Source organism: Stenotrophomonas sp. CASM110 (assembly GCF_049384345.1).
Classification (GTDB): Bacteria; Pseudomonadota; Gammaproteobacteria; order Xanthomonadales; family Xanthomonadaceae; genus Stenotrophomonas; species Stenotrophomonas muris.
This window is the reverse complement of the sequence record NZ_JBMRGI010000004.1, coordinates 1-57,029: the sequence shown is the minus strand read 5'-3', so window position 1 is coordinate 57,029 and position 57,029 is coordinate 1. Positions and strand designations below refer to the sequence as shown.

Below are 57,029 nucleotides of genomic sequence, written 5' to 3'. Positions count from 1 at the left end.
TCGCCCGCGCGACGCTGGCCGGCGTGTTCCTGGCTGCCATCGCCTACATCGCCAGTTCATCGGTGATCATGGGCATGGTGCCGAACGCGGAACTGCAGGTGTCCGACGCACCGTTCGCGCTGGCGGCGGCCAAGGCGGTCGGTGGCTGGGGCGGCGCGCTGGTCAGCCTGTGCGCCTTCATCGGTGCCGCCGGCTCGCTGGGTGGCTGGATCCTGCTGACCGCGCAGAGTGCCAAGGCAGCGTCGGATGACGGCCTGTTCCCGAGCATCTTCAGCAAGACCAACAAGGACGACGTGCCGGTCAAGGGCGTGTTGATCGTGGCGGTGCTGATGACCCTGGCGGTGCTGGTGACCTCCACCTCGGAAACCGCGTCGGCCCAGTTCGACGTGATCACGTCGGCGGCCGTGGTGCTGACCCTGCTGCCCTACATCTACTCGTGCGTGGCGTGCTACTTCGTGGTCGAGCGTTCGCACACCCTGGTCCACACCGGTGCGTTCTGGACGCTGACCAGCCTGACCGTCGTGTACTGCCTGTGGGCGATCTACGGCTCGTCGGGGACCATCGTGCAGTACGCCTTCCTGTTCGTGCTGTTCATCACCGTGTTCTATCCCTTCTTCAGCGAGGAGCGCCGCCAGCAGCGGCAGCGCGCCCGCGAGGCCTCGGCGATCAGCGCCGGCGCCCGGCATTCCTGAGTTCGACAAGGAGAATCAACGTGTACTTCAAGTCCCTGGACTACCCGGTCATTGTCATCGACAACGACTACGAGTCGCCGCGCATCGGTGGCATCCTGATCCGTGCGCTGGTGGAAGAGCTGCGCAGCAACGACCAGCGCGTGCTGTGCGGGCTGAACCTGGATGACGCCCGGGCCGGTGCCCGCACCTACGTGGCGGCCTCGGCGGTGCTGATCTCGATCGATGGCAGCGAAGAGGTGGATGGCGAGTTCCAGCGCCTGACCGCCTTCCTGCGCGAGCAGAGCGCACGCCGTGCCAATCTGCCGGTGTTCCTGTACGGCGAGCGCCGCACCATCGAGAAGGTGCCGAGCAAGCTGCTCAAGTACATCCACGGTTTCATCTTCCTGTTCGAAGACACCAAGAGCTTCATCTCGCGGCAGGTGATGCGCGCGGCCGAAGACTACATGAAGAACCTGCTGCCGCCGTTCTTCAAGGCGCTGATCCATCATGCGGCCGAGTCGAACTATTCCTGGCATACGCCGGGCCATGCCGGCGGCGTGGCATTCACCAAGTCGCCGGTCGGCCGCGCATTCCATCAGTTCTATGGCGAGAACACCCTGCGCAGCGATCTGTCGATCTCGGTGCCGGAGCTGGGCTCGCTGCTCGATCACACCGGCCCGATCAAGGATGCCGAGAACGAGGCGGCACGCAACTTCGGTGCCGACCACACCTTCTTCGTCACCAACGGCACCTCCACCGCCAACAAGATCGTCTGGCATGGCACGGTGGCCCGCGGCGACGTGGTGTTCGTTGACCGCAACTGCCACAAGTCGCTGCTGCACGCGCTGATCATGACGGGTGCGGTGCCGGTGTACTTCACGCCCAGCCGCAACGCGCACGGGATCATCGGCCCGATCAGCCTGGACCAGTTCACGCCGGAGTCGCTGCAGCAGCGCATCGCCGCCAATCCGCTGGCCAGCCAGGCCTACAAGGCCGGCTCCAAGCCGCGCATCGCGGTGGTCACCAATTCGACCTACGACGGCCTGTGCTACAACGCCGAGAAGATCGCCGACGAGATCGGCAGCGCAGTCGATTTCCTGCATTTCGACGAAGCCTGGTACGCCTACGCCGCGTTCCACCCGTTCTACGAGAACCACTACGGCATGGCCAAGGGCAAGCCGCGTGAGCAGGATGCGATCATTTTCACCACGCATTCCACCCACAAGCTGCTGGCGGCGTTTTCGCAGGCCTCGATGATCCACGTGCGCAACTCGGCGCAACGCAACCTCGATGCCGAGCGCTTCAACGAATCGTTCATGATGCACACCTCGACCAGCCCGCACTACGGGGTGATCGCGGCCTGCGATGTGGCGTCGAAGATGATGGAAGGCGACGCCGGCCGTTCGCTGGTGCAGGAAATGCACGACGAGGCGATCGCCTTCCGCCGCGCGATGCTGCACGTCCGCGATGATCTCGGTCGCGACGACTGGTGGTTCAGCGTGTGGCAGCCAACCCAGGTCGAGCGCAGCCTGGACAAGGGCGATACGCCGGCACCGCTGGTGGCCAAGCGCGAGGAGTGGTACCTGCGGCCGGACGCGCACTGGCACGGCTTCGAGAACCTGGTTGACGACTATGTGTTGATCGATCCGATCAAGGTGACCCTGCTGACCCCTGGCCTGGCAATGGACGGCAGCATGGGCAGGCTGGGCATCCCGGCGGCGGTGCTGAGCAAGTTCCTGTGGGGCCGCGGCATCACCGTGGAAAAGACCAACCTGTACTCGGTGCTGTTCCTGTTCTCGATGGGCATCACCAAGGGCAAGTGGAGCACCCTGGTCACCGAGCTGATGGCGTTCAAGGAACTGTACGACCGCAATGCGCCGCTGAGCCAGGCACTGCCGACGCTGGCCGCCGATTATCCGAATGCCTACGCCGGCTGGGGCCTGCGTGACCTGTGCGACGCGCTGCATGCGTTCAACCAGGAATTTGCCGTGGCCAAGGTGATGCGCGAGATGTACGTGGACCTGCCGACGCCGGTGATGACCCCGGCCGATGCCTACAACCACCTGGTCAAGGGCGAGATCGAGCGGGTCGACATCGAGCAGATCAGTGGCCGCATCGCGGCGACCATGCTGGTGCCGTACCCGCCGGGCATCCCGACCATCATGCCGGGCGAGCGCTTCGGCGACAGCGACGAGCCGATCATCCAGTCGCTGCGCATCGCCCGCGAGCAGAACGCCCGTTTCCCGGGCTTCGAATCGGACGTGCACGGGCTCATCATCGAGCAGGAGGGTGATGCGGTCTCGTACAAGGTGGAGGTGCTGAAGGCCTGACCCGTAACGGTCGGCTCATCGGCGAACGATGGATACCGCGCGCGAGCAACGCATCCTGACGTTCTCGATCGGGGTCACCCTTGCGGTGAGCGCGGTCGGCTTCGGCGGTGGCCTGCTGGTGGGATCGCAGGCCATCCTGTTCGACGGCGTGTACAGCCTGGTCGACGTCGCCCTGACCCTGGTGTCGTTGTCGGTGCTGCGGCTGGTGGCGCGGGAACAAAGCCCGCGCTTTCAGTACGGCTACTGGCACCTGGAGCCGATGGTCGAAGCGCTGGGTGGTGTGATCCTGTCGCTGGCCTGCGTGTATGCGCTGGCCAACGCGGTGATCGGCCTGACCACGGGCGGGCACGAAGTGAAATTCGGGCCCGCGCTGTGGTGGGCGGCGCTGCTGAGTGCCAGCAACCTGGCGATGGCGGCGTTCGTTGCGCAGCGGGCGCGGCATCTGCGCTCGGCGCTGTTATGGCTGGATGTGCGTGGCTGGCTGCTGGGCGGGTTGATGAGCCTGGCAGTGGTGCTGGCCTTCGTGTTGGCGCTGGTCCTGCACGGTGGTGAGTGGCACCATTGGGTGCCGTACCTGGATTCGATCGTGCTGGCATTGATCAGCCTGGCGATGCTGCCGGTGCCGGCGCGCAGCGCGTGGAAGGCCATGCGCGAAGTGCTGCAGGTGGCGCCGGATGATCTGGACCGGCGCGTGCAGCAGGTGATGCAGGCGTTCGTGGCCGAGCGTGGCTATGCCGGTTTCACCAGCCATGTGGCGAAGATGGGGCGGATGCGCTTCATCGAGATCCACGTACTGGCCGATCCGGCGACGCCCTTGGGCTCGGTGGGTGAGGTCGATGCGATGCGTGACGAGATCGCGGTGCGGCTGGATGCGCGGGGCAGCACGTTCTGGCTGACCATTGATTTCACGGCAGACCCGGCGTGGACGTGAGCCGTGAACGGTAGAGCCGAGCCCCATGCTCGGCTGCCATTCGCGCTGAGCAGCCGAGCGTGCGCTCGGCTCTACACGTGGGCACGATCGTTGCGCATGGCGGACCGGACTGTTGCAGCGGCTCGGTTTGACCTCAACTCTGGTTGAGGTCGCAGACTGCCTCGCATCCCCCACGAGGCATGCGGCATGAACCTGTTGACCACCCCGGACCTCAGTCACGGCCTGCTGGAGCTGTTCAATCCTCCCGGCCTCTACGACCCTGCCGCCAATGGGTACTCACACGTGGCCGTGGTGCGGTTGCCGGCGCGGGTGATCCATATCGCCGGGCAGGGCGGTGAGGATGCCGATGGTCATCTCTCCCCCGGCTTCGGGGAACAGGTCGAGCAGGCACTGGACAACCTGCAGATCGCATTGCGTTCGGCGCAGGCCAGCCTGGCCGATGTCGCGCGGTTGCGCATCCTGGTGGTCGACCACGACGAGGACCGGCTGGGCATCATCGCCCGGCAGGTACGGCGGCGTTGGCCGAACGGCGCAGCGCCGACCTGCACCCTGATTCCTGTGCCACGGCTGGCGCTGGACGGCATGCTGTTCGAGATCGAGGCGGAGGCCTACGCCGCCTAGCGCAGGTAGTACTCCACCGGCACCACCAGTTCCTGCGGTGCCTTCATTTCAATGGGAATGGGCGGCAGCGGCTGCGCGCGGCGGAACGTCTGCAGTGCGGCGTCGTCGAGCATCGGTTGGCCGCTGGACTGCTCCAGCCGCAGGGCCTGCAGGCGTCCCTCGCGATCGATGCTGGCCCTGACCCAGGCCGTCCCCTGCTGACGGCGCGAGCGCGCGGCGGCGGGGTAGTAGCGATAACGCTCCAGCCGCGCCATCAGGCGGGCTTCCCACTGGTCGCTGGCGGCGCCGGCCTGGAAGTCCGCCGGTGGTGCGTCGGGAGCGGGCGGCGCGGCCGTGATCGATGCCGGTGCGGGACTTGCATCGGTCACGGCCGCAGGCGGGGCGACCGGCAGGGCTTGCCGGCCAGGGCCACCGAGCTCGCTGGCGGCCACCTCGCCCTCGCGCGCGGCGGTGGGCTTTGGCGGAGGGGGCGACTTCGCCGGTTGCGACGCGCGCGCCTGCTGCGCCTGGCTGGGGGTGTCGGCCTGGCGCTCTTCGACCGGCTGGGGAGGCGTAGCCGGTGCCAGCAGGCGCAGGCTGATGCGCACATCCTGCTCAGGCGGCGGCAGCAACGGTGGCGCGGCCATCCAGTGCACCAACAGCAGCATGGGCAACAGGTGCAGGCCGATGCTGATGGCAATCGCCTGCCAGTGTTGGCCGCGTTCACTCATCGCCCGGCACCCACAGCAGATCGGCATCGGCCGCATCGACGCCTTCGTCGGGTGACGCAAGCGCGATCACCAGTGCCGGTACCTCCGGTGGCAGGTAGCCCGGCACGCCGGTGCCGCGCAGTACATGCCAGCGGCCGGCCACCAGCAGCGCGGGTGCAGGGGCTGCGGTCAGTGCCTGTGCCATGCGGGTGTCGCGGGCCTGTTGCACGGCCAGCATCCCTTCCAGCATCGGTGCGGCGTCTGCGTGCTGGGCCAGCACCACGGCCGACAGGCGTTGCCGGGCGGTGGGCATCGGAAACCGCACCGACGTGTTGGAGGCAAGCAACGCATTGACCTCGGCACGCGACAGGTTGCCGCCGAACAGCGGGATGCCGGCGGCGGTGGCGTCCTGTACCAGCCCGCCATAGGTGGCCCACGGCCAGCGTGTATCCCAGCCCAGCAGCGCCTGCAGGCGCGTACCATCGGCATGGTTGCCCTTGGCCAGCCAGCGCTGCACCCGCTGCAGGCGCGGTTGGCGTTCACTGGCGATCATCTCCATCACCAGCGCGCCCTGTGGACGCTGCCGTTGCAGCGCGTGCAGCAGCCAGCGCTGGGCGGCGTGGTCACCGGCCAGGTCGTGGCGTTCGCCCAGCAGCAGCCGCGGGGCGTTCGCTGCACGCTTCACGAACGCGGCTTCGTCGAGGCACTGCCCGCTGGCCAGGTCGATCACCGTGCCGGGCATAGGCTGCGCGCTGGCGATTGCGGCCAGTGCGAGCAGGCACAGCGGCAGCCAGCGACGGCTAGAACGCCACATTGACGCCCATCGAGACGGTGCGGCCACGGCCGTTGCCGCGGTCCAGGATCGGGCTGAAGATGCTGTCGATCGAGGCATTGTTGTCATAGGCCTTGTTCTGCAGGTTTTCGATGTTCAGCCACAGCGTGGTGTTGGGCTGGGGCTTGAAGCTGGCGTAGAAGTCGAGCAGTACACCGGTACCGCCGGTCCTGCGGGTCTGGAAGAAGTCGTAGCCTTCTTCCGTGGGCCCGGAGTATTCGGCGCGCAGGCCGGCCTGCACGCGCTGCTGCCACCAGCGGCCGCCGACATCCAACGTCCAGAAGCGGTCGGGCAGGGCGGTGATGTCTTCCAGGTTGACGAATTCGATGGCAGGCGCACTGGTGCGCGAGCGGGTCCAGCTCAGCGTGGCGTGGTAGTGCGCGCTGGCGTAGTGCGCTTCCAGCTCGATACCGCGCATGCGCACCACGCCGGGGTGGTGCGCATGCGCGTGGTGGTGCTGAAGTCGTCCACGTCCAGGGCATCGGTCCAGGCAGTGAGCTGCTGATCGCTGTCGATCGGTACCACGAAAGGCCCCACCTCCGGCGGGTGCACGATCAGCAGGTACTGCGGCTTGATGTAGTCGCGGATGCGGTTGTCGAAGCGGGTGACGCGCAGCTGCGCCAGGTCACCGTCGGTCAGCAGCGAGGAGGCGCTGAGGTTGGCGCCGAACTGCAGGTTGCGCGAGCGCTCACGGCGCAGGAACGGGTTGGCACCCACGCCGTCGGCATCGCTCATGCCTTCCAGCGGGATCTTCTCGAAGAACATCTCCTGCACGCGCGGCGGGCGGGAAGTGCGCGAGGCTTCGGCGAACAGTTGCAGCCAGTCGGTGGCCTGCCACGATACCGCCAGGCTGGGGCTGAGTGCGCGCTGGGTACGGCGCACGTCGATGCCGCCGCCGTTGATCTCGGCGCACTGGCCAGGCACATCCGAGCACACCGGGACGTGGCCGCGGATGCCATAGCGATCCTGGCGCAGGCCTGCAGTCAGCGCGTAGATGTCGTACTGCAGTTCCAGCGTGCTGAACATGCTGTCCAGCTGGCTGCGGCCCTGGGGGTTGGCGCCGCGCAGGATGGGAGTGTCGGCCACGTAGACGTCCGACTGGTGCTTGATGCCGGTGTTCCAGCGTGCCTGCAGTGCACCGATGTCGAAGCGGCTGGTGTTGTCGAGCGTCCAGCTGCTCAGGCTGCTGTGGGTGCGGCGGCCGATGTAGCTGGAATCCTCCACGGGTGGATAGAACAGCCGGGTCTTGTTGCCGGCGAAGGTCGCGCGCAGGTCGATCCACGGCGTGTAGGGCGTGTAGTGGTAGCTGGCGCGCTGGTTGCGTGCGGAAATCTGCCACGGGTAGTTGTGGTAGAAGTCGTTTTCGTAGCGCATGTGGCTCAGGTCCAGCCGATGCTGGTCACTGGGCTGCAGGCGTGCTTTCAACAGCCAGCTGCTGGGCTGCTGGCTGCCGGGGTCGGCATTGTTCTTCTGCCCGCGTGCCGTGGCGTACTCGCCGCTGCGACTGCTGCTGGCAGCGGCCAGCAGGCCGAACTGGCGGTCACCGCCGTCCTCGCTGTGGCGCCATGCGCCGGCGAAGGTGCGGCCGCTGCCATAGCCGTTGTTGCCATGGCGATAGCCCGCACGCAGGCCCCAGTCACGGCCTTCGCCGAGCAGGTCGTCGATGTCCAGCGTGCGGAAATTGGCACTGCCGGCCAGCGTGCCGGCACCGTCACCACCGGCGACCGCACCGCGTTGCACGTCCACACCGGCCAGCAGGAATGGGTCGACGTAGGCGAACGGACCACCGGAGCCATGGCCCGCGTTGTTGCGGAAGGTCTGGGTGACACCATCGATCATGGTGTTGACCCGCCCGGCGCCGGTCATGCCGCGGATGTTGACCTGCAGGCCGGGCTGGCTGCGCGAGTGGAAACTGTGGGTGCCGGGCATCGAACGCAGCAGGCTGTTGCCGTCCTGGCGTTCGGCCATCGCCACGCGCTCGCTGCCGACGGCGGGCGCAAAGCCATCGCGGGCCGCCGGGACATACTGGCTGGCGCCTGCACCGGGGGAATGGCCGTGTGCGATATCGCCCTGTACGCGCAGCGGGCCGGTTCGACGGCTGCCATCTGAGGGGGCGGCCGGCGCCGGTTCCAGGGTGGCGCGGCGCGCGTCGATGAAACGGGGGCGCAGGCCGCTACCGGCCAGCAGGCGCGACAGGGCCTGCGCGTCGTCGAACCGTCCGCGTAGTGCCGGCGCCGTCTGGCCGCCTGGCAATGCCGCGCCGATCACCAGATCGACACCGGTCAGCCGGCTGTAGGCATCCAGCGCGCTGGCCAGCGGTTGCGCAGGAAGATCGAAGTGACGGGAGGCGGCCTGCGCGTGTGCGCTGGCAGGTAACAACGGAAGCGGACCGGCGCAGGCCAGTGACAGGGCGAGGACAAGGGGACGGTGAAACAGCATCGGGAGCTCCAGGGGCTGACGCAGCGCGTCGTCATCCTGGGTAGACGCAGTGGCAGGGCCGATGTCAGGGTGCATCGCGATGTTCCCTGCGTGGCGGCAGCCACACCTGCACGCCCGCGCCCAGGCGCAGCACGCGTACATGCAGCTGCGTGGCCAGCTGGTCGCGGCTGCGCGCCGCACCGTCTGCACTGCCGAGCAGGGTGACCGGCTGCTGGCGCAGGTGTGCGCCGATGATCCAGGTGTGGCCGCCATGCCAGCGATCCAGGCCCTGGGTGACCTCGGCCAAGGGCGTGGAGACCCAATGCAGGCGACGCTCGCGCCAGGCCAGGGCACTGTGGCTGGCGGCCAGGCCGATGATCGGTGCCTGTCCATCGAAGCGCAGCTGCTGCCCTTCGATGGCCTGCTCACTGCGGGTGCCGCTGTCCACACGGACGCGATGCTCGGTGACGGTGACCACGCTGTCGTTGTCCTGCACGGCAAGGTCGAAGGCCGTGCCGAGCGCGGTGACCATGCCGTGCGTCGTATGCACCTGGAACGGATGCTGCGCATCGGCGGCTACCTTGAACCAGGCTTGGCCGTGCTGCAGCTGCAGCTGGCGGCGCTGTGCATCGATGCGGACATGGACTTCGCTTCCGGGTGACAGCAGCACGTGCGAGCCATCCGGCAGTACTTCTTCACGGATCTCGCCTGTCGCCGTGCGCATCACCTGCGCGGCCGGTGGTGCGGCCTGGCGGGTATACAGGCCCAAGGCGCAAAGCAGCAGCACGGCAGTGCCGGCGTCGCGCAGGTGCCGGCGCTGCCGCTTGCGCTGATGCCGCTGCAGGCTGGGCGTGGCATCACCGGCCTGCCAGAGCGCCTGCAGGTGCTGGTACTGCGCGGCGTGGCGGCAATCGGCGTAGTACCACTGGTTGAAGGCACGCTCGTCGCGGCCGCCGTCGTGGCCGTCCAGCCACCAGCGCGCGGCCTCGCGCGCGATCGCCTCCGGGCTCATGCGCCGGGTACCTGCTGCAGCGCCACCAGCGCACGCAACAGATGGCCGTGCGCGGTCTGCCGGCTGATGCCGAGCCGGCGGCCGATCTCGGCCAGTGCCATCTGCTCCACCCGGGCCAGCAGGAATACCTGGCGCGAGCGCGGTGGCAGCGCGGCGATGATCGCGTCGAGATGGCGCAGCTGTTCGGCGTCCAGCAGGTGCTGCTCCGGCAGCGGCGCAGGATCGGCGAGGGCGTGCAGTTGGGCATCATCCAGCGCTTCCTCACGACGGCGCTGGCGTTGCCGGTAGTGATCGGCGATCAGATTGTGGGCGACGCGGTACAGGTAGGCGCGGCCGTTGCTCAGCAGGCCGCTGGCGGCGACCTTGAGGACACGCAGCCAGGTTTCCTGGACGACGTCATCGGCGTCGCTGCGTTGCGGGAGTTTACGGCGGACATGGGCGTGCAGCGGCCGGTAATGGGCCGCGCACAGCTGCGCGACATCCGTCGGTTCGACAGGCGTGGACACGGGGCGGGCGACAACTGGGAAAGGGAACAGCCCGCGGCGGCAAGGGCAGCGGCTGCACCTTACAGCAAAAGAGAATCATTTGCATCTATCGATGGGCGTGACACGCCTGCCCGGGACGGGAGATCAGCGCGGGCGATAATCGCAGTGGATCTGCAGGGCTTCGGTGGGGTTGTGATGCAGCTTGAAGCCGCAGCGCTGCAGGCTGCGCTTCACCCGCGCGACCGCTTCGGCATGGCGGGCGACGCGACGATCCTGCCAGCGTGGCGGGGTGAATACGCCCACGGGCAGCAGCCGTAGCCGCTTGCCGTGCAGTACCAGCGAGACATCGATATGACGGCCATCGATGTCGTGGCCGTTGGCGCCGAAGATGGCATCGACCTCATCATGGCGTTGCGGATAGCAGGCCCGGAACAACGCGATACCGAGCCAACGCACGCCACGACGGAAGCTGCCGAGCCGGCTGTGGCTGGGTTCGAAGCCGCGCGTGAGCAGCAGTCGCAGCCCGGCAGGCAGCATTGCCTGCGCATCGAGCAGGCGTTGCAGTACCTCTTCTTCCAGTTGGATACGGGTGGAGGGCCAGCGCGGGGCGACCAGCAGCCCGTGGTGGCTGCCGCGTTGCAGGGTCAGCATGCGTGAAGCTTCGCACGCGGGCGAACAGCCGTGGTAGTGCCGGCCGCTGGCCGGCCAGATTCGGGTGCCGGGCCCCGGCCGGCACTGCCGTGACGATCGTCAGATGTCGCGGTACTGGATCTGCGAAGCCAGTACGCGCAGGCCGTCGGCATTGCTGGACAGGATGCGCTCTTCGCCGACACCTTTCTGCCGTTTCAGCTGGAAGCCCTGTTCGGCAGGCAGCTGCGCGGCGATGGTGTCCATGCGTTGCATGGCATCGGGGCCGCTGCAGTCGAAGTGGCCCCAGTGGGCGCCATCGCGGTGGATCTGCAATCGGTAGTTCATTGCGGTGTCTCCGGCAGCTCCTGCAGCCAATGGTCGAACATCGCGGTGGCCGCCGCAGCCAGCGGTGCACCGTAACGGCGTGCCTGGGCGCGAAGATCGTTCGGATCGATGCCGGCCTGCGCCAGCTCCAGGGTGTGGCCGATCAGCCAGCGTTCGAACTGGCGGGCATCCAGTTCCGGGTGGCATTGCAGGGCCAGCGCATGGCTGCCCATGGCGAAGGCCTGGTGGCGGCAGGCCGGCGTGCTGGCCAGGCGACGTACACCGGCCGGGAGTTCGAACGCCTCGCCATGCCAATGCAGTACCGGAATGCCCTGCAGGGCCTGCAGTGGCGAGCGTTGGCCGTCATCGGTGAGCAGCAGCGGCGCAAAGCCGATCTCCTTGCCGCCACTGGCGGCGACGTCGGCACCGAGTGCGCGCGCCATCAGCTGCGCGCCGAGGCAGATGCCCAGCGTGGGCCGTTGCTGCTGCAGCCGACGTTGCAACAACGCGATGCTGTCGTTGAGGAAGGGATAGCGATCAACATCGTTGACGCTGACCGGGCCGCCCAGCACGACCAGCAGGTCGGCGGTTTCGGCGGAGTCGAGCGCGTCGATACCGGCCTGCAGCACCTGCAGCTGCCAGCCCTGTGCCGACAGCAGTGGCTGCAGGGTGCCGAGGTCTTCAAAGGCGACGTGTTGCAGGACGACCGCGTGCTTCATGCGGAGGCTCCATTGCTGGGCCAGTAGAAACTGTCCGGGGTGGCGCGTGCGCCGAAGATGGCCTGCCCGACGCGGACCACGGTGGCACCTTCCTCGATCGCCACTTCGAAGTCTCCGGACATGCCCATGGACAACTGCGAAAGGTCGATGACGGGAGGTGCAGTGCGCTGCAGCTGGTCGCGCAGTTCGCGCAGGCGCACGAAGCAGGCACGCACGCGTTCGACCTCCGGGGTGAAGATGGCCAGCGTCATCAGGCCGCGTACGCGCAGGCGATCGAACGCTGGAAGCTGCTGCACAAAGGCCTCGACGGCAGCGGGTTCCAGGCCATACTTGCTGGGTTCGGCAGAGGTGTTGACCTGCACGAACACATCCAGCGTGCGGTCTTCCAGCTGCAGGCGCTGCTGCAGTGCTTCGGCCACGCGCAGGCTGTCCAGCGCCTGGAACTCGCTGGCGAAGCGCGCCACGTAGCGCGCCTTGTTGGTCTGCAGATGCCCGATCACCGACCAGTGCACGCCAAGATCGGCCATCGTCTCGGCCTTGCGTTGCGCCTCCTGCACCTTGTTCTCGCCCAGCTCGCGGCAACCGGCGGCCACCGCCATGCGGATGCGGGCGTCATCGACGGTCTTGCTGACCGGCAGCAGGCGCACGCTGGCCGGGTCACGGCCGACGCGGGCGCAGGCATCGGCGATGCGTTGGCGTACCGTGACCAGGTTGGCGGCGATCTGTTCAACGGACTGGGCGACGGGCCAGTCGGCAGCGGCAAGGGGCATGCGGGCACCTCCAATGCAGGGTGGCCAGGGTGGGATACACTGGCACAGGACAAGAGATATTTTGGCATAGGACAAAATGAAAATCACCGGGCACAGCGCCGAGTCGATCTTCGACAGCATCCGCGACGGCATCGGCAAGGGTCGCCTGCCGGCCGGTAGCGTGCTGCCGCCGGTGCGTGAACTGGCCGAGCAGCTGGGCGTGAACCGCAACACCGTGGCTGCTGCCTACAAGCGCCTGGATGCGGCGGGACTGGCCAGCACGGCGGGCCGCCGCGGCACGGTGGTGCGTGGCCTGCCGCCGCCGCTGGCGCGCGAGGGCAGCACCCCGGGGCTGGCGCTGCAGGACCTGGCCGGTGGCAACCCGGATCCGCGCCTGCTGCCGAACCTGCGCCTGACCCCGGCGGCGCCGCGGCTGTATGGCGTGGGTACGGTCGACACGAGGTTGCAGGCGCTGGCACGCGCCTCGCTGGATGCGGATTGCCCCGAGGGATATGCGCTGGAGCTGACCCATGGCGCCGTCGATGGCATCGAGCGCCTGCTGGCGGCGTGGCTGCTGCCGGGTGATCGCATCGCGGTGGAGGATCCATGCTTCCTCGGCAGCCTCAATGTGCTCAATGCGTCGGGTCATGCGCCGTTGCCGGTGGCGGTGGATGCCCAGGGCATGCAGGTCGAATCGCTGCGGCAGGCGCTGGAGGCTGGTGCACGTGCGGTGCTGCTCACCCCCCGGGCGCACAATCCGACCGGGGCCAGCCTGGATGCGAAGCGGGCGCGGGCGTTGCGGCAGTTGCTGGCGGCGTACCCGCAGGTAGCAGTGCTGATCGACGATCACTATGCGCTGCTCTCGCAGCAGGCCTATCACTCGGTACTGCCGCTGGATGGGCGGCGCTGGGCGCTGCTGCGTTCGTTGTCCAAACCGCTCGGCCCGGACCTGCGGCTGGCCTGGCTGGCCTGCGATGAAGAAACCGCGATGCGGTTGCGGCTGCGATTGGCATCCGGTATCGGCTGGGTCAGTCACCTGCTGCAGGACGCGGCAACCTCGGTGCTGGCGTCGTCAACGCAGCGGGCGAAGATCGCCTCGGCAGGCGAGCGTTACCAGCAGCGCCTGCAGTCGCTGCAGGAACTGCTGCGCGCGCGTGGCGTGCCGACGCCGCTGCCGATGGAGGGATTGAACCTGTGGCTGCCGTTGCCGGGCGACAGCCATCCGCAGGTGCTGGCGCTGGCCGCGCGCGGATGGCATGTGCGCGCTGGCGAGGTGTTCGCGGTGGCGGCGCCGGCACATGGCCTGCGCATCACCTGCGCGGCGCTGGGCGCGGCGCAACTGCGGCCGCTGGCTGACGACCTGGCGGCGGTGTGCGGTCTGTAGCGTCGAGCGATGCTCGACGTTGCTTCGCCTTTGTAGAGCCGAGCCATGCTCGGCTGCTGTTGGTAGAAGCAGTCGAGCATGGCTCGACGCTACAGAAGCAGATCAGGGCGCGGCGTTGGCGCCCGGGCGCACGTAGTAGGACTGGCCGCTGTCATCGACGAACATCAGTTCCGGCTTGCCCTGCCATGAGGTGAGCATGGCGCCGGTGTTGTTCTGGTGCTTGACCATCAGGCTGGCACCACGGTCCGGGTTGGCCACCACCTTGAACACTTCCGTGGTGCCATTGGCATCGTCCAGGGTCAGCACGGCTTCACCGCCGCGATCGCTGGTGCCATAGCCCCCGCGTTCGGAGCCATCCGGGCCGAGCAGGATCAGGCCGGACAGGGCGGTAGCGCGCGGCCCCTGGATACGGCCCCGGCTGAGGGGGTCGGGCACCGGCGCGCCTAGGATCACCCGGGGTTGGCCCGTGCCATCGTGGATGATCAGCCCGCGCGCTTCGATGATGCGCTGTGGCGATTGGCTGCGATGCAGGCTCCAGGCGGTCCAGCCGGAAACCAGCAGGGCGAGTGTGGAGACCACCAGCGTGGTCAGCAGCAGTGCGCGCGGCATCGTGTCGTCCTTCCTTGGATGCAGCGACGATAGCGGATGCGGGCGACCGATGGCCAGTTCATTGTGTGACGCTGTGTATCGTCAATGGAAATCGCGGCTGTGGCTGCGCAACCCCTGCAACAGTTCATCCAGGCAGTGCATACGCTGCACGATGACATGCTGCACGCCATCGACGCGTTCCAGGCGGCCGTCGATCTGCATCAGCCGGGTATCGACCAGGACCCGGTGCTGGCGATCGGCCAGGTGCCGCCAGACCACGGCATTGACCATGCCGGTCTCGTCTTCAAGGGTGAGGAAGGTAACGCCACTGGCGGTCTGCGGGCGCTGGCGCATGCGGACCAGGCCGGCGATGCGCACGCGACGGCCATGGCCGTGGCCCGCAAGCTGCGCGGCATCCAGGCAGCCGCGGCTGCGCAGCTGCGTGCGCAGGAACGAGATCGGGTGGCGGCCGAGGGTGGTGCCGATGCTGCGGTAATCGGCCTGCATGTCCTCCCAGGCGCTGGGCAGGGGCAGCGGCACGCGTGCTTCAGCGGTGGCGCGGGCCTGGTCGAACAGCGGCAGCCGGTTCTCCACGCCGGAGATATCCCAGCGTGCACGATGGCGATGGCCGCTGAGCCCGCGCAGCGCACCGGCATCGGCCAGCAGGCCCTGCTGGCGGCGATCCAGGGCGGTGCGCTGGCACAGGTCGCCCACATCGTCGAACGGGCGCCGTGCACGTTCGCGCATGATGGCCTGTACAGCCGCTTCATTGCAGCCGTCGACCAGGCGCAGGCCGAGCCGGATCGCGGCCGCGCCCCTGCTGAAATCCAGCGTGCAGTCCCAGTCGCTGTGGCGCACGTCCACGGGAAGCACGCGGATGCCATGCCGGCGCGCGTCCTGCAGCAGCTGGTCGGGGCTGTAGAAACCCAGCGGCTGGCTGTTGATCAGGCTGGCGGTGAACGCGGCCGGATGGTGGCATTTCAGCCAGCAGCTGTTATAGGTCAGCAGGGCGAAGCTGGCGGCGTGGCTTTCCGGGAAACCGTAATCACCGAACCCCTTGATCTGCTCGAACAGGTGCTCACCGTATTCGCGGCTGAAGCCGTTTTTCAACATGCCTGCCAGCAGTTTTTCACGATGCGGTTCCAAGCCGCCACGGCGTTTCCAGGCCGCCATCGAACGGCGCAGGGCATCGGCCTGGCCAGGCGTGTAACCGGCTGCTTCGACCGCCAGCTGCATCACCTGTTCCTGGAACAATGGCACGCCCAGCGTGCGTGCGAACACGCGTTCCAGCTGCGGTGGGTAGAGCGGGTTGTCCGGGTCGTTCAACGCGTCCGGTCCCTGTTCGCGCAGGATCCGGCGCCGCTCCAGATAGGGGTGCACCATGTCGCCCTGGATCGGGCCAGGGCGCACGATTGCCACCTCGATCACCAGGTCATAGAACGTGCGTGGCTGCATGCGCGGCAGCATCGCCATCTGTGCGCGCGATTCGATCTGGAACACGCCGATGGTGTCGGCGGCGCAGATCATGTCGAAGGTCTTTGCATCCTTGGGCGGGATCGCATCCATGCGTCCTTCATGCAGGCCATGCTGTTTCAGCATGGCCAGGCACTTGCGGATGGCGGTAAGCATGCCCAGCGCCAGGCAGTCGACCTTCATCAGGCCGGTGGCATCCAGATCGTCCTTGTCCCATTGGATGACGGTGCGGTCGGCCATCGCCGCGTTTTCCACCGGCACCAGGGTCGACAGGGGATGTTCGGAAATCACGAAACCGCCGGGGTGCTGCGACAGGTGGCGCGGGAAGTCGATCAGCTCGGCGGTCAGCGCCAGCAGGCGCCGCATCAAGGGCGTGTCCGGATCGAAACCGCGCTCGCGCAGGGTTTCCGGCAATGGGATGTTGCCGCCCCAGTGGTCCATCGCCGCGCCCAGTTCGTTGACCTGGTCCATCGGCAGGCCAAGTGCACGCGCCACGTCGCGGATCGCGCTGCGGCCACGGTAGCTGATTGCCACCGCGGTCAGTGCGGCGCGCTCGCGGCCATAGCGCTTGAACACGTACTGCAGCACTTCCTCGCGGCGCTCGTGCTCGAAATCGATGTCGATATCCGGTGGCTCGTCGCGCTCGGCGGAGATGAAGCGCTCGAACAGCAGGTTGCTGCGTGCCGGGTCGATCTCGGTCACGCCCAGCACGAAGCACACCGCGGAGTTGGCCGCCGAGCCGCGGCCCTGGCAGAGGATGTCCTGGCTGCGCGCGAAGCGCACGATGTCCTGCACGGTGAGGAAGTACGAGGCGTAGTTCTTCTGCTTGATCAACGCCAGTTCGTGTTCGATCTGCTCGCGTTGTTTCGGTTCGATGCCGCCTTTCCAGCGCCAGGGAATGCCACGCTCGACCAGCACGCGCAGCCAGCTGTCCGGGTCATGCCCCTCGGGCACCAGCTCGCGTGGGTAGGTGTACTGCAACTGTTCCAGGGTGAAGTGGCAGCGCTCGGCGATGCGCAGGGTCTCGGCCAGCAATTCGGGCGGATACAGTTGGGCCAGCGCGGTGCGCGGACGCAGATGGCGCTCGCCGTTGGGGAACAGGCGCCAGCCAGCCTCGGCCACGCTGCAGCGGTGGCGGATCGCGGTCAGGGTGTCCTGCAGGGCGCGGCGGCGGCGCACGTGCATGTGCACGTCGCCACTGGCGACCAGCGGCAGGCGGTGGCGTTCGCCGAAGGCCTGCAGCTGCTGCAGGCGACGTGCGTCGTCGTGTTCGTGGTGCAGCTCCACCGCCAACCACAGCCGATCATTGAAGCCGGCGCGCAGCAGTTCCAGGTCGGTGGCGGCCGGTTGCCGGTCCAGCCACAGGCACAGCAGGCCGTCGGGCAGGCCGAGCAGGTCCTTGCGCAGGCAGCGGTACTCGCCCTTGGCTGCGCGCCGCCGGCAGGTGGTGATCAACTGGCAGAGCCCGGCATAGGCGGCCTGGTCGGTGCACAGCAGGGCCAGCTTCGGCCCGTCCTCGACCTGGAATTCGGCGCCGACGATCAGCGCCACGCCATGCGCCTTCGCCGCCTGCCAGGCGCGCACGATGCCGGCCAGCGAGCATTCGTCGGTGATCGCCAGTGCCCGGTAACCCTGGCCAGCGGCGCGCGCGAACAGTTCTTCGGCGATCGAAGCACCGCGCTGGAAACTGAAGGCCGACAGGCAGTGCAGTTCGGCGTAGCCGGGCAGTTCGCTGTGCATGGCGGCTCAGCCGAACCAGCCGTGCAGCATCCACGGCGCATGCGGATCGTTGCGCTCACGGAAGGCCCAGCCGCGCTGGCCGTGTGCGGTTTCCACCACGTAGTAGTCGCGGCGTGCGTCGGCCTGGTCCCACCAGCCCGATTCGATCCGCTCCGGCCCGGCGACGATGCGCAGGCGCGGGTCACGCAACGGTTGTGGGGTGTCCAGCAACCAGCCGGGGCGCAGTGGCCAGTACGACGGGGGCTTGGCCGGTGGCTGGGTGCCACTGGCGCGTTCGGGGCGATGGTCGGCCTGCACCGCCAGCGGCTGCACGGCGTCATCACCCAGCCGCGCACGCAGGCGCTCGCGCAGCTGGTTCCAGGGCATCGCCTGCGCCGGCCGGGTATCGAACAGGTCGCGCGCGGCGGGCACGAACGGTGGCAGCTGCTCGGCCTGCAGGCGCAGTGCGCGGCTGCCGGCCGGCAGGGCGAACGCTTCCATGCGGTTGCGTGCGATCTCGAACAGCAGCGCAGGATCGCGTTCGGGGGCCAGCAGGCCGATGGTCAGCACGCTGGCCGGCAGCAGGTCGTGCTCGAAATGCAGGTTGAAGCGCTGCACGCCGCCATCGCGCGAACACAGGAAGGCGGCCAGGTCCAGCAGCAGGCGGCGCAGCGGGAACAGCAGGGCCTGGCTGGATTCGATCTCGTATTCGAATTCGATGCGCGCATCGAAACGGTCCGGTGGCTGGTAGTAGCGCAGCGGCGCGGTGGGCAGGCCGCGCAGTGCATCCAGCTGCTGCAGTACCTCCGGTGCGAAGCGCCGGGCCAGGCTGTCACGCGGCAGCTCGAGCACCGCACCCAGCGTGCGCAGGCCGGAACGGCCGAGCACGGTCACCGCGTCGCTGGGCAGGCCGCAGCGCGGCAAGGGTAGCTGCGCCAGTGCCGCTGGCAGCTGCTGCGCATCGATGCCGAGGCCGTCGTGGACGTTGGCCAGCACGCGCGCGGCATGTGCCGTGGGGGCGGCCACCAGGCGGTGGCGGAAACCGAGTTCATGCAGTTCGTTGCGCAGGCGCTTTTCGATCGTCAGCCAGTCACCGAACAGGGCACGGCTGGCGCCGATTTCCAGCACCAGTGCATGCGGGAAATCGAGGCTGACCTGCGAGCTGTAGGCGTAGGCCCAGCTGGCCAGCAGCTGCCGGGTGTGCTGTTCCGCGTCAGGGTCGTAGTCGTGCAGGTGCATGTCCTGCACCAGCACCTGCGCGGCCGACAGCAGCATGCCCGGGCGCAGCCCTGCTGCGCGCGCGGCCGGGCTGACCGCACGCAGCACGCGGCGCTGCGCTGGGCCCTGCAGCAGCACCAGTGGCCGCTGGGGGTCCGGCTGCAGGCGCAGCACGCTGTCCAGCGCCAGCTGCGGCAACAACAGGCAGGCCCAGTGCATGGCGCGGCCTCAGTGGGTGATGGCCAGTGGCAACGGCTGCGCGGGTGGCAGGCCGCCACGGCACTTCAGCACCCTTACCTGGCCGTGGTCGAGCTGCAGGCGCAGGCTGGCCGGGGAGGGGTTGCGCGCTGCCTGCGCCTCGCGGAACACGAAGCCCAGGCACTGGCCGCTGTCGGCGGCGACCTGCAGCCGGCGCAGGGCGCGATCGTCGGCCTGGTGCGGCCAGCACAGCACCGCCGCGCAGGCGGCAGAGCGCAGGCATTGTTCGGCCGCCCACAGCGCCTGCTTCGGCGCAGCGTGGATGATCTGCAGCTGGGCCAGATCCAGCCCGGCCGCGGCCCAGGCCGGGGCATGCGGGCGATAGGGTGGGGCGACCAGCACGATCGGGCGGTCGCGCTGGCTCAGCCTGGCCAGCGCCGGCCAGACCAGGGCCAGTTCGCCAACGCCCGGCGCCGCCTGCAGCACCTCGCACAGCCCGCTGGCCGGCCAGCCGCCGCCGGGCAGGCGTGCGTCCAGCGCCGGGTGACCGCTGGCCAGGTGGTCGCTGGCCGGCCCCTGGCGGGCCGGGCCGCGCCACAACTGGCGGCCGTCCAGCAGCCGGTCGAGGGCGACGACGGCGCCCATCAGCCGGTCCTCCAAGGGAGGCGCCGGGCGGGCTGGAAGCGGCAGGAATGGGCGGAAACGACAGGCATGGAGCGAGTATCGGCGGGCTGGTATCAGGGGCTGAGACCAGACATGCTACTCGCCTTGTGAGTAGAATTACTAATGAAATTGGCGGGCCGGGTTTCAGGTTGCTGAAGTGGGAAAGGAGTGCCGAGCCAGGTCGGCACCCACAGGGCCCGGTTACGGGCGGACCGGCAGCGCGACCGGGCGCAGCGGCGCGGCATCGCCGCCGCGGATCTTCAGCGGGCCGCCGATGAAGGCGAACTCGTAGACCTTGTCGCGGGCCAGTTCATCCAGCGCCACCAGTTCGATGATCGGCGCGCCCTGCTGGGCCAGCAGGTAGGTGTGCAGCGGCACGTAGTCGTCGGCCACCTCCGAGGGGAAGGTCTCGAAGCTCAGGTTGTCGGCGCCGACGATCATCGCGCCGCTGTCCTCAACCAGGAAGCGCGCCGCGTCCAGGCCCATGCCCGGCGGGTTGGCCATGTAGGCCTTGGGCTGTTCGAACAGGCGCATGCGGCCGGTGCGGATCAGCACCACGTCGCCCTGCTGCAGCTTCACCCGCTGGCGTGCCAGCGCATCCTTCAGGTCCTGGCGGGTGACGCGGTAGCTGTCCGGCAGCATGTCCACGCCCTTGGCGGCGGCCACGTCGATCAGTACGCCACGCGCGATCAGCGGCGGGAATTTCTCGATGCCGGTGACATTCCAGCCACGATCGCCGAGATGCTTGTCGGCCTCGAAGCCGTTCCAGATCTTTCCGTGGATGCCGAAGTGGTTCAGGGCATCGATGTGGGTGCCGGTGTGGCTGTACATCGAGAACGCGGTGCCGGTGTAGCTGCGGGTGAGGTTCATGGTCTCGCCCACGCCCATCGGATCATCCATCACCGTGCCGCGCGGGGTGTGGGTCATCCAGAACTGGTAGTGCGGGTCGCCGGCGTCCTGCCAGCTGGGCATGCCGACGTAGTAGTCGGTGGCCAGGTCATAGGCCTTGCCGCCGCTGACCCGCGACAGGATCGCCGCACGCGAGGCTTCGGTGATCAGGTTGAGCCGGCCGATCTCGTCCTTCGGCCCCCAGGGGCTGGTGCCGACCTGCTGGCCGGAGGGAACGCGTTCGTGCGCGGACACGGTGGTGGACGCCGCGGTGCCGGCCAGCAGCAGGGCCAGCGCGCTGGCCAGGATACGTGGGGTCATGGGGGAATCTCCTTGCAGGGTGGGGGAGGGTGCGGCTCAGGCCGCGACCAGGGGCGCCAGGGCCTGGCGCAGTTGCGGCAGCGGCAGGGTCTGCAGGCGCAGGCCGTTGCCGCCGATCACGGTGGGAATGGAGCGGATGCCGAGGGCAGCGGCGTCGGCACGATCGGCCTGCACGTGCTGGCGTACTGCGTCGCTGCGCATGTGGTCAGCGAAGGCACCACGGGGATGGCCCAGTGATTCGGCGATATCCAGCAGCACTTCGGCGTCGCCGATGTTGCGGTGCTGGTGCAGGTGCGCCCATTGCACCGCGTCGAACATTGCGCCATGGGCATCATTGCCGCCGATCAACCCTGCGGCCTGGCAGGCCAGTGCGCCGAGCCAGCCGGAGGGATATTCGAAGTCCTGTGCGCGCATGCCTTCGATATCGATGCGCGCGCTGTCTTCATGCGCGGCGCAGTCGGTCCAGTGGCGCAGGATGATCGCCTTGGCGCGCTCCATCGAGCCGAACACCTCGACCATCTGCGCGCGCGAGTCCTGCAGCACGAAGCTGCGATGGCGCACCTGGATGCCGAGTTCGGCCGAGACCTGCTGCAGGCGCGGGGCCAGCACGAAGCACCAGCCGCAGACCACGTCGTGGAAGAAGTCGACCACCGGCGCGGCGGTGGCGGGGGAAGGAACGGGAGACATCTGCCTGCCATCGGTGAGAGGGGAGGCGGCAGATTAGGCAGCGCGGTGGGGCCGAAACAGCGCGCCGTGGGCAGCTCAGTTTTCGCTGGCGGTTACGAATCCAGGCCGGCGCAGCGGGGCAGCTCGGCGTGCAGGAAATCGATGAAGGCACGCACCTTGGGTTGCAGGTGGCGCGACGTGGGATAGACCGCATGCACGAAGCGTGGCGGATAGCGGTGGTCGGGCAGCACCTGTTGGAGTTCGCTACGGGCCAGCGCTGGTGCCGCCAGGAACGAGGGCAGGGCGCCGATGCCCATGCCGGCCACCAGCAGGTCGCGCAGCAGCAGGCTGTTGTTGACGGTGACGCGTGCCGGCAGGGTGATGGTCACCTGCCCATCCGGGCCGAGCAGCGGCCAGCTGCCGGGGGAGTCGGACAGGCTGTAGGCCAGCACACTGTGCACCTGCAGATCGTCCACCGACTGCGGTGCTGGACGCTGCCGCAGGTAGGACGGGGCAGCGCACAGCACCTGTTGCAGCGAGGCAAGCCGGCGCGCCACCAGTCGCGAGTCGTCCAGCTCGGCACGCAGCCGCAACGACACATCGAAACCCTCACCGACCGCATCGAGCAGGCGATCTTCCATCACCAGGTCCAGCGACAGCTGTGGATGCTGTTGAAGGAAGCGTGGCAGCAGCGGCGACAGCGTGCTCAGTGCGAACGACTGCGGTGCATTGACACGCAGGCGCCCGGCCACCTCGCCACGCTGTTCGGCGATGCCACGTTCCAATGCGTCCAATTCGTCGAGCAGGCGGCAGCATTCGCGGTAATAGGCGTGGCCGGTCTCGGTCAGGCTCATGCGCCGCGTGGTCCGCTGCAGCAGCACCACGCCCAGGTGCGTTTCCAGCGCGCGCAACTGCTTGCTCAGCCCGGCCGGCGACATGCCCAGGTCTTCGGCAGCGCGGGCCAGCCCGCCGCGTTCGACGATGCGGCGGAAGGCGCGCATCAGGTTGAAGGAATCCATGCCGGTACCGGGCGCGATGAGGGCGCCATTGTAGATCCACGCCATCCGTGGGTGGGGGAAACGCGGTGTCGGCCAAAGGGGGGATATCCACCGAGGCGGGGCGGGTTGCGCCGTTTGTTCAAGCGCGCAACCGTCGTGCCGCGCCAGCATGCAGGCCCCTCACGTTCCGGGTTGCCCATGAAACACTGGATCCTCCGCCTGTATGCCCCGTTGTTCCTGCTCGGTTTTGTTGCCGCCGCCGTCGTCTGGGTCGGCCACCTCCATGGCGATCCGCTATGGCTGCTGGCCTTGCTGGCGGTCGCCATCGCGGTTTCGTTCGCTGCCGAACGTGCCTGGCCGTATGACCCCGCGTTCAACCACGACCACGGCGACAGTCTGCGTGACACCCTGCATGCACTGGTCAACGAAAGCCTGAACCTGCTGTCGATCGCTGCGGTGCCGCTGCTGGCAGCGCTCCTTCCGTGGCAGCTGTGGCCGCTGCAGTGGCCGTTCGTTCTGCAGGTACTGCTGGCCATCGTCTGCGCCGACCTTGGCATTACCCTGGTGCACTACGCCAGCCATCGCATCGGCTGGCTGTGGCGGTTGCACGCGGTGCATCACAGCGTCACCCGCATGTACGGCTTCAACGGCTTGATGAAGCATCCGCTGCACCAGGCGGCCGAAGCAGTGGGCGGCGTACTGCCGCTGCTGCTGTTGGGCCTGCCGATGCCGGTGGCTGCGGTGCTGGCCTTCGCCATTGCCATCCAGCTGCTGCTGCAGCACTCCAACGTGGACATGCGCCCGGGCCTGCTGGGCCGGGTGATGGCGTGGGCGCCGCTGCACCGCTTCCACCACATGCGTTACGGCACCGCTGGCGACGTCAACTTCGGCCTGTTCCTGACCGTCTGGGATCACCTGCTGGGGACCGCCTTCGATGCGCCGGGCTATCGGCTGCAGCAGCGCGACCTCGGCATCGGCAGCCAACCGGACTATCCGCGCGATTATCCGGGACAGCTGCTGGCGCCGTTCCGCGAACTGCCGCACGGCGAGGGGCCGGAGCTGCCGGAAGGTCTGCGCAGGCGCGGATGATGGGCCGTGTCAGGCCGCTTGAAGCTGCAGGCCCTGCAGCTGCGCGGCACCGATACCGAACATGCGGCGCAGGCTGCGCGACAGATGGGCCAGATCGGCGAATCCAGCGGCATGCGCACTGTCGGTCAGGGTGTGCCCGCGCAGATGATGCATGAGTGCGCGGCGCAGCCGCTGCCACAGCACCCAGCCGCGCAGGGTCACCGCCAGATCAGACTGGAAACGCCGGTGCAGCTGGCTGGTCGACAGGTGCGCCGCCCCGGCGATATCGGCGGCCGGCACCGGGCCGGGCAGGTGCTGGGCGATACGGGCCAATGCCGCCTGCACGCGGCGGTCCAGCGGTTGCGGGCGGCTCAGCCGTGGCAGCCAGCCGTGCAGTTCCAGCGCGTTGCCCGGCAGTGCGTGCAGGTATTGCTGGATCTGTGCGGGATTGGCATGCGTCGGCTCAAGAAACACCGTGCAGCCTGCTTCTGGCGCTAACAGGATCGCGTGCGGCTGGAATGATGGCAGCCACAGTCGCTGGCCTTGCTGCTGCACGCCATCGACCTCGACCTGCCAGGCTGCGCCGTCGCTGAGCAGCAGTTGATGGGCGTAGTGCGCGTGCGCGGCGCTGTCACCGGCATGACCCTGCAGCACGGCCACGTGAGCATCCAGCAGCAACGTGCCATTCCAGGGCAGGGTGGGGGAGGACATTGAGGGATTGTAGATCCATGCCATGCGTGGATGAATCTCAATCGAAATCGATTATTTCGACAGACGGATTGCACGGCGTCAACGCAACCGGCCCTACCCCGCCAACCCACAGGAAGCCCGCTTTTGCTTCGGCTGTTGCTTCTGAGGTTGCCTACCGCGGGTGCCGGGCGCTGCCCGGCCGTGCGCCCCCTCAGCGCCCGTTCGGATCCGGCCGGTGATGCACGTATTCAACCACGGTGCCATCGGGATGCACCGCGTTGAACGCCGCCCCGGTCGGGACTACCTGCAGCGGGAAGATGATCTCGGCGCCGGCGGCGACCAGTTTGTCGTGATAGGGCCGAACATCATCGACCAGCAGTGTCCCCGTGGTCGAGGTGAACGGGGCCAGTGCCGCCTGGCTGCCTTCGATCAGCAGGAAGGCGCCGACCATCGCCAGGCGCAGCCCGGCTTCCGGGAACGGGAACCCCGCATCGGCTACCACGCCCTGCAACTGCTCGTAGAACGCCACGCTGCGCTCCAGCTCGCCCGGGGCCACGAACACCCGGATCAGCACGCGCGGCGCGCGCTGGCTGGAGGTGTCACAGCGGTCGCGCCAGAGATGATCGAAGTCGCGATGTACGGTCATGGGCTCGATTCGTGGCCAGGGATCTCCATTATCAGCAGCCTCGCGCGGCGCGCTGATGACCGCCAGTGATGGCCTGATAACCATTGGCCGGGTTGCCCCTGTGACTTAGGTCCTGTTGACAGGTGTGAACGCCCTCGCACAATCTTCACAGGATTGGGTCGCCCTGCGCGGCCCGGGCAGGCAGGTTGTCACGCCGGGAGGAGGGTCCCGCGCGCAGACCGGCCCGTCCATCGGCCTGCGGGGCGTTGCCTGGCAACCCCTGCGCGGCATGAACGCTGCACCCTTCGGCGGCACTTTCCCTGGACCGATTGCCTTGGCAACGGAATTACGCCTGCCGATGAAAACGTTTACAAAACCGCTTGCACTGTCTCTGGCCCTGTCTGCCGCACTGGCCGCTCCGGCCTGGGCCGACCCGGCCGCGTTCACTGTGCTGACCCTGGAACAGGCGCCCAACGCCGAGGCGATGCCGGCCCTGGCCGCGCAACTGAAGAGCCTGAAGGTGGATGCGGTGAGCGTGCGCCAGGTGCAGCGCGGCATCGGCCAGGTCGATCCGCTGCAGGTGCTGGCCGATGGCCTGGGCTACGAGTACCGCTTCATTGCCGCCGGCAAGGACGATGGCCAGACCCAGCGCGGCCAGGCTGTTCTGACCCGGCTGCCGATCGCCGCTGAATCCGGCCCCGACCAACCGGGCCTGAACTACCTGCGCCTGGACGACGGCCGCCACACTGTGGCGGTCTATACAGATGCCGGTGCAGGTGCGGCGCAGCTGCCGGCGCTGGTCACCCGTTCGCGGCTGGGTGCACCGGCGGTGCTGCTCGGCGCGGTGGCCGGTGAATCGGCCAAGGCCGCAGGCTTCGATCCGGCGCGTGTGGCGCTGGAAGCCGATGCCAGCTATTTCAGCGACGGCTTCCAGGCCGCCAGCAGCGCGCCGTTCAAGGTGGAAGGCAGCACGCTGCGTGCCACCCTGCTGACCCTGGCCTATGCCGCCGACAAGCACGGCGACACGCCGTGGATGGACACCACGCTCAACGCCGATGCGCGCGCTGCGCTGCTGCTGAAGGCGATGACCGAGGATGAGAAGTTCCAGATGCTGCACAGCTACTTCGGGCTGGGCAAGGACGGCGGCCCGCTGCCGGAAGGTGCGGTCGGTTCGGCCGGCTTCGTGCCGGGCGTACCGCGGCTGGGCATCCCGTCGCAGCAGTCGGCCGATGCCGGTGTCGGCGTGACCAATCCGGGGGGCATCCGCCCGGGCGACTTCGCCACGGCGATGCCATCGGGCCCGTCCACCGCATCGAGCTGGAACCGCGAAGTTGCCTTCGCCGGTGGCGCCACGATGGGCCGCGAGGCGTGGCAGCAGCGCTTCAATATCCTGCTGTCGGGCAGCGTCAACCTGCAGCGTGACCCGCGCAACGGCCGCAACTTCGAGTACGCCGGCGAAGACCCGCTGCTGGCCGGCTCGATGGTTGGCGCGCTGATCCAGGGCGTGCAGAGCCAGCACGTGATCTCCTCGATGAAGCACTTCGCGCTGAACGACATGGAGACCCGTCGCAACTTCCACGACGTGCGCATCGGCGAACAGGCCATGCACGAGTCGGACCTGTTGGCCTTCGAGATCGCGCTGGATGCCGGTCGCCCGGGCGTGGCGATGTGCTCGTACAACAAGATCAACGGCACCTACGGCTGCGAGAACGGCTACCTGATGAACCAGGTGCTGAAGCAGGAATGGAAGTTCCCCGGTTTCGTGATGTCCGACTGGGGTGGCGTGCACAGTGGCTCGAAGGCTGCGCTGGCCGGCCTGGACCAGCAGTCGGCCGGTGAGGTGTTCGACGCGGCGGTGTTCTTCGATGAACCGCTGCGCCTGGCCGTGCATGGCGGCGTGGTGCCGCAGGCGCGCCTGAACGACATGGTGGCGCGCATCCTGCGCACGATGTTCCTGCATGGCAACTTCGACAACCCGCCGCAGCACCAGAAGGTGGATGCCGAGGCCGGCTTCGCCGTTGCCCAGCGCACGGTGGAGGAGGGCAGCGTGCTGCTGCGCAATGAGGGCAACCTGTTGCCGCTGGCCGACAGCGTGAAGCGCATCGTCATCATCGGCGGCCATGCCGACAAGGGCGTGATCGGTGGCGGTGGTTCATCGATGGTGGGCGTGACCGCCAAGGGCACCAACGCGGTGCCCGGCGTGATGCCGACCACCTGGCCGGGCCCGGTGATCTTCCATCCGTCCTCGCCGCTGGAATCGCTGCGTGCGGCGCGCCCGGACGCGACTATCACGTATGTGGATGGCACCAACGCCGCTGCTGCGGCCAAGGCGGCCGCGCAGGCGGACGTGGCCATCGTGTTTGCCACGCAGTGGGCTGCCGAATCGGTGGACCTGCCGGACATGCAGCTGCCGGACGACCAGGATGCCCTGATCTCGGCAGTGGCCAAGGCCAACCCGAAGACCGTGCTGGTGCTGGAAACCAACGGCCCGGTGCGCACACCGTGGCTGGCGCAGGTGCCGGCGATGCTGCAGGCCTGGTACCCGGGCATCCGCGGTGGCGAAGGCATTGCCGCACTGCTGACCGGCCAGGTCAATCCGTCCGGCCGCCTGCCGGTGACCTGGGTGACGGACGAATCGCAGCTGCCGCGCCCGCACATCGACGGCCTCGGCTTCAAGCCGGCCAAGCCGTTCGGTGATGTGTTCGATTTCGATATCGAAGGCGCCAACGTCGGCTACAAGTGGATGGCGGCCAAGGGCCTGACCCCGACCTTCGCCTTTGGCCATGGCCTGTCCTACACCTCGTTCGCCTATGACAACCTGAAGGTGAGCGTGGAAGGTTCGCGCCTGGTCGCCAGCGTCGACATCCGCAACACCGGCAAGCGCGCCGGTGCTGACGTGGCCCAGCTGTACCTGAAGCTGCCGGCCGGCAGCACCACGCCGATCCGCCTGATCGGCTATGACAAGGTGACCCTGCAGCCGGGCGAACAGCGCCGCATCCGCATCGAAGCCGAGCCGAAGACGCTGGCCCACTACGATGCACAGGCGCGCCAGTGGAAGATCGACGGTGGCACCTACCAGGTGCAGCTGTCGCGCAACGCCGCCGAACCGCTGCAGACGGTGGACGTGCAGCTGGTGGAGCAGGTGCTGCGCTGAGGCTTGAAGGCACGGCCCGCAAGGGCCGTGCCTGAAAAAGGGGACGGAGGGGATTAAGTCGTTTATGCATAAACGACTTAATCCCCTCCGTCCCCTTTTCATATGGCGAACCACCCGCGCAGGAAATCGATCAGCTGCCGCACCTTCGGCGAGGGCTGCGTGCTGTGCGGGTAGACCGCGTACACGCTCTGCTGCGGGAAGCGGTGCTGGCGCAGCACCGGGCGCAGGCGGTCCTGGGCCAGGTCGTCCTCGATCAGCCAGCGTGGCAGCACGGTGACCCCGGCGCCGGCCACGGCGAAGGCGCGCAGGCTGCTGGCGCCATCCACGCGCACCACTGCATTGCCCGGGTTGGTGGCAAACAAGGCATCGCTGCCGTCGGGCGCGACCACCGGCACGTCGACCAGGCGCGGGTAACCCAGACGGGGCAGGGTGCCCAGTTGCACGGGGTCATTGGCCGCATCGGCAGAGGGCAGGCGTGCCAGCAGGGACGGAGCCGCCACCGCGCACAGCGGGTGCCGTTCCAGTTCACTGGCATGCAGGCCCGAATCGGGCAGACGGCCGAGACGGATCGCCAGGTCGAAGCGCTCGGGAATCAGGTCTGCCGGCGCGGGAGACGTGGACAGATGCAGCTGCAGGGCCGGATGCCGCGCACGGAAGGCTTCCAGTGCGGGAATCAGGCGAAGCTGCGCGTACTCCGGGGTGGTGGTCAGGCGCAGCACACCCTGCAGCTGGTGCTGGTCGCGCCGCGCGGCATCGATTGCCGCCTGCGCGGCATCCAGCGCCTGTACGCAGTGCTGCAGGAACTGTTCGCCAGCGTCGGTCAGGGCCAGGTGGCGGGTACTGCGCAGCAGCAGGGTCACGCCCAGCTCCTGCTCCAGCCGCTTCAGGTTGAAGCTGACCACCGCACGGCTCAGGCCGAGCCGATCGGCCGCTGCGGTCAGGCTGCCGGCCTCGACCACGGCACGGAAGATATCGAAGCGATCGAGGCTGACCATGGCGATTCATTGTCAAAACAGATTTGACAGTGTTGCAGGTGTTGTCGTGTTTTTCCAACAAAGCCCGGACGGCATGCTGGACGCTTCCTTGCTGGAGCACCGCCGATGCCGTCCCCCCGCCTGCGCCATGAGGCGATCTTCCTGCTGGTGTTCGCCCTGGATCTGGTCAACATGTTCATCGCCACGGTGGCCTATCCGGCACTGGCAGCGGAACTGCACGCTGATGTCGGTACCCTGGCCTGGGTGGGCACCGCCTACATGCTGGGCCTGAGCGTGGTGATTCCGCTGGCGCCCTGGTTGGCCGCGCGCTGTGGTGAGCGTCGCCTGCTGCTGGTGGCGTTGCTGTTGTTCGCGGTTGCCGCTGTGCTGGCCGGCGCCGCACCGGGTATCGGCTGGCTGCTGGGCTGGCGCCTGCTTCAGGGGCTGGCCGGCGGCCTGCTGATTCCGGTGGCACAGGCGGCAGCGTACCGACAGTGCACGCCGGACCAGCGTGGCGCGCTGACCCGCCGCATCCTGCTGGTGGCGCTGCTGGTGCCCGCACTGGCGCCAGCGCTGGGCGGGTTGCTGGTGCAGTGGTTGTCCTGGCGCGGTGTGTTCTGGGCCAGCCTGCCGTTGGCGGTGGTGGCGATCAGCCTGGTGCTGGCCTGGATGCCGGCCGATGGCGCGCGCAGTGCGCCGCGCCTGCAGGCCTATGCGCTGTCCACCGCGATGCTGGCGCTGGGCGCGCTGCTGCTGGCGTTGACCTGGCTGGGTGAACCCGGCCATCGGGCCGCCGGTGCCGTACTGCTGTTGATCGCAATGCTGTTGGCGGCGGCCCACCTGCGGCATGCACGGCAGCAGGCGCAGCCCCTGCTGCGCTGGTCGCTGCTGTCCCATCGGGGCCTGCGCCTGGCGATGCTGGTCTATCTGGCAGTGCCCGGTGTGTTCATCGGCAGCCAGCTGGTCAGTACCCTGCAGCTGCACCAGGCCGGTTACAGCGCGGCACGCATCGGCGCGTTGATGCTGCCCTGGGCGCTGGCCTCGGCCATTGCGATCACGGCCAGCAAGCGCCTGCTGGCGCGCTTCGGCCCGGCCACGGTACTGCGTACGGGCATGCTCCTGCAGGCCAGCGGCCTGCTTTTGATGGCGCTGCTGCCGCAGCCGGCCTTCGCGTTGGCCGGGCTGCTGTTCGCGCTGATGGGCGCCGGCGGCAGCCTGTGCAGCAGCACCGCGCAGACGCTGGCCTTCCATGGGGTCGAGGGCGAAGCATTGGGCGATGCCAGTGCACTCTGGAACCTCAACCGCCAGCTCAGCTTCTGCCTGGGCACCGCGGCCATCGCGCTGCTGCTGGCATTGGCCATGCAATGGCTGCCGGCCCACGGCACCGGCATGGCGCTGGGTCTGGCCGCGGTACTGACCCTGCTGCCGATGGCGCTGCTGCGCCGGCCGCAGTTGCTCACCCTTTCGCAACCGGAGAACATCTGATGGATACCACCGCAGAACATGAAATCCACCACCTGCACGACAAGCTGCAGGCCTGGTTCCGTGCCGATGTCGGCGCCGATGCGCTGGAGGATCTGATGGCGCACTTCAGCGCGGACTTCAGCATGGTCGGCATCGCGGGTCGCCGATTGGATCGGCAAGCCGTGCAGGCGTTGTTCGCGGGCGGTCACGGGGCGCGCCCCGGGCTGCGGATTTCCATCGACGCCGTGCACGCGGTGGAAGCGCCTTCACCGCTGGCGGTGCTGCGCTATCGCGAAGGGCATTCGCTCGATGGCGGCACGCCTGCATGGCGGGAGTCACTGGCGGTGCTGCGGCAGGAAGAGGGTCGCTGGCGCTGGCTGGCACTGCATGAGGTGGTGGTGGCCTGATGTTGTAGAGCCGAGCCTACGCTCGGCTGCTCTTCGGGTAGGTCGCGGCGGTCTGAGCCGAGCGTGGGCTCGGCTCTACAGGACGCACTGCTCCCACATTGGCCGCACATGTGCCATCAGTCCTGCCGGCATCCACCGCAGAATGCAAAGCCCGCACACACTTCATGGCTCGGGGCAGGAGTAGGCTTGGAGCTTTCCTGCCGGGAGGGGTTGTCCATGCGTGTGCGTGCCGTCGCTGTAGCCATTGCCCTTTGCCTGTCCAGCGCCGTGCTGGCCGCCGATACCCCGCCGATGACCCCGGACATCAGCGGCAAGCCCTTCGCTGCCCCCGATGTCGGTCGTGACTACGACAAGCGCGTGGTGATGGTGCCGATGCGTGATGGCACCAAGCTGTATACGGTGATCGTGGTGCCCAAGGGTGCCCGCAATGCTCCGATCCTGCTGACCCGCACCCCCTACGATGCCGCCGGCCGCGCCAACCGCAGTGATTCGCCGCGCATGCGCGACCTGCTGCCACAGGGCGACGAGGTGTTCGTCGACGGCGGTTACATCCGCGTGTTCCAGGACATCCGTGGCAAGTACGGCTCCGAAGGCGATTACGTGATGACCCGGCCGCTGCGCGGGCCGTTGAACAACACCAGGGTGGATCACTCCACCGACGCCTGGGACACCATCGACTGGCTGGTGAAGAATGTGCCGGAGAGTAACGGCAAGGTCGGCATGCTCGGCTCGTCGTACGAGGGTTTCACCGTGGTGATGGCGCTGACCGACCCGCACCCGGCACTGAAGGTGGCCGCGCCGCAGAGCCCGATGGTCGATGGCTGGATGGGTGACGACTGGCTCAACTACGGTGCGTTCCGCCAGGTCAACTTCAACTATTTCGCAATGCAGACCGAGAAGCGCGGCAAGGGCACGCCGCTGCCCAGCCTCGGCTATGACGACTACAGCACCTTCCTGCGCCTCGGTTCGGCCGGTGACTACGCGCGTCTCACCGGCGTGGACCAGCTGACCTGGTGGAAGAAGCTGGTCGAGCACCCGGCCTATGATGGCTTCTGGCAGGGCCAGGCGCTGGACGCGGTGATGGCCAAGACACCGTTGAAGGTGCCGACCATGTGGCTGCAGGGCCTGTGGGACCAGGAAGACATGTGGGGTGCCAACCACGCCTACCAGGCGATGGAAGGGCGCGACAGCGGCAACAACCGCAACTATCTGGTGATGGGCCCGTGGCGGCACAGCCAGGTGAACTACGGCGGCAGCGAGCTGGGTGCGCTGAAGTTCGATGGCGATACCGCGCTGCAGTTCCGTCGCGATGTGCTCAAGCCGTTCTTCGACCAGTACCTGGTGGATGGCGCGCCGAAGGCCGATACGCCGCCGGTGCTGATCTACAACACCGGCGAAAACCACTGGGACCGCCTGAAGGGTTGGCCGCGCAGCTGCGACAAGGGCTGTGCCGCCAGCAGCAAGCCGCTGTACCTGCGCGCCGGCGGCAAGCTGGCGTTCCAGGCACCGGCGGCGGGCGAGGGGGACTTCGAGGAATACGTGTCCGACCCGGCCAAGCCGGTACCGTTCGTGCCGCGCCCGGTCCGCTTCGGCGACCGCGACATGTGGACCACCTGGCTGGTCAAGGACCAGCGATTCGTTGATGGTCGCCCGGACGTGCTGACCTTCATCACCGAACCGCTGACCGCGCCGCTGCGCATTGGCGGCGCGCCGGTGGTGCACCTGCAGGCTTCGACCAGTGGCACCGACAGCGACTGGGTGGTGAAGCTGATCGACGTGTATCCGGACCAGGAAGCGTCGACGCCGGAGATGGGTGGCTACGAGCTGCCGGTGTCGCTGGCGATCTTCCGTGGCCGTTACCGCGAGAGCTTCAGCGATCCGAAGCCGCTGGCCGCCAACCAGGTGCTGCCGTACCGCTTCGACCTGCCCAACGCCAACCACACCTTCCAGAAGGGCCATCGGGTGATGGTGCAGGTGCAGTCCAGCCTGTTCCCCCTGTATGACCGCAATCCGCAGACCTACGTGCCGAACATCTACCTGGCCAAGCCGGGCGATTACCAGAAGGCCACGCAGCGGGTCTGGCACAGCGCAGCGCAGGCCAGTTACATCGATCTGCCGGTGTATTGAGGTTGATGAGGTACGCCGGGTGCGCGATGCCCGGCGGCGGTAGTGCCGGCCGCTGGCCGGCATCGGCGACGGTGCAGGACCGTGTCGACCCAGGTCGACACCTGCCAGGGCTGAGCCATGGCATGTCGAATCAGGCGGCTTTGGTAGTGCCGGCCGCTGGCCGGCATCCGCGACGGCGCGAGAGCATGTCGACCAAGGTCGACACCTACCGGGGCTGAGTCATGGCATGTCGAATCAGGCGGCTTTGGTAGTGCCGGCCGCTGACCGGCTACCGCGACGATGCAGGAGCGTGTGGACCAAGGTCGACACCTGCCAGGGCTGAGCCATGGCATGTCGAATCGGGCGGCTTTGGTAGTGCCGGCCGCTGGCCGGCATCGGCGACGATGCAGGACCGTGTCGACCAAGGTCGACACCTACCGGGGCTGAGTCATGGCATGTCGAATCAGGCGGCTTTGGTAGTGCCGGCCGCTGGCTGGCATCCGCGACGGTGCAGGAGCATGTCGACCAAGGTCGACACCTACCGGGGCTGGCCATGACATGTCGAATCAGGCGGCTTTGGTAGTGCCGGCCGCTGGGCGGCATCCGCGACGGTGCAGGAGCGTGTGGACCAAGGTCGACACCTACCGGGGCTGAGTCATGGCATGTCGAATCAGGCGGCTTTGGTAGTGCCGGCCGCTGGCCGGCATCGGCGACGGTGCAGGAGCGTGTCGACCATGGTCGACACCTACCGGAGCGGGGATTCTCACCCCACCTTCGACGGGCCCGTACGCCAGCGGCTGGGGACCAGGCCGAAGCGCTTGCGGAACGCGGCGGCGAAGTTGCTGGGGTGGCGGTAGCCGCTGGCGGCGGCGGCCTGCTCAACCGTCCATCCGTTTTCGCGCAGGCCCTGTTCGGCATGGCGCATGCGCTGTTCATGCAGGTAGTCGAACACCGAACTTCCATACTGCTGGGCAAAATGGCGGCGCAATGAGCTGGGGCTCATGCAGGCCAGCCGGGCCAGCTCGACCAGGCTGTGTGCATGGCTGGGGTCGTCATGCAGGTAACTGCGTACCCGTTCCAGGCGCTCGCGCTGGCCGGCACGCAGCGTGCGCACCGGGTCGGTCTGCAGATCCTCGGCCTGCAGGCCGAGGGCCAGCAGCTGCAATGCCACGCCTTCGCGCCACAGCGCGTCGATGCCGTCCTGCCACGGGCTGTCGAACAACTGGCCCAGCACCGGCAGCATGGCGTGGGGAATGGCCCAGTGGCGGCATTCCAGGTGCGTGCCAAGCGCTTTTTCCAGCTGTGGCATCTGCAAAACATCCGCGTCGATGCCACCCGGCACGATCACGCTGACCCCGCGCAGGCGCGTTTCGCCGGGGTGCGCGCCGGTCATCTCGATCTGGTCGCGATGGTGGGCGGTCATCGCGGTGCCGGCACGCAGGGTGAAACTTCCGCGTCGCGGGATACGCACGTCGACCTGGCCCTGCAGCATCACGCGGATGGCGAGCCCGGGCCGCTGTTGCGCGGTCGCCACATAGGGGAACCGGTTATGCACGTCGGAGGCGATCAGGCTCATGCCACCGCGCATGAACTGTTCGTTGACTTCGCCGCGGCCGGCCCACTGGTCGTCGCGCAGGTGTTCCGGATCAGCGCGGTAATCGAAGCCGTGGCGTTGGCCGAAGCGGCGGTAATCGGCAAAGGTGAAGTATCGGGACATCGCTCGGCACGTACAGGAGGGGGAGGCGCTGGCGCCATGAGCCCATGTGCTGCCCCGCGTAGCGGGCAGCCTGGAAGGCCGGAAAACGCCAGGTTGGAAGGAATGTGTCGAAGAAACTGGAAACGTTTCCCATTGTCGCTGCGAATCATTCGCAGGGGATTTGAATACGGTCAAACCGATTGGTCATTACGGCCAAGTTGAACGGGGTGCCGGACATACGCCAGCGTTTTGCCGCTATATCCGTACTTGATTCCCTACATGAACTTCGGTTGAGGTTTCATTGCTGGAACGATCATCCGCGGACAGGCTGTTGGTCTGCTCGTCACAGCGGCCGGCGTAAGGTGATGGATTGGCGGCCGCGCGCCGCATCGCTACCCCCACCGATGGAGAATGCAGATGATTGATTACCAGCTGACCGGCAAGACCGCGATCGTGACCGGCGGCGTGTCGGGCATCGGCCTGGCCGTGGCACAGACGCTGGCCGCATCCGGTGCCCGTATTTCGGTCTGGGACCTCAAGCAGGATGCGGTGGATGCCACCGTGGCGCAGTTGCGCAGCACCGGCGCACAGGCCATCGGCATCGCGCTGGACGTCACCGACGATGCAGCGGTGGAGGCGGCGGTGCAGCGCACGGTCAAGGAACTTGACGGCCTGCATGTGGCGGTCAACAACGCCGGTATCGGCGGGCCGGCGGCCAGCAGCGGCGACTATCCGATCGAGGGCTGGCAGCGGGTCATCGACGTCAACCTCACCAGTGTGTTCCTGTGCCAGCGTGCGCAGATCCAGGCAATGCGGGCCGCTGGAACCGGCGGCAGCATCATCAACATGGCCTCGATCCTGGGCCAGGTGGGCTATGCCGGTTCCACCGCTTATGCGGCGGCCAAGCACGGCGTGGTCGGGCTGACCCAGACCGCCGCGTGGGAACATGCGGCCGACGGCATCCGTGTCAACGCGGTGGGTCCGGGTTTCATCAGCACACCGCTGCTGGAGAAGATGGACCCTAAGGTGCGTGCCACGCTGGAAGGACGGCACGCGCTGAAGCGGCTGGGCACGGCCGAGGAAGTGGCGGCATTGGTGGCCTGGTTGGCCAGCGACGACGCCTCGTTTGCGACCGGCGCGTACTACGCCATCGATGGTGGCTACCTGGCGCAGTGATGCGTTGAACGCAGGGTGCGGTGCCGCCGGGTGTCGCCCGGCGCTACCGGGTGAACGGACTGTGGCGTGGCCTTCACCTCTGTGCCACGGGGGCCACGCGACGCTCCGGGAAAACCCCGGAGCTTGGCCATGGAACTCACCCAGGATGTCTCGATCCTGCTGCGCGTAGCCGCAGCGATGCTGTTTGGCGGCGTGCTGGGCGTCGAGCGCGAGATGGGCAAGCACGCCGCTGGCCTGCGTACGCACATGCTGATCGCGGGGGCCGCTGCGCTGATCGTCGGCCTCGGCGACTCGGTGGCCGAGCATTTCCAGCAGGAGCGCTACCGCGACCTGCTGCAGGTCGATCCGGTGCGCCTGATCGAAGCGGTGGTGGCCTGTGTCGGCTTCGTTGCCGCTGGCACCATCCTGCGTGGGTCACGCGAGGACCAGGTCAGCGGCCTGACCACGGCCAGCTCGCTGATCATGGCAGCGGCCATCGGGATTGCGGTGGGGATCAGCAAGTACGTGATCGCCATCGGGGTGAGCGTGCTGTGCGTGCTGGTGCTGGCGGTGATGCGGCGGTTGGAGAAAAGGATTCCGTAGGGAAGGGCTAGTTGCCGGCCAGCGGCCGCCACTACCATGAGAGCCGTAATGGTCTGACCAATATGAAGTCTAGCTCTATGGTCTAATAGGCACTTCGTCGGAGCGGCGGTTAAATCCGCCGCAGGTGGTCTGATCGAAATCATTATTGGTACGACCAATAATCGACAGCCATGGCGACCCACCGCCTGCGGTGGAGCACATCCCGCCCCAGTCGAGAGCCTTCATGCAGCCCTGGCAACACCTGTACGACCCCGCCGGCAACCTGTGGTTGTCCAGCCTGATCGCGCTGCTGCCGATCGCGTTCTTCTTCATTGCCCTGGCCGTGCTGCGCATGAAGGGCTGGCTGGCCGGCACGATCACCGTGGCCATCGCGCTTGGCGTGGCCCTGTTGTTCTACCGCATGCCGTTGAGCCAGGCGCTGGGCGCGGCCGGTTTCGGCTTCGTCTACGGCCTGTGGCCGATCGCCTGGATCATCATCGGCGCGGTGTTCCTCTACAAGGTCTCGGTCAAGACCGGTCAGTTCGACATCATCCGCGCCTCGATCCTGTCGGTGACCGAAGACCAGCGCCTGCAGATGCTGATGGTCGGTTTCGCGTTTGGTGCCTTCCTGGAAGGCGCGGCCGGCTTCGGTGCGCCGGTGGCGATCACGGCGGCGCTGCTGGTCGGGCTGGGCTTCAAGCCACTGTATGCCGCCGGCCTGTGCCTGATCGTCAACACTGCGCCGGTGGCGTTCGGTGCGATGGGCATTCCGATCATCGTGGCCGGGCAGGTCACCGGCCTGGATGCATTCGAGATCGGCCAGATGGCCGGCCGCCAGCTGCCGTTCCTGACTGTGATCGTGCTGTTCTGGATCATGGCCATCATGGATGGCTGGCGTGGCATCAGGGAAACCTGGCCGGCGGTGCTGGTGGCCGGTGGCTCGTTCGCCATCGCGCAGTACCTCACCTCGAACTTCATCGGCCCGGAGCTGCCGGACATCACCGCCTCGCTGGCGTCGCTGGTGTGCCTGACCCTGTTCCTGCGCCGCTGGAAGCCGGCACGGATCTTCCGCTTCGATACCGAAACCAGCGCCGAGGCGGCCGCGCAGGCACTGGAGGCACCACGCTACAGCGTCGGCCAGATCGCCAAGGCGTGGTCGCCGTTCCTGATCCTCACCGCGATGGTCACGCTGTGGAGCATCAAGCCGTTCAAGTCGCTGTTCGCGGCAGGCGGCCCGTTGGAAGGCTGGGTGCTCAAGCTCCCGGTGCCGGGCCTGGACCAGAGGGTGCAGAAGATGCCGCCGATCGTCGACGCGCCGCTCAGCTATGAGGCGATCTACAAATTCGACTGGTTCTCGGCCACCGGCACCGCGATCTTCCTTGCGGCGGTGATCGCGATCATCGCACTGCGCATGCCGGCCCGCTCGGCGCTGCAGACCTTCGGCGAAACCGTGCGTGAGCTGCGCATGCCAATCTACTCGATCGGCATGGTGCTCGCCTTCGCCTTCATCGCCAACTACTCGGGCCTGTCGGCAACACTGGCGCTGGCACTGGCACACACCGGCGATGCGTTCCCGTTCTTCTCGCCGTTCCTGGGCTGGCTGGGCGTGTTCCTGACCGGTTCGGATACCTCGTCCAATGCGCTGTTCTCGGCGCTGCAGGCCACCACCGCGCAGCAGATCGGCGTATCCGACGTGCTGCTGGTGGCGGCCAACACCACCGGCGGCGTTACCGGCAAGATGATCTCGCCGCAGTCGATCGCCATTGCCTGCGCGGCGGTCGGCCTGGCCGGCAAGGAGTCGGACCTGTTCCGCTTCACCGTCAAGCACAGCCTGATTTTCACCACGATGGTCGGCCTGATCACCCTGGCCCAGGCCTACTGGCTGACCTGGATGATTCCCTGAGCCATGCATGGCTGGCCGACCACCCGCTGTGCGCTTCGGGCCACAATGGCGCCATGAGCACGCAACGTATTTCGGACAGGGTGGCCGCGCAGCTGCGCGGCCTGGTGCAGGAACAGCGGCTGCGGCCGGGCGACCGGTTGCCCGCCGAGCGCACCCTGGCGGTGCAGCTGGGGGTCTCGCGCACCGCGCTGCGCGAGGCGATCGCGCAGCTGGCCAGCCAGGGCCTGCTGACCGCACGCATCGGTGGCGGCACCTACGTGGCCGAACCGGCGGCGCGCGCGCGGCAGGCGCTGGATGAACCGCTGGCGCCGTACCTGCCGCTGTTCCAGGGCGACCCGGAATACCGTTTTGACGTGCTGGAGATCCGCCACGCGCTGGAAGGTGCCACTGCCTGGCATGCGGCGCTGCGAGCCACGGATGAGGACCGTACGCGCATCGCGCAGGCCTTCCAGACCATGATGGACGCGCACGGCAAGGACGACCCCACCGGTGAAGCAGAGGCTGACGCGGCCTTCCACCTGTCCATCGCCGAGGCCTCCCACAACCTGGTGCTGCTGCAGGTGATGCGCGGCCTGTTCGAACTGCTGCAGACCAACATCTCGCAGAGCCGCGAGAAGCTCTACACCTCAGCGAGGACCTTCTCGCCCCTGTCCGACCAGCACCGCGAAATGATGGATGCGGTGCTGGCCGGCGACCCCGAACGCGCGCGCGCCGCCGCGCATGCCCACCTCGAGTTCGTGCACACCACGCTGCGCACGCTCGATGACAACGAAGCCCGGCGTGCGCGGGCCTCGCGCCTGCCTTCCCCACACGGTTGACCCCATGATCATCTCCGCCTCCACCGATTACCGTGCCGCAGCGCAACGCCGGCTGCCGCCGTTCCTGTTCCACTACATCGATGGCGGCGCGTATGCCGAGCACACGCTGAAGCGCAACGTTTCCGACCTGTCCGACATCGCGCTGCGCCAGCGCATCCTGCGCAACATGTCCGATCTGAGCCTGGAAACCGAGCTGTTCGGCGAAACGCTGGCAATGCCGGTGGCGCTGGCGCCGGTCGGCCTGACCGGCATGTATGCCCGCCGCGGTGAAGTGCAGGCGGCGCGCGCGGCCGACAGCCGGGGCATCCCGTTCACCCTGTCCACCGTATCGGTGTGCCCGATCGAGGAAGTGGCACCGGCCATCCAGCGGCCGATGTGGTTCCAGCTGTACGTGCTGCGCGACCGTGGCTTCATGCGCAATGCGCTGGAGCGGGCACAGGCCGCCGGCGTGACCACGCTGGTGTTCACCGTGGACATGCCGGTGCCGGGCGCGCGCTACCGTGATGCACACTCCGGCATGAGCGGCCCGAATGCCTCGCTGCGCCGCATCGGCCAGGCCGTCACCCATCCGCAGTGGGCGTGGGACGTCGGCCTGTTCGGCCGTCCGCATGACCTGGGCAACATCTCCACCTACCGCGGCAACCCGACCGGGCTGGAGGATTACATCGGCTGGCTGGGCAGCAACTTCGATCCGTCCATTTCGTGGAAGGACCTGGAGTGGATCCGCGAGTTCTGGAAGGGCCCGATGGTGATCAAGGGCATCCTCGACCCGGATGATGCGCGCGATGCGGTCAGGTTCGGTGCCGATGGCATCGTGGTTTCCAACCACGGTGGTCGCCAGCTGGATGGCGTGCTGTCTACCGCACGTGCATTGCCGGCCATCGCCGATGCGGTGCAGGGCGACCTGAAGATCCTCGCCGATTCGGGCATCCGTACCGGCCTGGACGTGGTGCGCATGCTGGCGCTGGGGGCCGATACCGTGCTGCTGGGGCGCGCCTTCGTCTATGCGCTGGCCGCGCAGGGCGAGGCCGGCGTGGCCAACCTGCTGGACCTGATCGCCAAGGAGATGCGCGTGGCGATGACACTGACCGGCGCGCGCCGCATCGCCGACATCAGCCGCGATTCGCTGGTCAACCTGCCATGAGTGGCCATGACGCCGTGCTGGCGCAGTTGCGCGACGCGGTCGGCAGCCGCCATGTGTTGACCGGCGACAAGGCCACGCGCCGCTTCCGTCGTGGCTACCGCTTCGGCGATGGCCCGGTGCTGGCGGTGGTGCGCCCAGGTACCTTGCTGGAACTGTGGTATGTGCTGCAGGCAGCGGTGCAGGGCGGAGCGGCGATCATCCTGCAGGCGGCCAATACCGGCCTGACCGGTGGCTCGACCCCGGATGGGGACGACTATGGGCGCCCGATCGTGCTGGTCAGCACGCTGCGCCTGACCGGCATCCAGCTGTTGAACGAGGGCCGCCAGGTGCTGTGCCTGCCCGGCGCCACGCTCGACCGCCTGGAGCAGACCCTGGCACCGCTGGGCCGCGAACCGCATTCGGTGATCGGCTCCTCCTGCATCGGCGCCTCGGTGCTGGGCGGCATCTGCAACAACTCCGGCGGCGCGCTGGTGCGCCGTGGCCCGGCCTATACCGAGCTGGCGCTGTATGCGCAGGTCGATGCGCAGGGCCAGTTGCAGCTGGTCAACCACCTCGGCATCGCGCTGGGTGATACGCCCGAGCAGATCCTGCAGCGCCTGCAGGCCGGTGACTATGCCGCTGACGACGTGGGTAACGGCGATGGCCGCGCCGCGTCTGATCCACGCTACGCCGAGGAAGTGCGCCGGGTCGATGCCGATACGCCGGCACGCTTCAACGCCGACCCCAGCCGCCACTTCGAAGCGGCCGGTTCGGCCGGCAAGCTGGCGGTGTTCGCGGTGCGCCTGGATACCTTCGAAAAGGAGCCCGCCGAGGTCTTCTACATCGGCAGCAACCGCACCGACAGCCTCACTGCGATCCGACGCCAGCTGCTGACCGGCTTCGAGCGCCTGCCGATTGCCGGCGAGTACATCCACCGCGATGCCTATGACATCGGCGAGCGCTACGGCAAGGACAGCTTCCTGTTGATCGACCGCCTCGGCACTTCCCGTGTGCCCGCCGCGTTCGCATTGAAGAGCCGGGTCGATGGATGGTTCGAGCGGCTGGGCCTGCGCGGGGTGACCGACCGGGTGATGCAGGTGCTGACCGGCCTGCTGCCCTCGCACCTGCCCAGGCGCATGGGTGAATTCCGCCAGCGCTACGAGCATCACCTGTTGCTGAAGGTCTCCGCACAGGACGCGGCGGCAACCGAGGCCTGGCTGCGCGGCTTCTTCGCCGATCATGAGGGTGGTTACTTCCACTGCACGGCCGATGAGGGGCGCAAGGCGTTCCTGCATCGCTTCGCGGTGGCCGGCGCGGCGGTGCGCTACCGCGAAGTGCATCGGGACCAGGTGCAGGATATCGTGGCGCTGGACATCGCCCTGCGCCGCGATGATGCCGACTGGTTCGAGCAGTTGCCGGCCGATATCGATGGCCGCCTGCTGCACAAGCTGTATTACGGGCACTTCCTGTGCCATGTGTTCCACCAGGACTACATCGCACGCAAGGGCGAAGACCCGATGGCGATCGAGCACGCGATGTGGGCGCTGCTGGACCAGCGCGGCGCCGAGTATCCGGCCGAGCACAATGTCGGCCACCTATACCCGGCCAAGCCGGCCCTGGCCGGGTTCTATCGGCAGCTGGACCCGAGCAATACGTTCAATCCGGGCATCGGCCAGACCTCGAAGGAAAAAGGGTGGGGTGGCTGCGACTGCGGATGATGTAGAGCCGAGCCCATGCTCGGCTGCTCTTCCCGACAGACAGCCGTCGAGCATGGCTCAGCCCCACCCGGACAGCGGTTACCATCGGAATCCCGTACGCAGGAGCCGCCCATGCCCACCATCGTTGCCCGCGCGACCCTGTGCGCTGCATTGCTGGGAACACCGCTGCTGGTGCTGGCGCAGTCCGCGATCCTGCCGCAGCAGCGCGACGCCGCCGGCAACGTGATGGAGCCGCTGGGGCAGGTGCTGGAACAGGGAGGGCAGGGCGAAGCACGCATGCAGTACTGCACCCTCGATCGTGCCTGGTGCGTGCGTGTGCAGCCGGTGGCCGAGGACGGCGATCGGCCGACGACGCTGGAAGTCTCTGAACGGGAGGCCGGCGAAAGCGAGCCGCACGTCTACCACGTCAGCATCGACGTGCCGCAGGAAAGCGAGCTTTCGCTGTGGCCGTGGATCGTGCGGCTTGCGCCTGGCGTTGGCAGCGATGAGGCAGTGAGCGACCCGCGGCAGCGCGCCCGCCAGAACGTGCTGGTGGGCGGTATCGTCAAATTCAGCACGATGTACTCAGGCGGTGGTGCCGACGCGTCCACGCTGCAGCTGGCGCGCGTGCGTCACCTGCAGGATGACATCCAGGTGGACGACGACGTGCTGACCCTGCCATGGCTGGGCAACGCGATGATCCGCGCCTGTTTCAGCGAGCAGGACATGAAGCAGCGCGCCGGTGCCTGCCACGACGAGTACGGGTTCTCGGCAAGGCTGGCGCTGGATACCGCCGCCGGGGGCATGCCGGTGCTGCGCTACCAGACGGTGGCGACGCGGTTCCCGGCCGGTGTCTCACGCTTCGAGGATTCGCTGGCCAAGGGGCCGTTGAAGAAGAAGGACCTGCGCACCGAGCAGGACCCGGCGTGCAGCTACACGCGGTTGTTCCGCTTCAGTGATGGGGTGTTCCACCCCGACCAGGCGCTGCCGGACTGCGCGGGGTATACCGAGCCCTGAGCTGTAGAGCCGAGCCTGCGCTCGGCTGTCACGGAAGCGCAGCCGGGCATGGGCTCGGCTCTACAGCGCCTACTCGCAGCGGGTGGCGGTGATGATGTTGTCCTTGTCCACGTACACACGCAGGCGGTCGTGGCGGATGTCCTTGGTGGTGATGGTGTTGGGGCCGATCGGGTTGACCAGGCCGGCACCGCTTTCGCTGGACAGGCGGCGGATGTTGGGCTCATTGGCAGGCTGGCCGATTGCCCAGCCCAGCTGGCTGGCGTCGCAGTGGCCGGTACCCTTGACCTGCGGACCGGGGGTGCTGACGCAGGCCGACAGCAGCAGGGCCGACGCGGGTAGCAACAGGGACAGACGGAAGGCGGACATGCAGCGCTCCTGCGCAGGGAAGATGGGCGGAACGATAGCACCCGGCGCGCGAAAGGCGTCAGCGCCCCGGTCATTGCCGGCACGGCGTAGCCACTGCATAGTGGGAGGGATGACTGGCATCGCGCCAGCGGGCAGGCCGGGCCATTCCGGTGCAGGTGCTGGATACGGTATGACGGCAGACAGTTTCCGCGACAAGCGCAGGGCGATGACGGTACTTGCAGTATCGGTGCTGGCCGTGGCGTGTGCCGCCACTGCCGCCGAGCCAGTGCCGGCCGCAGCCGCGGAAACGCCGGTGTTCGGCGCGTGGCGCAACCTTCAGACCGAGGCCGGCTACGCGCCGGCCCAGCGCAATCTGGCCTTCGCCATGCTGCCGCAGGCGGCGACCCGCGGCGACCGTTTCGCCGTCCTCGACCGTGAAGGCAAGCGGGCGGTGTGTTGCCTGCAGGTGGCCAGCCCGTCGCTGGGCGTGGCCGCGCTGCGCGAGCAGTACCACCTGCCGCAGGCCTGGGTGACCGACCTGAGCAATGGCCGCAGCCCGGCGCGTCCTTATCTGCCGCATGTCTATGCGATGCAGCGTGTGGACGAACTGGCAGACTACGGCTTCGCCGATGTGCCCGGGGCCTACAGCGACCTGGGTGGGCTGCTGATCCCCGAGGGCGCCGCCCTGGAGGACGATGGCAGTGCCGTCCTGCTGGGCGACAACCGTTATTCCGTGCATTTCCAGCGCCAGCCGCACGCCGATGATGATGGCGCGCTGGACCGCTACACCCTGCAGGGCGGCGACGGCGAGGCCCCGTTCGTGGTTGAAGTGCCGTTCGGCACCTACTGACTGCAGCACTGCACTGGCTAGAATGCAGCGCGGCGCCATCTGCCGTGCCTGTTCCGTGAGTTGCTGCCGTGTCCCTGCGCCCTTTGCTGCTGTCGTCCCTGCTGCTGTTGTCCGCCTGCGCCAGCGCGCCACCTCCACCGCCGGCCCATTCCGATGCGCTGTGGCGCTTGATCGAGCGTGACTGCAAGGCGGTGGAAGGACCGCGTGGCAGTTGCCTGCGGGTGGAGACGGCGGCCGACCGCCGCGACGTGCTGGTCAAGGATGCGCACGGTGACTACCAGTTCCTGCTGATGCCGCTGGACAAGGTCAGTGGCATCGAGAGCCACGGCCTGTACCAGCGTGGGGTACCCAACTATTTTGCGGCCGCCTGGCAGGCGCGCGGGCATACCGAACAAGCCCTGGGCCGGCCGCTGCCGCGCAGCGTGGCCAGCCTGGCACTGAATTCGCCGCACGGTCGCTCGCAGCACCAGCTGCATATCCATGTCGACTGCCTGCGCGCGGATGTGCTGCAGGCACTGGATGCACATGCCGGTGCGCTCGGTCCGCGCTGGTCACCGTTTCCGGTGCCGCTGCGCGGGCATCAGTACCAGGCCTATCTGCTGCCCGGTGCAGAACTGACCGCCAATCCGCTCAATCTGCTGGCCTATGGCCTGAGCGGCGTGGGCGATGTGGGCCAGTGGAGCCTGGTGGTGGCCGGGCGCGGCGAGGTGCGGGGCGGCCCCGGCTTCATCCTGCTGGCTACCCGCGTGGATGCCGCCAGCGGCAACGATGCCAGCGGCGAGGAACTACAGGACCATGCCTGCACGGTCTTGACCGGTGCCGGTGCGGCACTGGAGCGGGTGCGCTAGCCGATCGGCTGCTGGCAGCTGCGCCAGGCCGACGCGGTCAGCGCCAGCAGCTGACGGTCATGCCATCCCTGCGCGTCCAGATGGTAGTCGCGCAGGATCCCTTCGCGGATGAACCCATGGGCCTGCAGCGCCTGGGCAAACGGGCTGGTGCAGCCTGGCGGCAGCAGCACGAAGAGGCGGTGCAGGCCGACATCGTCGAACAGGAACGGGCACAGTGCCCGCAGTGCCGCCTGCGGATGGGGGTGCCGGTGCTGCAGCGATTGCAGCTCGGCGCAGCGCGAGTGCAGCGACTGCAGGCGGATATGCAGCTGGTCGTGCAGTACGCCCTGCACGTCGTCGAACACACCCAGCACCAGCAGGTCGTTGTCTTCCTGCAGGCGTGAACGATAGACGCTGGCGAGGAACCGCGCCTCTTCATCAATGCCGTAGGACGGCCGTTGGCCGCGCTGGCGACGGTCGTCGAAGGCACGCCAGCGTGGCAGGTCGGTGCGCTGGAACGAACGCAGGGTGATGGGCGTGGCCTGGAGGTGGAGCAAGTGGCGGCGCAGGACGGGTCGTAGTGGAGCGAAGTGGGTGGAAGGGGCGCTGTTGGTCATCCCGGCACGATGCGCATCACTGACGCGCCAGGCCATGCAATTCATTGCAAAAGTGGGGTGGTGCCGTAAACGCGTCTGATTCGGTTCAGGCATAAGCCCATCAGGGCTGGTCATTTCCGTTGAAACCACCCATTCAGGAAACTTTCGTTACGGGATCGTTATGTGTCGTACCGGCTGCGGCTCCCGTACCACCCGCCCACTCCCCTCAGGAAGCCCATGTCCGCCTCCCACAAGGCGATGCGCCCGCGTCCGCTGGTGCTCGCGCTGTCGTCCCTGATGCTGGCCTCGCTGCCGGCCTTCGCGCAGGAAAGCGCGCCCACCACATTGCAGGAAGTGAAGGTCACCGGCTCGCGCATTCCACGTGCCAGTGTCGAGGGACCCTCGCCGGTGACGGTGATCAGCCGCGAGCAGATCGACGCACAGGGCTACCGTAATGCCTTCGACGCCCTCAGCGCGCTGACCGAGAACACCGGCAACGTGCAGGGCGAGGATTTCGGCAATACGTTCACGCCGGCCGCCAACACCATCAATCTGCGCGGGCTGGGTCCGAACCGCACGCTGGTGCTGGTCAACGGCCGTCGCCAGGCCGACTACCCGCTGGCCTACGAAGGCTCGGTGAACGTTGTCAACCTGGCCAACATTCCCAGCGCCCTGATCGAACGCATCGAAGTGCTGGCTGCCGGTGCGTCGGCGGTGTACGGCTCCGACGCCATTGCCGGTGTGGTCAACATCATCCTCAAGGACCGCTTTGAAGGCGTGGACGTGAACGTGCGCGCCGGCGGCACCCAGCAGGGCGGCGGTGACAACCAGCGCGTGCAGGTGGTGGGCGGCAGTTCCGGCGAGCGCTGGGACGGCCTGTTCGGTTTCGAGTTCGACGTGCGCAAGGCGATCCACGCGCGCCAGCGCGACTTCATGGATTCGCTGGACGATGACCCGGCCGGCAAGGCGCCGCAGGCGACCGCGATCGCCTATCGGCGCAATGCTGCCACCGGCCGCAACATCGATCCGGGCGTCAACGGCTGCGACGCCGCGTCGGACATCTATGGCGGCAGCGTGTTCCGTGCCAACAACCCGCGACAGGGCTGGTACTGCGGCAGCAACGAGGCCGCCGCCAGCTACTGGACCGTGCAGACCCAGAAGCGCAATCTCAACGGCTACGGTCTGCTGACCTTCCACGTCAACGAGAGCACCGACCTGTTCGCCGATGTCGCCGTGGGCAGCGCGCGGATCTACAACAACACGCGTGCACCGACCTGGACCTCGGCCCGCAACTACTTCTACAACCAGACCACCGGCAACCTGGAAAGCTGGTACCGCCGCTTCGCGCCGGAGGAAATCGGCGGCCTGCCGCGCAATGCCAACCGCTTCCTGGAAAACTCGTGGTCGTTCAACGTCGGCGCACGTGGCCAGATCGGCGACAGCGGTTGGGATTACGAAGCGGTCTACAGCCGCTCGCGTTACGAGAACCGCACCCGCCGACCGGTGCTGCTGGCCGGCATCAACGAATACCTGCTCGGTCCGAAGCTGGGCGTACGCAATGGCGTTGAGGTCTATGCGCCCGACCCGGCACGCCTGTTCAAACCATTGACCCCGGGCGAATACGAGGGCCTGTCCGGCTACCAGGAAAGCCGCAATGCGGCGTGGCTGCAGACCTTCAGCGCCAGCGTCAACGGCCGTTTGTTCGCGCTGCCCGGTGGCGACGCTGCATTGGCGGCGGTGGTCGAGGCCGGCAGCCAGGGCTACCGCAACCGCCCGGACCCGCGACTGGGCACAGGCGAGTTCTGGAACACCAGCGCCGGTATCGGTGCCGGCGGTGATCGTGACCGCTATGCGGCCGGCGTGGAGCTGCAGTTGCCGTTGCTGAAATCGCTGACCACGACGCTGGCCGGTCGCTATGACCAGTATCGCGCCGGTGGCGAGCACATCGGCAAGGCGACCTGGAGCTTCGGCGTCGAGTTCCGCCCGATCGAGAGCCTGTTGATCCGCGGCTCTGCTGCGACCAGCTTCCGTGCGCCGGACATGAACTACGTGTTCGCGACCGAGACCCGCGGCTACAACCCGGGCATGACCGACTACTGGCGCTGCCGCACCGCAGGCCAGTCGTACGACAACTGCGACTACAACGGCCTGTCGATCGACTACAGCAACCGCGCCAACGCGCAGCTGCAGCCGGAAACCGCTAAATCCTATGGTTTCGGCGTGGTCTGGTCGCCGCTGTCCGGCCTGGATTTCAGTGCCGACTACTACGACATCCGCATCGACAACGAGGTCACCAGCCTCGATACCAGCCGCATCCTGCGCGACGAAGCCGATTGCCGCCTGGGCCGCACGCTGGGTGGCGAAGCGCGCGATATCGGTTCACCGCTGTGCCAGGACGCGCTGTCGCGGGTGATCCGCAACCCGTCCACTGCAACCGTGCAGCCGGACCAGGTGACCCGCGTGCTGATCAATCCGATCAACGCGGCCTCCGAATCGGTGCGTGGCCTGGACCTGAAGGGTAACTGGCGTTTCGATGCCGGCCGCTATGGCCGCTTCACTACGCGCCTGGCCTATACCGTGGTGCTGGAGCACAAGTACCGGCAGTTCTCCGATGATCCGGAGCGTGACATCCGCAATTCGCTGGATGACTACCAGTGGCGCAGCAAGGCCAATGGCAGCATCACCTGGAACCAGGGTGACTGGACCACCACGCTGTACGGCAACCGTTTCGGTTCACTGCCGAAGACCGATGGCAGTGGCCGCATCGCGCCGTACATGACCTACAACGCCAGCGTGTTCCGCCAGTTCGGCGAGAACCTGTCGGTGGGCGTGATCGTCAACAACCTGCGTGACAGCCGCCCGCCGGCGGACAGGAACGGTGGCGGCTGGCCGTTCTATCCGGTTGGCAACTACGACCCGTATGGCCGCCAGTACTGGCTGCAGCTGGACTACCGGTTCCGCTGATCCGGCTGGCAAACAGAAGGCCCGGCAATGCCAGGCCTTCTGCTGTGTCGATGTCCGCTGTGATGGCGGGCGCCGGTGGCCTAGGGCAGTGCCTGCTGCAGGTACGACTCGATGACGTAGCTGAAGGGCTGCTGCTGGCGATCGCGCAGCAGGGCGCGCACTTCCAGGATCACGCCGCGGTCGCCTTCGCCACGCGGTGGCCAGAAGGTCTGGTCAGCCAGTGTCTGGCGCTGGAAGCCGAGCGGGCCAACCACGCGGCCAAAGGGTTCGTCGGTGCTGTCCAGCACCTGGTTCATGGCCGGGCTGAGATGGTCCGGCAGGTACCAGTTGTCGGCCTCGGAGAGCACGCGGCTGCCACAGACCAGCTGCACGCGGCGGTAGCGAAGGGCGGTGCCGGGTTTCGCACCCAGTGCCTGCAGCACGTCGGCCGGTGCTGTCTTGTCCTGGCCGTGTACACGCACCGCGCGCACCCGCGCCTGTTCGGCCAGGCCGTGTTCGGCGCACCAGTGTTCCAGGGTGGCGGTGGCGCTCTGCCCGGAAAGCACACGCTGGTGCAGCCGCTCGACCAGCGCAGCCGGGGCGATGCGCTGTTGGCCAGGCGGCGCCTGCAACGGCGCGGTGGCGGCCGCATCAGTGGCGGACAGGCTGGCCATCGGGGCAGCAGCCAGCAAAGACGCGGCCTGCCAGCGGCGGAGACGATCGTGGCGGTCGGACGGGCCCATGCGGCATCACAACGGAAACAGGCGCCTATGGTACCCGTTCAGGCGTGTGCACGGCGTGGCTGCGAGCCGCCGTCGCGGCGGCATTCATCGTTCTGATGAATGTATGGCATCCAGATATTTCGTTGGCCGATGGCAGTGCCAGCGCTCAGGATGGCGCCATGACTTGGCTTTCCGGGAGTTTCCGATGACGCTTCAGTTCGTCCATGGCGGTGTAGACCGCTACGGCGCGCCACTGCATTTCCACATCCGTGGCGGCCGCATCAGTGGCCTCAATGGCGAGGCCTCGCCGGCCGACGGAGCGGAATGCGTCGACCTGCAGGGCTTCGCAGTCCTGCCCGGGCTGGTCGACGGCCACATCCATCTGGACAAGAGTTTTGTCGGCGACCGCTGGCACCCGCATCAGCCGGTGAACAGCCTGCGAGAGCGGCTGGCGGTGGAGAAGGCCGCGGTGGCGGGCGCGGCGCCAATGGTGGACCGTGCCGAGGCCTTGATCCGCCAGTGCAGCCGCTTCGGCACGGTGGCGATGCGCTGTCACGTCGATGTCGACGGCAGCACCGGCCTGCGTCATCTCGAAGCAGTGCGCGAGGCCGCGCTGCGCTGCGCCGACATCATGCGGATCCAGCTGGTGGCGTTCCCGCAGGCCGGGGTGATGTCCTGTCCCGGCACCGCCGCCGTACTGGAGCAGGCCCTTGCCGCAGGGGTGGAGGTGCTGGGCGGCATAGATCCGACCACGCTCGACGGCGATGCCGAAGGCCAGCTGGCCCTGCTGTTCGGCCTGGCCGAGCGCTATGGCGTGCAGCTGGACATCCACCTGCATGAGCCCGGCGAAACCGGACTGGCCCAGCTGCTGCGCATCGCCGCACGCACCCGTGCCGCCGGCCTGCAGGGACGCGTTGCGGTCAGCCATGCCTACTCGCTGGGCGACGTGCCGCTGGCGCGCGCGCTGCAGGTGGGTGAAGCACTGGCCACGGCGGGCGTTGCGATCATGAGCAACGCGCCGGGCGACCATCCGTTCCCGCCGCTGCGTGCATTGCACGACGCCGGCGTGCGCGTGTTCGCCGGCAATGACAACATCCGCGACTGCTGGTGGCCGTACGGCAACGGCGACCTGCTGCAGCGCGCGATGCTGCTGGGCTACCGCTCGGGCTTCTACACCGATGGCGACCTGATGCTGGCGCTGGACATGGTCACCACCCATGGCGCGCAGGTGATCGGGCTGCCGCAGCACGGCATCGCCGAAGGCCGGCCGGCGACGTTCGTGGCCGTGCGTGCGGACCATGGCCCGGCGGCCGTGGCCGGGGTGCCGGTGGAGCGCCGGGTGGTGGTTGACGGCCGCTGGTTGTAGATCCACGCCGTGCGTGGAGGGAGCCATCGCGTGGTCTCATTCATCCACGGATGGCATGGATCCACCTCGATGTGTCGTCAGGCGTAATCGTCGGCGCGGGTAGCGACGAACGCTTCCAGCCACGCAAGCAGGTGGGCGATGTCGATGACTTCGCCCTGTTCGACGCGCTTGAGCAGCAGTGTGCTGGCGCCGATCTGCAGGCTGCTGTCGGCATAACGCAGCACTGCATCGATGCCCCAGGCGTCGGTGACCTGCATCCAGGCCAGCCCCGGCACGCGCTGGGCCAGGGTGTCACCGAACGCCACGCCCAGCGCTTCCCAGCCATCGCAGTCGGCACGGTCGATCAGCTCGGTATCGACCACGCGCTGCAGTGTGCTCGCCGCCAGCGGCCATTGCACCGGCAACGTCGGGAAGCCGGCCGCCACGCGCGCGGCGATCAGCGAGCGCTGGTGCTTCAGGTGCGTCTGCAGGGCGGCGGGCAGGGGCTCGAAGCGGGCGGGGATTTCGTCGGACATGACACGATGCCGTGGAGCACGGAAACAGGGGGCACTCTAGCGGCAGAGCCGTGACTTCCGCGCGACAGGCGTGATCAGCTTTCGATGGTCAATGCGCGGATTTCGCTTCGGGGTCAGATCCGTTTCGGAAAACGGATCTGACCCCACGCGGGACGATGTTGCCGTCGCGGCTGCCGGCCAGCGGCCCACGCTACTGCAGTTGCAGTGGTCAATCCGGTTCGCGCTGCACCTGCCGCCACAGCTCGCTGGCCAGCGCGCGCACCGCATCGTCGGCGTCCGCACGATGCAGCAGGCCGATTTCGTAGTTGTCGATCACCGGCAGGTCGCGCTCACCATCGATGATGCGATGATCGCGGGCGACCGCGCGGCGGGGCAGCAGGCTGATGCCGATGCCATCGGCCACGGCACCCTGGATGCCACTCAGCGACGAGCTGGTGAAGGCGATGCGCCAGCGCAGGCCCAGCGCTTCCACGGCGTGGATCATCTCGTCGCGGTACAGCCCGCGCGGCGGGAAGGTGACCAGCGGCAGCGGGTCCTGCTGCAGGCAGCTGCTGCGCAGGCTGTCGATCCAGTGCATCGGCTCGCGGCGGCAGTGCACCGCCTGGCGGCTGTTGCGTCGCTGCTTGACCAGCACAAGATCCAGTTCACCGTGGTCGAAGCCGTGCGCCAGGTCGCGGCTGAGGCCGCTGCTGATTTCCAGTTTCACCTGTGGGTGACGGCGGCTGAAGGCGGCCAGCACGCGTGTGGTCTGCGCGTTGACGAAGTCCTCGGGGACACCGATGCGCACCGCGGTTTCCACGGTGGCGCCGGCCAGCGCCTGCGCCATTTCCTCGTTCAGGTCGAGCATGCGCCGCGCATAGCCGAGCAGGGTGTGGCCGGCGTCGGTGGGGTGCACGTCGCGGTGGCCGCGCTCGAGCAGGCGATGCCCCGCCAGCTCTTCCAGGCGGCGCACCTTCTGGCTGACCGTGGACTGGGTCGAATGCAGGCGGGTGGCGGCCGTGGTGAAGCTGCCGCAGTCGGCCACCATCACCAGCGCCCGCAGCAGGTCCAGTTCGAACAGGGTTCTATTCGATTTGGCACTGTCTTGCATTTGAACATTTCACTTCTGGATACCCAGGCCGACTTCTACCATGCAGGGCAGGGGCCGGCAATGCCCGGCTGTTGCTACCGTCGCACGGCGTTCCGTGGCGACGGACATGAGGAGACACTGTCATGCGCGTCCATCATTCCGCTGGCTGGCCTGCGCCGTTCACGCGCGTGCTGCTGTTGTGCCTGCTGGCCATGGTCACCCCCGCCTGCACCGCCACGTCCCGGGCCGACGCAGACGCGCGCCTGCGGGATGCTGCCAGCCGTGGCGACGCCGATGCGGTGCGGCAGGCGATCGAGGATGGCGCCACGCTGGAGGCGCGCGATGGCCAGGGTCGCACGGCGTTGCTGCTGGCCACGCAGGGCAACAACGTGGATGCCGCGCGCGAGCTGATCGAAGCCGGTGCCGACGTCAATGCCAAGGATGTGTTGCAGGACAGCGCCTACCTGTACGCCGGCGCGCGGGGCCTGGATGAGATCCTGGCGATGACCCTGGCGCATGGCGCCGATCTGCGCAGTACCAATCGCTATGGCGGCACCGCGCTGATTCCGGCCGCCGAGCGCGGCCATGTCGCCACCGTGCGCACGCTGCTGCGTGCCGGTGTGGCGGTCGATCATGTCAACCGCCTGAACTGGACCGCGCTGCTGGAAGCGATCCTGCTCGGCGATGGCGGTGCGCGCCACCTGCAGATCGTGCAGTTGCTGCTGGAGGCCGGCGCCGACCCGGAGCTTGCCGACGGCGACGGCGTGACGCCGCTGGCGCACGCGCGCCAGCGCGGCTATACCGGAATTGAGACCCTGCTGCGCCAGCACGGCGCGGTGCGCTGAATGCAAACCCCTTCCACCCGCACGCTGGGCGTGCCCATCAGGATGCTGTCCATGTTCCGTTCCCGTCCGTTGTCCCTTGCCATCCTCCTTGCGGTGGCACCGCTGTCGGCGTCTGCCGCCGAGCGCGCCGACCTGCTGATCCGCAATGCCACCGTGGTCGATGTCGAGCACGCCAGTACCCGCGCCGGGCAGAGCGTGGTGATCCGTGGCGAGGACATCGTCGCCGTCGGCCCGGACGCGCAGCTGCGCAGCCAATGGAGCGCGGCCCGCCAGATCGATGCCAAGGGCAAGTACCTGATCCCGGGCCTGTGGGACATGCACGTGCACTTTGGTGGTGGCCCGGCGCTGATCGAAGAGAACAAGGCACTGCTGCCGCTGTACATCGCGCACGGCATCACCACGGTGCGTGACTGTTCCGGCGACCTGCCCGAGCAGGTGCTGCAGTGGCGCGGGGAAATTGCCAAGGGCACGCTGTTCGGTCCGCGGCTGCTCAGCTCGGGCGCGAAGATCGAAGGCCTCAAGCCGGTCTGGAAGGGCACGATCGAAGTGGGCAGCAAGGCTGACGTCGACAAGGCGATCACCCGCCTGCAGCACGACAAGGTCGATTTCGTGAAGATCACCGACAGCACGCTGAAGCCGGAACTGTTCCTGTACTCGGCCAGTGCCGCGCGCAATGCCGGATTCAAGGCGTCGGGGCACATCCCGATGGCGCTGACCGTGGAGCAGGCAATCGATGCCGGGCTGGCCTCGATCGAGCATCTGGACTACGCATTCAAGGCCGGGAGCAAGGACGAGGCGCAGATTGCCGGCGACTTCGGTGCCGGCCGCATCGACCGCGCCGAAGCCAACCGCCGCCTCGACGCCAGCTTCGACCGCGATACGGCGATGCATGCCTACCGCGATTTCGCCAGGCGCGGCGTGTTCGTGACCCCGACCCTCAACGGTGGCCGCATCCTCGATTTCCTTGACCAGGATGACCACGCGAACGATCCGTACCTGGCTTACATCGGCCCGGGCCTGCGCGCGACCTACCAGTGGCGCGTTGAACGTGCCGCCAAGGCAACGCCAGCGCAGATCGAAGCGCGCCATGTGCAGTACCACCAGGTGGCCGCCGTGCTGCCGATGCTGCAGGAAGCCGGCGTGACGATCATCGCCGGCACCGATGCGGGCTTCCTCAACTCGTTCAACTTCCCGGGCATCGCCCTGCACCAGGAGCTGCAGCTGTTCGTGAAGGAAGGCTTGAGCGCGCCGCAGGCGCTGTCGGCGGCGACCCGTTCCGGCCCGGCCTGGTTCGGCCAGATGAATCGTTACGGGGGTGTTGCTCAAGGCAAGGCCGCCGATCTGGTGCTGCTGACCGCCAACCCGCTGCAGGACATTGCCGCCACCGAAAAGATCGACAGCGTGATCCTGCGTGGCAACGTGTATGACCGCGCCGCGCTGGACAAGATGTTGGCTGATACCAGGGCCAAGGTGGCGGCGTGGAATGCCGAGGCGGCGAAGGCGCAGTGATCGACAGGGTCAGAGCCCTTCCCCGTGGGAAGGGATCCGACCCTGTGGCTTCTATGCGGTCGGTGACCTAGCGCGGTGCCGGCCGCATTCCGTGCAGCTGCGGCAGTGCGGCCTTCATCGCATCGATGAAGGCGCGCAGCCGTGGCGGCTGCTGGCGCGCGGCGGGAAATACCACGTGTACCGGCAGCGCCGGCGCCTGCCAGTCCGGCAGCAGCTGCACCAGCCGCCCTTGTGCGAGGTCTCCGGCCACCAGCCAGGCCGAGACCACCGCTGCACCCAGCCCAGCACATGCGGCCTGTTGCACCACGAACAGGTTGTCGCTGAGCAGGCGCGGGCTGATCGAAAGGGTATGCGCACGCCCCTGCGCGTCATGCAGCAGCAGGCGTTCGCGGTAGTAGGTGACCAGTGAAATCCACGGCAGTGCCTGCGCCTGTTCTGGTGTGCTGATCGCGGTGGCCTGCACCAGCGAGGGCGCTGCCACGACGATGCGCGGCACTTCGGCGAGCGGCAGTGCGACCATGCGCGGTTCGTCGACCGGTCCCACCCGCACCGCGCAGTCGATGCCTTCGGCGATGAAATCCGGGCGACGATCTTCCAGGATCCACTCCAGGCTCAGCTGTGGGTGCTGGGCGAGGAACGCGAGCATGGTCGGCAGCAGCTGCGCCTGGCCGAAGGCATGCGGCACCATCACCCGCAGGCGTCCGCGCAGCGTTTCCGGTTCGCCGTGCAGTTCGGCCTGCAGCGACTCCCATTCGTCGACCACGCGTTGCGCATGGCGCTGGCAGCGCAGGCCATCTTCGGTCAGCTGCAGGCCATGGGTGGAGCGCTGCAGCAGGCGCAGGCCGAGCTGCCGCTCCAGTGCCTGAAGGCGCCGGCTGACCGTCGGCTGGGTGGTGCCCAGCTGCACGGCGGCGGCAGACAGGCTGCCGGCATCGACGATGCGCAGGAAGGTGCGCAGCAGATCCAGGCGATCGGCGCCGGTGGCGAGGTCATTCATGCGTGTCACGTATGAAGCATATGTGCAAGAGCCTACTACAGACGCATGGCGAATACGGGCAGGATACGCCCACTTCCTCCACCGGACTCCCCCATGTCTACCCCTTCGCTGTCCGTCGTCGCACCCGCGAACGCGCCTTCCACCCCGCTGGTGCTGGCGATGGCGGCCGGCGCCGGCTTTTCGGTCGCCTCGCTGTACTACAGCCAGCCGATGCTGGGCCTGATCGCGCAGGACCTTGGCGCAGGTGAGCGCGCCGCCGGGCTGGTGCCGACCCTGACCCAGCTCGGCTACGCGCTGGGCATCCTGCTGCTGGCACCGTTGGGCGACCGCTTCGACCGCCGCCACCTGATCCTGTTGAAGTCCGCGCTGCTGGCGTTGGCACTGGGCGCCGCAGCGATGGCCGGGCACCTGCCGGGCCTGCTGATGGCCAGCTTGCTGGTCGGGTTGATGGCCACGCTGGCGCAGGACATCGTGCCGGCCGCTGCGGTGCTGGCGCCGGATGCACAGCGCGGCCAGATCGTCGGCCGGGTAATGACCGGCCTGCTGCTCGGCATCCTGCTGTCGCGCGTGGTCAGTGGCGTGGTGGCCGAGGCATGGGGTTGGCGCACGCAGTTCGTGCTGGCCGCGGTATCGGTGGCGGCGATGGGCGCAGTGATGGCGCGTGCGCTGCCGCGTTTCGCACCGACCAGCACGCTGCGCTATCCGGCGTTGCTGGGCTCGTTGCTGGCGTTGTGGCGCGAGCAGCCGCAGCTGCGCCGCGCGGTGGCGAGCCAGTCGTTGCTGGCGGTCGGCTTCAGCGCATTCTGGTCGACGTTGGCGCTGATGCTGCATGCCCGCCTGGGCCTGGGCAGTGCGGCGGCGGGTGCGTTCGGTATTGCGGGTGCGGCCGGTGCGCTGGCCGCACCGTTCGCAGGACGTTTCGCTGATCGCCTGGGTTGCCATGCCGTGGCGCGGTTGGCGATCGCGGTGGCGCTGCTGGGCTTCGGCCTGCTGCTGGCCGAAGCCTGGCTGCCGGCCGCCGCGCTGCTGCCGCTGCTGGTGCTGAGTGCGCTGCTGTTCGACTTCGGTTTCCAGTCGGCGCTGGTGGCGCACCAGACGCTGGTCTATGGCCTGGTGCCGCCGGCACGCAGCCGGCTCAACGCGCTGCTGTTCACCGGCATGTTCATCGGCATGGCCGCTGGCGGTGCGCTGGGCAGCCTGGCGCTGGCGCAGTGGGGGTGGCACGGCGTGGCCTGGCTGGCGGTGATGTGCGCGGGCGGCAGTCTGCTGCTGCGTTTGAAGTAGGGGTGGTGTTCGGCAGGGCTTGCAGCCCTGCACCTGCGGTAGTGCCGGCCGCTGGCCGGCAACAGCGCAAACAGCGGATTTTCAGTAGCCTTCGACAGGTTCCTGCGGTCTGTTGGAACGGCTCTTGGGGTCAGATCCGTTTTCCGAAGGAAAAC

The 57,029-nt window shown here is 67.8% G+C and carries 49 protein-coding genes and 1 pseudogene (1 of these 50 running past the window's edge); 24 read left to right on the top strand and 26 right to left on the bottom strand.

Annotated elements, in window-relative coordinates:
• The 4 genes from adiC to VG561_RS04155 form a co-directional block, all read left to right on the top strand.
• Positions 1-692: the 3' portion of an arginine/agmatine antiporter gene (gene adiC / locus VG561_RS04170; protein WP_021204506.1), read on the top strand. It extends 661 nt beyond the left edge of the window; the window shows 692 of its 1,353 coding nt (coding positions 662-1,353); its start codon lies off the left edge, out of view; it ends in the stop codon at positions 690-692.
• A gap of 20 nt (positions 693-712) precedes the next feature.
• Positions 713-3,001: an Orn/Lys/Arg decarboxylase N-terminal domain-containing protein gene (locus tag VG561_RS04165; RefSeq protein WP_049440967.1), complete on the top strand. Its 2,289-nt coding sequence runs from the start codon at positions 713-715 to the stop codon at positions 2,999-3,001.
• 28 nt (positions 3,002-3,029) lie between these two features.
• On the top strand, positions 3,030-3,932 hold the full coding sequence (locus VG561_RS04160; protein ID WP_014647524.1) for a cation diffusion facilitator family transporter: 903 nt from the start codon (positions 3,030-3,032) through the stop codon (positions 3,930-3,932).
• Positions 3,933-4,118: 186 nt separating this feature from the next.
• Positions 4,119-4,553, top strand: a complete 435-nt coding sequence (locus VG561_RS04155) for a RidA family protein (protein WP_075075601.1) — start codon at positions 4,119-4,121, stop codon at positions 4,551-4,553.
• On the opposite strand, the gene VG561_RS04150 is transcribed toward VG561_RS04155, so the two are convergent.
• The 9 genes and pseudogenes from VG561_RS04150 to VG561_RS04110 form a co-directional block, all read right to left on the bottom strand.
• A complete protein-coding gene (locus VG561_RS04150) occupies positions 4,550-5,263 on the bottom strand; it encodes an energy transducer TonB family protein (protein ID WP_423179401.1) in 714 nt (237 codons plus the stop codon). The two genes, VG561_RS04155 and VG561_RS04150, sit on opposite strands and share 4 nt — an antisense overlap.
• Positions 5,256-6,056 carry a ChaN family lipoprotein gene (locus tag VG561_RS04145; RefSeq protein ID WP_423179400.1) on the bottom strand — a complete coding sequence of 267 codons (801 nt, stop codon included), beginning with the start codon at positions 6,054-6,056 and terminating at the stop codon, positions 5,256-5,258. Before VG561_RS04145 ends, VG561_RS04150 begins: the two co-directional genes overlap by 8 nt.
• Positions 6,043-8,513: pseudogene (locus VG561_RS04140) on the bottom strand (TonB-dependent receptor domain-containing protein). The gene VG561_RS04145 and the pseudogene VG561_RS04140 overlap by 14 nt, the downstream one beginning before the upstream one ends.
• A gap of 64 nt (positions 8,514-8,577) precedes the next feature.
• The gene (locus VG561_RS04135; protein WP_046431232.1) at positions 8,578-9,504 is read right to left on the bottom strand and encodes a FecR family protein; all 927 of its coding nucleotides are present in this window, start codon (positions 9,502-9,504) and stop codon (positions 8,578-8,580) included.
• A complete protein-coding gene (locus VG561_RS04130) occupies positions 9,501-10,010 on the bottom strand; it encodes an RNA polymerase sigma factor (protein WP_046431229.1) in 510 nt (169 codons plus the stop codon). Before VG561_RS04130 ends, VG561_RS04135 begins: the two co-directional genes overlap by 4 nt.
• A gap of 123 nt (positions 10,011-10,133) precedes the next feature.
• On the bottom strand, positions 10,134-10,640 hold the full coding sequence (locus VG561_RS04125; RefSeq protein WP_014647517.1) for a hypothetical protein: 507 nt from the start codon (positions 10,638-10,640) through the stop codon (positions 10,134-10,136).
• Between the two features lie 99 nt (positions 10,641-10,739).
• Complete coding sequence (locus VG561_RS04120) at positions 10,740-10,964, bottom strand: hypothetical protein (RefSeq protein ID WP_014647516.1); 225 nt, start codon at positions 10,962-10,964, stop codon at positions 10,740-10,742.
• Entirely contained in the window at positions 10,961-11,662 is a 702-nt protein-coding gene (locus tag VG561_RS04115; RefSeq protein WP_423179399.1) for a glutamine amidotransferase, read from the bottom strand. Before VG561_RS04115 ends, VG561_RS04120 begins: the two co-directional genes overlap by 4 nt.
• Positions 11,659-12,432, bottom strand: a complete 774-nt coding sequence (locus VG561_RS04110; RefSeq protein ID WP_041863572.1) for a YggS family pyridoxal phosphate-dependent enzyme — start codon at positions 12,430-12,432, stop codon at positions 11,659-11,661. Before VG561_RS04110 ends, VG561_RS04115 begins: the two co-directional genes overlap by 4 nt.
• Positions 12,433-12,508: 76 nt before the next feature.
• Between VG561_RS04110 and ptsJ the strand changes: the two genes are divergently transcribed.
• A complete protein-coding gene (gene ptsJ / locus VG561_RS04105; RefSeq protein ID WP_046431219.1) occupies positions 12,509-13,795 on the top strand; it encodes a transcriptional regulator PtsJ in 1,287 nt (428 codons plus the stop codon).
• A 102-nt stretch (positions 13,796-13,897) separates the two neighbouring features.
• On the opposite strand, the gene VG561_RS04100 is transcribed toward ptsJ, so the two are convergent.
• From VG561_RS04100 to VG561_RS04070, 7 genes are all read right to left on the bottom strand, one after another.
• Positions 13,898-14,404 carry a hypothetical protein gene (locus tag VG561_RS04100; protein ID WP_032957269.1) on the bottom strand — a complete coding sequence of 169 codons (507 nt, stop codon included), beginning with the start codon at positions 14,402-14,404 and terminating at the stop codon, positions 13,898-13,900.
• Positions 14,405-14,485: 81 nt separating this feature from the next.
• Positions 14,486-17,596: an error-prone DNA polymerase gene (locus tag VG561_RS04095; RefSeq protein WP_134809016.1), complete on the bottom strand. Its 3,111-nt coding sequence runs from the start codon at positions 17,594-17,596 to the stop codon at positions 14,486-14,488.
• A 6-nt stretch (positions 17,597-17,602) separates the two neighbouring features.
• Entirely contained in the window at positions 17,603-19,012 is a 1,410-nt protein-coding gene (locus VG561_RS04090; protein ID WP_014647510.1) for a Y-family DNA polymerase, read from the bottom strand.
• A 9-nt stretch (positions 19,013-19,021) separates the two neighbouring features.
• Positions 19,022-19,636, bottom strand: coding sequence for a translesion DNA synthesis-associated protein ImuA (gene imuA / locus VG561_RS04085; RefSeq protein WP_014647509.1), 615 nt, complete (start codon positions 19,634-19,636; stop codon positions 19,022-19,024).
• Between the two features lie 219 nt (positions 19,637-19,855).
• A complete protein-coding gene (locus tag VG561_RS04080) occupies positions 19,856-20,863 on the bottom strand; it encodes a cyclase family protein (RefSeq protein ID WP_053496083.1) in 1,008 nt (335 codons plus the stop codon).
• Positions 20,864-20,899: 36 nt separating this feature from the next.
• The gene (locus VG561_RS04075) at positions 20,900-21,550 is read right to left on the bottom strand and encodes a DsbA family oxidoreductase (RefSeq protein WP_053496081.1); all 651 of its coding nucleotides are present in this window, start codon (positions 21,548-21,550) and stop codon (positions 20,900-20,902) included.
• Between the two features lie 92 nt (positions 21,551-21,642).
• Positions 21,643-22,593: a LysR substrate-binding domain-containing protein gene (locus VG561_RS04070; protein WP_197574931.1), complete on the bottom strand. Its 951-nt coding sequence runs from the start codon at positions 22,591-22,593 to the stop codon at positions 21,643-21,645.
• A 132-nt stretch (positions 22,594-22,725) separates the two neighbouring features.
• Between VG561_RS04070 and VG561_RS04065 the strand changes: the two genes are divergently transcribed.
• Positions 22,726-23,616 (top strand): sterol desaturase family protein, encoded by an 891-nt coding sequence (locus tag VG561_RS04065; protein WP_423179398.1) that lies wholly within the window; start codon positions 22,726-22,728, stop codon positions 23,614-23,616.
• A gap of 9 nt (positions 23,617-23,625) precedes the next feature.
• Here the strand turns inward: VG561_RS04065 and VG561_RS04060 are convergent, their stop codons facing one another.
• Together VG561_RS04060 and VG561_RS04055 are read right to left on the bottom strand one after the other, a co-directional pair.
• Positions 23,626-24,330: an AraC family transcriptional regulator gene (locus VG561_RS04060; RefSeq protein ID WP_046431199.1), complete on the bottom strand. Its 705-nt coding sequence runs from the start codon at positions 24,328-24,330 to the stop codon at positions 23,626-23,628.
• 166 nt (positions 24,331-24,496) lie between these two features.
• Positions 24,497-24,931 carry a VOC family protein gene (locus tag VG561_RS04055; protein WP_164167738.1) on the bottom strand — a complete coding sequence of 145 codons (435 nt, stop codon included), beginning with the start codon at positions 24,929-24,931 and terminating at the stop codon, positions 24,497-24,499.
• Positions 24,932-25,268: 337 nt separating this feature from the next.
• On the opposite strand from VG561_RS04055, the gene VG561_RS04050 reads away from it, so the two are divergent.
• Positions 25,269-28,064 carry a beta-glucosidase family protein gene (locus VG561_RS04050; protein WP_423179397.1) on the top strand — a complete coding sequence of 932 codons (2,796 nt, stop codon included), beginning with the start codon at positions 25,269-25,271 and terminating at the stop codon, positions 28,062-28,064.
• A 98-nt stretch (positions 28,065-28,162) separates the two neighbouring features.
• Here the strand turns inward: VG561_RS04050 and VG561_RS04045 are convergent, their stop codons facing one another.
• Positions 28,163-29,059 carry a LysR family transcriptional regulator gene (locus VG561_RS04045; protein WP_423179396.1) on the bottom strand — a complete coding sequence of 299 codons (897 nt, stop codon included), beginning with the start codon at positions 29,057-29,059 and terminating at the stop codon, positions 28,163-28,165.
• Between the two features lie 105 nt (positions 29,060-29,164).
• On the opposite strand from VG561_RS04045, the gene VG561_RS04040 reads away from it, so the two are divergent.
• The 3 genes from VG561_RS04040 to VG561_RS04030 all read left to right on the top strand — a co-directional run bounded on the left by VG561_RS04040 (position 29,165) and on the right by VG561_RS04030 (position 33,036).
• Entirely contained in the window at positions 29,165-30,523 is a 1,359-nt protein-coding gene (locus tag VG561_RS04040; protein ID WP_423179395.1) for an MFS transporter, read from the top strand.
• Positions 30,523-30,909, top strand: a complete 387-nt coding sequence (locus VG561_RS04035; protein ID WP_049440941.1) for a DUF4440 domain-containing protein — start codon at positions 30,523-30,525, stop codon at positions 30,907-30,909. The genes VG561_RS04040 and VG561_RS04035 overlap by 1 nt, the downstream gene beginning before the upstream one ends.
• A 216-nt stretch (positions 30,910-31,125) precedes the next feature.
• Positions 31,126-33,036, top strand: a complete 1,911-nt coding sequence (locus VG561_RS04030) for a CocE/NonD family hydrolase (protein ID WP_423179394.1) — start codon at positions 31,126-31,128, stop codon at positions 33,034-33,036.
• 742 nt (positions 33,037-33,778) lie between these two features.
• On the opposite strand, the gene VG561_RS04025 is transcribed toward VG561_RS04030, so the two are convergent.
• On the bottom strand, positions 33,779-34,732 hold the full coding sequence (locus tag VG561_RS04025; protein WP_423179393.1) for a helix-turn-helix transcriptional regulator: 954 nt from the start codon (positions 34,730-34,732) through the stop codon (positions 33,779-33,781).
• A 396-nt stretch (positions 34,733-35,128) separates the two neighbouring features.
• On the opposite strand from VG561_RS04025, the gene VG561_RS04020 reads away from it, so the two are divergent.
• From VG561_RS04020 to VG561_RS03990, 7 genes are all read left to right on the top strand, one after another.
• A complete protein-coding gene (locus VG561_RS04020; RefSeq protein WP_014647496.1) occupies positions 35,129-35,887 on the top strand; it encodes an SDR family NAD(P)-dependent oxidoreductase in 759 nt (252 codons plus the stop codon).
• A 129-nt stretch (positions 35,888-36,016) separates the two neighbouring features.
• Positions 36,017-36,469, top strand: coding sequence for an MgtC/SapB family protein (locus tag VG561_RS04015; protein WP_014647495.1), 453 nt, complete (start codon positions 36,017-36,019; stop codon positions 36,467-36,469).
• A 223-nt stretch (positions 36,470-36,692) separates the two neighbouring features.
• Positions 36,693-38,351 (top strand): L-lactate permease, encoded by a 1,659-nt coding sequence (lldP, locus tag VG561_RS04010; RefSeq protein ID WP_075076508.1) that lies wholly within the window; start codon positions 36,693-36,695, stop codon positions 38,349-38,351.
• Between the two features lie 53 nt (positions 38,352-38,404).
• Positions 38,405-39,169: a transcriptional regulator LldR gene (gene lldR / locus VG561_RS04005; protein WP_014647493.1), complete on the top strand. Its 765-nt coding sequence runs from the start codon at positions 38,405-38,407 to the stop codon at positions 39,167-39,169.
• Between the two features lie 4 nt (positions 39,170-39,173).
• Positions 39,174-40,313 (top strand): FMN-dependent L-lactate dehydrogenase LldD, encoded by a 1,140-nt coding sequence (gene lldD / locus VG561_RS04000; protein ID WP_423179392.1) that lies wholly within the window; start codon positions 39,174-39,176, stop codon positions 40,311-40,313.
• Complete coding sequence (gene dld / locus VG561_RS03995) at positions 40,310-42,010, top strand: D-lactate dehydrogenase (RefSeq protein WP_423179391.1); 1,701 nt, start codon at positions 40,310-40,312, stop codon at positions 42,008-42,010. Before lldD ends, dld begins: the two co-directional genes overlap by 4 nt.
• Positions 42,011-42,121: 111 nt before the next feature.
• Positions 42,122-43,006: a hypothetical protein gene (locus tag VG561_RS03990; protein ID WP_423179390.1), complete on the top strand. Its 885-nt coding sequence runs from the start codon at positions 42,122-42,124 to the stop codon at positions 43,004-43,006.
• A gap of 69 nt (positions 43,007-43,075) precedes the next feature.
• Here VG561_RS03990 and VG561_RS03985 read toward each other — a convergent pair whose 3' ends face one another.
• Positions 43,076-43,372 (bottom strand): hypothetical protein, encoded by a 297-nt coding sequence (locus VG561_RS03985; protein ID WP_014037553.1) that lies wholly within the window; start codon positions 43,370-43,372, stop codon positions 43,076-43,078.
• 169 nt (positions 43,373-43,541) lie between these two features.
• Here VG561_RS03985 and VG561_RS03980 point away from each other — a divergent pair, with 169 nt between their 5' ends.
• Together VG561_RS03980 and VG561_RS03975 are read left to right on the top strand one after the other, a co-directional pair.
• Positions 43,542-44,201 carry a decarboxylase gene (locus tag VG561_RS03980; protein ID WP_142234897.1) on the top strand — a complete coding sequence of 220 codons (660 nt, stop codon included), beginning with the start codon at positions 43,542-43,544 and terminating at the stop codon, positions 44,199-44,201.
• Positions 44,202-44,269: 68 nt separating this feature from the next.
• A complete protein-coding gene (locus VG561_RS03975; protein WP_041863570.1) occupies positions 44,270-45,049 on the top strand; it encodes a CDP-diacylglycerol diphosphatase in 780 nt (259 codons plus the stop codon).
• Here VG561_RS03975 and VG561_RS03970 read toward each other — a convergent pair.
• Positions 45,046-45,681, bottom strand: a complete 636-nt coding sequence (locus VG561_RS03970; protein WP_075076513.1) for a GNAT family N-acetyltransferase — start codon at positions 45,679-45,681, stop codon at positions 45,046-45,048. The genes VG561_RS03975 and VG561_RS03970 overlap by 4 nt on opposite strands.
• 180 nt (positions 45,682-45,861) lie before the next feature.
• Between VG561_RS03970 and VG561_RS03965 the strand changes: the two genes are divergently transcribed.
• The gene (locus tag VG561_RS03965; protein WP_164077367.1) at positions 45,862-48,588 is read left to right on the top strand and encodes a TonB-dependent receptor domain-containing protein; all 2,727 of its coding nucleotides are present in this window, start codon (positions 45,862-45,864) and stop codon (positions 48,586-48,588) included.
• Positions 48,589-48,668: 80 nt separating this feature from the next.
• Here the strand turns inward: VG561_RS03965 and VG561_RS03960 are convergent, their stop codons facing one another.
• Entirely contained in the window at positions 48,669-49,310 is a 642-nt protein-coding gene (locus VG561_RS03960; protein ID WP_014647484.1) for a hypothetical protein, read from the bottom strand.
• A 184-nt stretch (positions 49,311-49,494) separates the two neighbouring features.
• Here VG561_RS03960 and VG561_RS03955 point away from each other — a divergent pair, with 184 nt between their 5' ends.
• Positions 49,495-50,655 carry an amidohydrolase family protein gene (locus tag VG561_RS03955; protein ID WP_262093145.1) on the top strand — a complete coding sequence of 387 codons (1,161 nt, stop codon included), beginning with the start codon at positions 49,495-49,497 and terminating at the stop codon, positions 50,653-50,655.
• Positions 50,656-50,732: 77 nt separating this feature from the next.
• On the opposite strand, the gene VG561_RS03950 is transcribed toward VG561_RS03955, so the two are convergent.
• Positions 50,733-51,170: a DUF3806 domain-containing protein gene (locus tag VG561_RS03950; protein ID WP_262093146.1), complete on the bottom strand. Its 438-nt coding sequence runs from the start codon at positions 51,168-51,170 to the stop codon at positions 50,733-50,735.
• 208 nt (positions 51,171-51,378) lie between these two features.
• Positions 51,379-52,260: a LysR substrate-binding domain-containing protein gene (locus tag VG561_RS03945; protein ID WP_075076517.1), complete on the bottom strand. Its 882-nt coding sequence runs from the start codon at positions 52,258-52,260 to the stop codon at positions 51,379-51,381.
• 122 nt (positions 52,261-52,382) lie between these two features.
• Between VG561_RS03945 and VG561_RS03940 the strand changes: the two genes are divergently transcribed.
• Positions 52,383-53,084 carry an ankyrin repeat domain-containing protein gene (locus VG561_RS03940; protein ID WP_049440918.1) on the top strand — a complete coding sequence of 234 codons (702 nt, stop codon included), beginning with the start codon at positions 52,383-52,385 and terminating at the stop codon, positions 53,082-53,084.
• A gap of 51 nt (positions 53,085-53,135) precedes the next feature.
• Positions 53,136-54,593, top strand: coding sequence for an amidohydrolase family protein (locus VG561_RS03935; protein ID WP_075076518.1), 1,458 nt, complete (start codon positions 53,136-53,138; stop codon positions 54,591-54,593).
• A 67-nt stretch (positions 54,594-54,660) separates the two neighbouring features.
• On the opposite strand, the gene VG561_RS03930 is transcribed toward VG561_RS03935, so the two are convergent.
• Positions 54,661-55,590 carry a LysR family transcriptional regulator gene (locus VG561_RS03930; protein WP_014647478.1) on the bottom strand — a complete coding sequence of 310 codons (930 nt, stop codon included), beginning with the start codon at positions 55,588-55,590 and terminating at the stop codon, positions 54,661-54,663.
• Between the two features lie 93 nt (positions 55,591-55,683).
• Here VG561_RS03930 and VG561_RS03925 point away from each other — a divergent pair, with 93 nt between their 5' ends.
• Entirely contained in the window at positions 55,684-56,874 is a 1,191-nt protein-coding gene (locus tag VG561_RS03925; RefSeq protein WP_262093147.1) for an MFS transporter, read from the top strand.
• Positions 56,875-57,029: the final 155 nt, after the last annotated feature.

Bases quoted from the DNA above. Each gene is read 5' to 3' on its own strand.
- VG561_RS04160 (WP_014647524.1), top strand. From the start codon at position 3,030: ATGGATACCGCGCGCGAGCAACGCATCCTGACGTTCTCGATCGGGGTC.
- VG561_RS04155 (WP_075075601.1), top strand. From the start codon at position 4,119: ATGAACCTGTTGACCACCCCGGACCTCAGTCACGGCCTGCTGGAGCTG.
- VG561_RS04150 (WP_423179401.1), bottom strand. From the start codon at position 5,263: ATGAGTGAACGCGGCCAACACTGGCAGGCGATTGCCATCAGCATCGGC.
- VG561_RS04145 (WP_423179400.1), bottom strand. From the start codon at position 6,056: ATGTGGCGTTCTAGCCGTCGCTGGCTGCCGCTGTGCCTGCTCGCACTG.
- VG561_RS04135 (WP_046431232.1), bottom strand. From the start codon at position 9,504: ATGAGCCCGGAGGCGATCGCGCGCGAGGCCGCGCGCTGGTGGCTGGAC.
- VG561_RS04125 (WP_014647517.1), bottom strand. From the start codon at position 10,640: ATGCTGACCCTGCAACGCGGCAGCCACCACGGGCTGCTGGTCGCCCCG.
- VG561_RS04120 (WP_014647516.1), bottom strand. From the start codon at position 10,964: ATGAACTACCGATTGCAGATCCACCGCGATGGCGCCCACTGGGGCCAC.
- VG561_RS04115 (WP_423179399.1), bottom strand. From the start codon at position 11,662: ATGAAGCACGCGGTCGTCCTGCAACACGTCGCCTTTGAAGACCTCGGC.
- VG561_RS04110 (WP_041863572.1), bottom strand. From the start codon at position 12,432: ATGCCCCTTGCCGCTGCCGACTGGCCCGTCGCCCAGTCCGTTGAACAG.
- ptsJ (WP_046431219.1), top strand. From the start codon at position 12,509: ATGAAAATCACCGGGCACAGCGCCGAGTCGATCTTCGACAGCATCCGC.
- VG561_RS04100 (WP_032957269.1), bottom strand. From the start codon at position 14,404: ATGCCGCGCGCACTGCTGCTGACCACGCTGGTGGTCTCCACACTCGCC.
- VG561_RS04095 (WP_134809016.1), bottom strand. From the start codon at position 17,596: ATGCACAGCGAACTGCCCGGCTACGCCGAACTGCACTGCCTGTCGGCC.
- VG561_RS04090 (WP_014647510.1), bottom strand. From the start codon at position 19,012: ATGCACTGGGCCTGCCTGTTGTTGCCGCAGCTGGCGCTGGACAGCGTG.
- imuA (WP_014647509.1), bottom strand. From the start codon at position 19,636: ATGGGCGCCGTCGTCGCCCTCGACCGGCTGCTGGACGGCCGCCAGTTG.
- VG561_RS04080 (WP_053496083.1), bottom strand. From the start codon at position 20,863: ATGACCCCACGTATCCTGGCCAGCGCGCTGGCCCTGCTGCTGGCCGGC.
- VG561_RS04075 (WP_053496081.1), bottom strand. From the start codon at position 21,550: ATGTCTCCCGTTCCTTCCCCCGCCACCGCCGCGCCGGTGGTCGACTTC.
- VG561_RS04070 (WP_197574931.1), bottom strand. From the start codon at position 22,593: ATGGCGTGGATCTACAATGGCGCCCTCATCGCGCCCGGTACCGGCATG.
- VG561_RS04065 (WP_423179398.1), top strand. From the start codon at position 22,726: ATGAAACACTGGATCCTCCGCCTGTATGCCCCGTTGTTCCTGCTCGGT.
- VG561_RS04060 (WP_046431199.1), bottom strand. From the start codon at position 24,330: ATGGCATGGATCTACAATCCCTCAATGTCCTCCCCCACCCTGCCCTGG.
- VG561_RS04055 (WP_164167738.1), bottom strand. From the start codon at position 24,931: ATGACCGTACATCGCGACTTCGATCATCTCTGGCGCGACCGCTGTGAC.
- VG561_RS04050 (WP_423179397.1), top strand. From the start codon at position 25,269: ATGAAAACGTTTACAAAACCGCTTGCACTGTCTCTGGCCCTGTCTGCC.
- VG561_RS04045 (WP_423179396.1), bottom strand. From the start codon at position 29,059: ATGGTCAGCCTCGATCGCTTCGATATCTTCCGTGCCGTGGTCGAGGCC.
- VG561_RS04040 (WP_423179395.1), top strand. From the start codon at position 29,165: ATGCCGTCCCCCCGCCTGCGCCATGAGGCGATCTTCCTGCTGGTGTTC.
- VG561_RS04035 (WP_049440941.1), top strand. From the start codon at position 30,523: ATGGATACCACCGCAGAACATGAAATCCACCACCTGCACGACAAGCTG.
- VG561_RS04030 (WP_423179394.1), top strand. From the start codon at position 31,126: ATGCGTGTGCGTGCCGTCGCTGTAGCCATTGCCCTTTGCCTGTCCAGC.
- VG561_RS04025 (WP_423179393.1), bottom strand. From the start codon at position 34,732: ATGTCCCGATACTTCACCTTTGCCGATTACCGCCGCTTCGGCCAACGC.
- VG561_RS04020 (WP_014647496.1), top strand. From the start codon at position 35,129: ATGATTGATTACCAGCTGACCGGCAAGACCGCGATCGTGACCGGCGGC.
- VG561_RS04015 (WP_014647495.1), top strand. From the start codon at position 36,017: ATGGAACTCACCCAGGATGTCTCGATCCTGCTGCGCGTAGCCGCAGCG.
- lldP (WP_075076508.1), top strand. From the start codon at position 36,693: ATGCAGCCCTGGCAACACCTGTACGACCCCGCCGGCAACCTGTGGTTG.
- lldR (WP_014647493.1), top strand. From the start codon at position 38,405: ATGAGCACGCAACGTATTTCGGACAGGGTGGCCGCGCAGCTGCGCGGC.
- lldD (WP_423179392.1), top strand. From the start codon at position 39,174: ATGATCATCTCCGCCTCCACCGATTACCGTGCCGCAGCGCAACGCCGG.
- dld (WP_423179391.1), top strand. From the start codon at position 40,310: ATGAGTGGCCATGACGCCGTGCTGGCGCAGTTGCGCGACGCGGTCGGC.
- VG561_RS03990 (WP_423179390.1), top strand. From the start codon at position 42,122: ATGCCCACCATCGTTGCCCGCGCGACCCTGTGCGCTGCATTGCTGGGA.
- VG561_RS03985 (WP_014037553.1), bottom strand. From the start codon at position 43,372: ATGTCCGCCTTCCGTCTGTCCCTGTTGCTACCCGCGTCGGCCCTGCTG.
- VG561_RS03980 (WP_142234897.1), top strand. From the start codon at position 43,542: ATGACGGCAGACAGTTTCCGCGACAAGCGCAGGGCGATGACGGTACTT.
- VG561_RS03970 (WP_075076513.1), bottom strand. From the start codon at position 45,681: ATGGCCTGGCGCGTCAGTGATGCGCATCGTGCCGGGATGACCAACAGC.
- VG561_RS03965 (WP_164077367.1), top strand. From the start codon at position 45,862: ATGTCCGCCTCCCACAAGGCGATGCGCCCGCGTCCGCTGGTGCTCGCG.
- VG561_RS03960 (WP_014647484.1), bottom strand. From the start codon at position 49,310: ATGGGCCCGTCCGACCGCCACGATCGTCTCCGCCGCTGGCAGGCCGCG.
- VG561_RS03955 (WP_262093145.1), top strand. From the start codon at position 49,495: ATGACGCTTCAGTTCGTCCATGGCGGTGTAGACCGCTACGGCGCGCCA.
- VG561_RS03950 (WP_262093146.1), bottom strand. From the start codon at position 51,170: ATGTCCGACGAAATCCCCGCCCGCTTCGAGCCCCTGCCCGCCGCCCTG.
- VG561_RS03945 (WP_075076517.1), bottom strand. From the start codon at position 52,260: ATGCAAGACAGTGCCAAATCGAATAGAACCCTGTTCGAACTGGACCTG.
- VG561_RS03940 (WP_049440918.1), top strand. From the start codon at position 52,383: ATGCGCGTCCATCATTCCGCTGGCTGGCCTGCGCCGTTCACGCGCGTG.
- VG561_RS03935 (WP_075076518.1), top strand. From the start codon at position 53,136: ATGTTCCGTTCCCGTCCGTTGTCCCTTGCCATCCTCCTTGCGGTGGCA.
- VG561_RS03930 (WP_014647478.1), bottom strand. From the start codon at position 55,590: ATGAATGACCTCGCCACCGGCGCCGATCGCCTGGATCTGCTGCGCACC.
- VG561_RS03925 (WP_262093147.1), top strand. From the start codon at position 55,684: ATGTCTACCCCTTCGCTGTCCGTCGTCGCACCCGCGAACGCGCCTTCC.